Annotated in this window: 36 protein-coding genes; 7 read left to right on the forward strand and 29 right to left on the reverse strand. The window is 46.0% G+C overall.

Translation table 11 applies throughout. From position 1 onward, the window contains the following. Window positions 1-316: 316 nt before the first annotated feature. Entirely contained in the window at window positions 317-1270 is a 954-nt protein-coding gene (locus tag L2082_RS03975; RefSeq protein WP_446008561.1) for a ketopantoate reductase family protein, read from the reverse strand. Between the two features lie 91 nt (window positions 1271-1361). Further along, on the reverse strand, window positions 1362-1862 hold the full coding sequence (locus L2082_RS03980; RefSeq protein ID WP_446008562.1) for a helix-turn-helix domain-containing protein: 501 nt from the start codon (window positions 1860-1862) through the stop codon (window positions 1362-1364). A gap of 100 nt (window positions 1863-1962) precedes the next feature. Between L2082_RS03980 and L2082_RS03985 the strand changes: the two genes are divergently transcribed. Further along, window positions 1963-2253 carry a hypothetical protein gene (locus L2082_RS03985; protein WP_446008563.1) on the forward strand — a complete coding sequence of 97 codons (291 nt, stop codon included), beginning with the start codon at window positions 1963-1965 and terminating at the stop codon, window positions 2251-2253. Between the two features lie 113 nt (window positions 2254-2366). Here L2082_RS03985 and L2082_RS03990 read toward each other — a convergent pair whose 3' ends face one another. From L2082_RS03990 to L2082_RS04040, 11 genes are all read right to left on the reverse strand, one after another. Further along, window positions 2367-3035, reverse strand: coding sequence for a lysophospholipid acyltransferase family protein (locus tag L2082_RS03990; RefSeq protein ID WP_446008564.1), 669 nt, complete (start codon window positions 3033-3035; stop codon window positions 2367-2369). 101 nt (window positions 3036-3136) lie between these two features. After that, window positions 3137-4609, reverse strand: a complete 1473-nt coding sequence (locus tag L2082_RS03995) for a hypothetical protein (RefSeq protein ID WP_446008565.1) — start codon at window positions 4607-4609, stop codon at window positions 3137-3139. 109 nt (window positions 4610-4718) lie between these two features. Beyond that, on the reverse strand, window positions 4719-5885 hold the full coding sequence (locus tag L2082_RS04000) for a hypothetical protein (RefSeq protein ID WP_446008566.1): 1167 nt from the start codon (window positions 5883-5885) through the stop codon (window positions 4719-4721). Then, window positions 5866-6876: a caspase family protein gene (locus L2082_RS04005; RefSeq protein WP_446008567.1), complete on the reverse strand. Its 1011-nt coding sequence runs from the start codon at window positions 6874-6876 to the stop codon at window positions 5866-5868. The genes L2082_RS04000 and L2082_RS04005 overlap by 20 nt, the downstream gene beginning before the upstream one ends. 177 nt (window positions 6877-7053) lie before the next feature. Next, window positions 7054-8739: a hypothetical protein gene (locus L2082_RS04010; protein WP_446008568.1), complete on the reverse strand. Its 1686-nt coding sequence runs from the start codon at window positions 8737-8739 to the stop codon at window positions 7054-7056. A 28-nt stretch (window positions 8740-8767) separates the two neighbouring features. Further along, window positions 8768-10546 (reverse strand): diguanylate cyclase domain-containing protein, encoded by a 1779-nt coding sequence (locus tag L2082_RS04015; RefSeq protein WP_446008569.1) that lies wholly within the window; start codon window positions 10544-10546, stop codon window positions 8768-8770. Continuing rightward, window positions 10539-11228 (reverse strand): response regulator, encoded by a 690-nt coding sequence (locus tag L2082_RS04020; protein ID WP_446008570.1) that lies wholly within the window; start codon window positions 11226-11228, stop codon window positions 10539-10541. Before L2082_RS04020 ends, L2082_RS04015 begins: the two co-directional genes overlap by 8 nt. Window positions 11229-11264: 36 nt before the next feature. After that, a complete protein-coding gene (locus L2082_RS04025; protein WP_446008571.1) occupies window positions 11265-12461 on the reverse strand; it encodes a response regulator in 1197 nt (398 codons plus the stop codon). A 6-nt stretch (window positions 12462-12467) separates the two neighbouring features. Then, on the reverse strand, window positions 12468-16319 hold the full coding sequence (locus L2082_RS04030; RefSeq protein WP_446008572.1) for a PAS domain S-box protein: 3852 nt from the start codon (window positions 16317-16319) through the stop codon (window positions 12468-12470). 34 nt (window positions 16320-16353) lie between these two features. Beyond that, the gene (locus L2082_RS04035) at window positions 16354-20223 is read right to left on the reverse strand and encodes a PAS domain S-box protein (RefSeq protein ID WP_446008573.1); all 3870 of its coding nucleotides are present in this window, start codon (window positions 20221-20223) and stop codon (window positions 16354-16356) included. Between the two features lie 269 nt (window positions 20224-20492). Then, entirely contained in the window at window positions 20493-20900 is a 408-nt protein-coding gene (locus L2082_RS04040; protein ID WP_446011466.1) for a bacteriohemerythrin, read from the reverse strand. A gap of 502 nt (window positions 20901-21402) precedes the next feature. Between L2082_RS04040 and L2082_RS04045 the strand changes: the two genes are divergently transcribed. Both L2082_RS04045 and L2082_RS04050 read left to right on the forward strand, forming a co-directional pair. Further along, a complete protein-coding gene (locus L2082_RS04045) occupies window positions 21403-22578 on the forward strand; it encodes an MBL fold metallo-hydrolase (protein ID WP_446011467.1) in 1176 nt (391 codons plus the stop codon). Beyond that, the gene (locus tag L2082_RS04050; RefSeq protein WP_446008198.1) at window positions 22565-23422 is read left to right on the forward strand and encodes a L,D-transpeptidase family protein; all 858 of its coding nucleotides are present in this window, start codon (window positions 22565-22567) and stop codon (window positions 23420-23422) included. The genes L2082_RS04045 and L2082_RS04050 overlap by 14 nt, the downstream gene beginning before the upstream one ends. 59 nt (window positions 23423-23481) lie before the next feature. Here L2082_RS04050 and L2082_RS04055 read toward each other — a convergent pair whose 3' ends face one another. Further along, the gene (locus tag L2082_RS04055) at window positions 23482-23847 is read right to left on the reverse strand and encodes a cell wall hydrolase (protein WP_446008197.1); all 366 of its coding nucleotides are present in this window, start codon (window positions 23845-23847) and stop codon (window positions 23482-23484) included. Between the two features lie 529 nt (window positions 23848-24376). Here L2082_RS04055 and L2082_RS04060 point away from each other — a divergent pair. Next, on the forward strand, window positions 24377-25291 hold the full coding sequence (locus tag L2082_RS04060) for a branched-chain amino acid ABC transporter permease (RefSeq protein ID WP_446008196.1): 915 nt from the start codon (window positions 24377-24379) through the stop codon (window positions 25289-25291). An 87-nt stretch (window positions 25292-25378) separates the two neighbouring features. On the opposite strand, the gene trxB is transcribed toward L2082_RS04060, so the two are convergent. From trxB to L2082_RS04110, 10 genes are all read right to left on the reverse strand, one after another. Continuing rightward, window positions 25379-26323, reverse strand: coding sequence for a thioredoxin-disulfide reductase (trxB, locus tag L2082_RS04065; RefSeq protein ID WP_446008195.1), 945 nt, complete (start codon window positions 26321-26323; stop codon window positions 25379-25381). 102 nt (window positions 26324-26425) lie between these two features. Continuing rightward, window positions 26426-26752: a thioredoxin gene (gene trxA / locus L2082_RS04070; protein ID WP_446008194.1), complete on the reverse strand. Its 327-nt coding sequence runs from the start codon at window positions 26750-26752 to the stop codon at window positions 26426-26428. A gap of 185 nt (window positions 26753-26937) precedes the next feature. Continuing rightward, window positions 26938-27402, reverse strand: a complete 465-nt coding sequence (locus L2082_RS04075) for a hypothetical protein (protein WP_446008193.1) — start codon at window positions 27400-27402, stop codon at window positions 26938-26940. 347 nt (window positions 27403-27749) lie between these two features. Continuing rightward, complete coding sequence (locus L2082_RS04080) at window positions 27750-28370, reverse strand: class I SAM-dependent methyltransferase (protein ID WP_446008192.1); 621 nt, start codon at window positions 28368-28370, stop codon at window positions 27750-27752. Window positions 28371-28487: 117 nt separating this feature from the next. Further along, on the reverse strand, window positions 28488-29606 hold the full coding sequence (locus L2082_RS04085) for a PDDEXK nuclease domain-containing protein (protein ID WP_446008191.1): 1119 nt from the start codon (window positions 29604-29606) through the stop codon (window positions 28488-28490). A gap of 86 nt (window positions 29607-29692) precedes the next feature. Beyond that, on the reverse strand, window positions 29693-30970 hold the full coding sequence (aroA, locus tag L2082_RS04090; protein ID WP_446008190.1) for a 3-phosphoshikimate 1-carboxyvinyltransferase: 1278 nt from the start codon (window positions 30968-30970) through the stop codon (window positions 29693-29695). Window positions 30971-31122: 152 nt separating this feature from the next. After that, the gene (locus L2082_RS04095) at window positions 31123-31962 is read right to left on the reverse strand and encodes a shikimate dehydrogenase (RefSeq protein ID WP_446008189.1); all 840 of its coding nucleotides are present in this window, start codon (window positions 31960-31962) and stop codon (window positions 31123-31125) included. A gap of 35 nt (window positions 31963-31997) precedes the next feature. Further along, complete coding sequence (gene aroD / locus L2082_RS04100; RefSeq protein ID WP_446008188.1) at window positions 31998-32699, reverse strand: type I 3-dehydroquinate dehydratase; 702 nt, start codon at window positions 32697-32699, stop codon at window positions 31998-32000. Next, window positions 32700-33668: a dihydroorotate dehydrogenase gene (locus tag L2082_RS04105; RefSeq protein WP_446008187.1), complete on the reverse strand. Its 969-nt coding sequence runs from the start codon at window positions 33666-33668 to the stop codon at window positions 32700-32702. It abuts the gene before it with no gap. Beyond that, entirely contained in the window at window positions 33665-34450 is a 786-nt protein-coding gene (locus L2082_RS04110) for a dihydroorotate dehydrogenase electron transfer subunit (protein ID WP_446008186.1), read from the reverse strand. Before L2082_RS04110 ends, L2082_RS04105 begins: the two co-directional genes overlap by 4 nt. 38 nt (window positions 34451-34488) lie before the next feature. Between L2082_RS04110 and L2082_RS04115 the strand changes: the two genes are divergently transcribed. The 3 genes from L2082_RS04115 (at window position 34489) to L2082_RS04125 (ending at window position 38607) form a co-directional block, all read left to right on the forward strand. Then, entirely contained in the window at window positions 34489-35376 is an 888-nt protein-coding gene (locus L2082_RS04115; protein ID WP_446008185.1) for a prepilin peptidase, read from the forward strand. Between the two features lie 539 nt (window positions 35377-35915). Continuing rightward, window positions 35916-37247 (forward strand): chromosomal replication initiator protein DnaA, encoded by a 1332-nt coding sequence (dnaA, locus tag L2082_RS04120; protein ID WP_446008184.1) that lies wholly within the window; start codon window positions 35916-35918, stop codon window positions 37245-37247. Between the two features lie 268 nt (window positions 37248-37515). Next, the gene (locus tag L2082_RS04125) at window positions 37516-38607 is read left to right on the forward strand and encodes an AI-2E family transporter (RefSeq protein ID WP_446008183.1); all 1092 of its coding nucleotides are present in this window, start codon (window positions 37516-37518) and stop codon (window positions 38605-38607) included. Between the two features lie 82 nt (window positions 38608-38689). Here the strand turns inward: L2082_RS04125 and L2082_RS04130 are convergent, their stop codons facing one another. The 5 genes from L2082_RS04130 to L2082_RS04150 all read right to left on the reverse strand — a co-directional run bounded on the left by L2082_RS04130 (window position 38690) and on the right by L2082_RS04150 (window position 47376). Further along, entirely contained in the window at window positions 38690-41620 is a 2931-nt protein-coding gene (locus L2082_RS04130; RefSeq protein WP_446008182.1) for an insulinase family protein, read from the reverse strand. Window positions 41621-41689: 69 nt separating this feature from the next. Continuing rightward, window positions 41690-42139 (reverse strand): D-aminoacyl-tRNA deacylase, encoded by a 450-nt coding sequence (gene dtd / locus L2082_RS04135; RefSeq protein WP_446008181.1) that lies wholly within the window; start codon window positions 42137-42139, stop codon window positions 41690-41692. Between the two features lie 80 nt (window positions 42140-42219). Further along, a complete protein-coding gene (locus L2082_RS04140) occupies window positions 42220-44115 on the reverse strand; it encodes a hypothetical protein (RefSeq protein ID WP_446008180.1) in 1896 nt (631 codons plus the stop codon). After that, window positions 44108-45700, reverse strand: a complete 1593-nt coding sequence (locus tag L2082_RS04145; protein ID WP_446008179.1) for an ATP-binding protein — start codon at window positions 45698-45700, stop codon at window positions 44108-44110. Before L2082_RS04145 ends, L2082_RS04140 begins: the two co-directional genes overlap by 8 nt. Before the next feature lie 2 nt (window positions 45701-45702). Continuing rightward, on the reverse strand, window positions 45703-47376 hold the full coding sequence (locus tag L2082_RS04150) for an ATP-binding protein (RefSeq protein ID WP_446011468.1): 1674 nt from the start codon (window positions 47374-47376) through the stop codon (window positions 45703-45705). Between the last annotated feature and the right edge of the window lie 562 nt (window positions 47377-47938).

Below are 47938 nucleotides of genomic sequence, written 5' to 3' on the forward strand. Positions count from 1 at the left end.
AGGAAATAGACCAGGTCGCAGTGAACCGCGGGCTGTGAAGCGTCGTCCAAAGGCCTACCCTCGTTTGACAGTACCAAGAAGACAAACGGCGTAATCCTGTGGTCAACCACTTAAGGTCGTGCCATTAGACTGTGCCACCTCACATCGGGAGCTGTAGCCATGCAGGGTTCACCCTGCGCACCATCTGCTCTGATGCAGAAGCCGCATCCTATCATCCCCTTTTGCCCCAATGATGCGCTATTCATAATGTGACCACATCCGAAGGATATGCATGACATGTTGGTCTGGATCAACAGAATACACCAACCGATAGGTGTCAGTCACCTCTGCGCTCCATAAACCGAATCATATTATACAACATCGTATTGCAGGGCACCGCAATCCCGTATTCCTTTCCCAGGCGAATCACCGCCCCGCTCAGGGCATCAATCTCGGTTTTCTTGCCAGCTTGAATATCCTGCAAAGTAGACGAGCGATGCTTGGCCGCCAGCGGAACGATGGTGCCGTAAAAGGCTTCAAGGTACTCGGCAGCACTCCGCCAATGCGTGCGATAGCCAGCCGTCTCCATCACCGAAAAAATCTCGCGAATGACCTCATCCATAATCTGACGGGAGTTTTCCTGCTCTGCCAAGGCACCATAGGGTACATTAAAAATTGCGCCCAGAGGATTCAGGGCACAGTTGAACAGCATCTTGGCCCAGAGATCACGGTCAATATCCGGGTCAGACTCACAGGGAATACCGCCTTGATCAATTTTACGGCAAACACCTTCTATCCCGGACAAATCGCCGCCAAACAGGCTGCCAATATGGATGGGTTGGACATGGACGGTAATATCCACCTGATTGCTTTCAGGTCTGCAAAAACCCGTGATCACCCGTGCATTGAAAATGCGAGCTGCCGGAAAATGCCCGGCAAAGATCTCAGCATTGCCCCAACCGTTCTGCACCAGGATAATACCACTCTGCTCATGCAGCAAGGCTGGGTGCCCTGCAAGTTCCTGGGCCACTGTGGACGAATCAAAGGATTTGGTACAGACGAGAATGAGATCGTACGGCGTATCAGGCAAATCATCGGTTCGGACAAAACAACCAAACTCCCCCGGGCCAGCATGATGCTCACCAAAAATGCCGATCCGGATTAAACCGTTCTGTTGCAGCTTGCGCTGCGTACCCTGTCGGGTAAGAATATCAACCTGCTCCCCTGCCTTGAGCAGGCAACTGGCAAGCCCTAATCCGACTGCTCCGCCGCCGTAAATCAATATTCGCACAAGAAAAACCTTTTATGGAACGCATTGGAATAAATAATCACACCACAGAGCATTATAACGAATCTTATACCACAACCTTTATATAACTTTTTCAATCTTTATTTATCTTTTTCCACGCTTTAAATTCAGGAAACCTATCTTCAAAAGCACATTCAAACCAATAAATTCTTTTAGGATCAGTCTCTTCCAGTTCGAGCAACCATGATTTTAAAAGTTCTAAAAAACGCTCTCTCTCTTCCCCACATGGGAGTATTTCCTCGTATTTTTCTGTTGATTCTGCAACCTCATTCTGCTGTTTTTCCGCAACAACAGGCCGTTGATAACTTCCTGTCTTTTTTCCCTCCGTTGATAGACATTTCAATCCCTTTCCTGTAAGAATCCACTCAGTGGAAAGGTTATATTCCTTAGCAACCAGATAGGCCCATTCAATAGGAAAATCCCCTGCTTTTTTTCGTGCGGATATACTTGGTTGCGTTTTACCGACTATCTCACTCAACCCATTAAAATTAGATATATTTGTCTCTTCTTTTATACGTTCCCATGCTGCCGTGAAATTATTTTTATATTTTTTTATATTTTTTCTTGTTGACATGATTCCCTTTCTGGAATATAGAAAATACAATATTATTTTTTAAATATTATTTATCGTCAATCCGTTTTTCTACTAATAAAAAGAATGCGAGGAGAAAAAAATGACAGCAACCCAACCACTCCCTTCAGCTTGCCACCTGAAGACCAGAATCAAAGGATCTGTAATAGACGTCACCCACATCAAACTGAATGAAAAACAAGGCTTTTTCCGTAACTTTGTAACAGTTCCAGCTGATAATGAATACACCCATGCCTCCACCTTTATCGTACATGCCTCCACACCTCTTGGTCAGGACGGCCAGGAGGTGGATGTCACATGCCTCGTACGTTCCGCCAGTCTGCCAGAATGTTATAATATTCAGCTTTGGTTAGAAGAATTTTCAGATGCCTGAGCTGAAAAATAACTTTTTCGATAACTTGTCCAATAAGGGACAGCACTTAAAAAATCATGCCCAACCTCATCACTCTACCTTACCAAGCATGTTACCAAATATATTAACAAACATTACACATGGCCCTGCTTGCCAACATCTTGCCACAACTGCTGATACATATGTATCATGGCGGTTTCCACCTGTTGCCGGTATTCCTCCACCCGCTGTGAGGTCAACTTGGGCTCCACGTAGATCAGATCACCGTACTGCAAAATAATGGGACTCAACGGCATAGGGACAACCGAATGATCCCAGGAATTAAAAACCTTATAGCGTTTTGTCGCCCACACAATGGGCATAATCGGCGAACCCGACTTTGCCGCCAGCATGATAGCACCAGGCTGCATTTTCAGAGCAGGGCCTTGGGAACCATCAGCCACGATCCCTGCATTCTTGCCCTGTTTCACATGGTTCACCATGCCCTTTAATGCCCTGACTCCAAAACGATTGGCAGAACCACGTACCGTCTCAAAACCGAGAAGTTCTGCCACCCGTGCAATATACTCGCCATCCTTGCTTGCGCTCACCATAGCCACGCCTGGATATTGGCGAAGATGGTAAAGCATATAAAAGACAGAGTAATGCCAAAATGGCACCACCGCAGCCCCTTGATCCATCACCTTGTCCAGGTTTTCCTTTCCCCGAATCTGAACCGGGCAGGTGCCAAACCAGAGACGGGTCAAGGTAACATAAAGCCGGGGGACAACTGCAAGCGATGTTTTATAAACAAGGTTATTCACAAAGACAGATCTTTTGTTATCCTTCCCCCCAAAAAAAGAGGGGCAAGATGGAAGTTATATGAAGCACCCCGCCCAAGGGAAGGGATGGAATTATCCGCTCTTTAGCTATTGGCAAAGGCAATCAGCTGTTCTACAATTGCTGCCAAAGGAGCCTGCTCATATTCCGCAGCCATTGAGGCACTCTGCCGCCATTGTTGGGCTATCGGCTGGCCGCTCTGCCATTGCTCGTTCAACGAAATATGGTGTTCTGCTGCTGTCACAATTCGCTCTCCCTGAAGCGGGGTCCAGAGAAAATCAGGATGGGCATTCTGATACCATTCCCCACCAATAATATTACCTGCAAAATCAAGCTCAAGATCGTATAGATACACAACGCTCTTCACATGATCATTTGTAGCACCGTCCTTTTCTGAATGAGTTGGGGCTGTCTCAACAAGATAGGATACCTTCATCTCAATCCCGACAATGCTGTCTGTCTCATTACTGCGAAACCGGGCAAACTTATCATTGGAGAAATCACTAACCGCAACCCCTGCCCCATCCACTGAGCTGGCATAGTACATGGTCTTTGGATTAAAATAGCGATAACTATAGGATAGGATCGGTTGATTCCATACCTGATAATCATAGGTAGCATCCATGATCATGCTACGCTGAGAAACTCCGATCTGGTTCACCATTGCCAAATGCCAGGTGCCAGGATTTGTGTCAAAGCAAATCTGGGAGAGAATTCTACCTGTCTGTGAATCCTTGGCCGGGTCTTTATCATTGCAACGGCCACCGATAAAACGGGAATGATATTTCACCTTTGCCCAGAGTAAGGTGGCTAATGCCTTCACATCAGCAGGGTAAAAGGTCAGATACGTTTGCCCATCAGCTGCCAGCACCGTTGCGGTTCCTGTGGGCCGAGGTAACATATACGCAGCTGGGGCCCAACCGTGACAAAGTCCCATCCAGGCCTCAACCTGTCCATCCCGGACATAATACTTCCTTCCCTGATCCCACATCTTGCGGGTCAGAGAATACTCTGTATCTCCAACCAGGATATCGTATTTTTCCGCCGGTGAAAGGCGATTGATCGCGTCTGCGTTTCCTTGCGCGACAATTTCAGCAGCAGGATTATTCTGGATATAATCATAGTTTTCTTTCCAATCCATTGAACCTGGAAAGTTAGGGTCTGCATACCGCTTACCCAGAGAACCAAGATAGAATGCCCAGTAATCATCAGACCAGGGAGACTCGGGCAACTCAGCCCGCATGAGTCCGTTGTCTTCCATGCCTTGTAAGCCGGAAAAACGAAATTCATCAACAAAGCCATCTGCCTCATCATTATCAGCAAAAGCAGCCCTGCCCACCGCGATTTCATCTTTCTCGGTAACCTGTTGACGCAGGTCATCACGGGCCTCCACATGGGTACTCTGCTCAATATCTGCCTGATCAAAGAGACTCGTCGCATCTGAGGAATCCGGTTTTTCCCCATCATATTTCGGAGGGATACGCTCCATGAACTCCACAGGGTTCTCATGAAATTCCTGTACACTGGTATTCATCTCTTTTTCCTGTTCCCCAGACATAACTCCTCCTCATTGTATGAATATTTTTCCTCTGGATAGTCCCGTACTTCTGCCTGAAAAAACGCATCAAGCCGTCTTCACCGCATAACAAAACATCTTACAAACCGATCTACATCTCTTTTTCCACCTCCAGCCTGTCCGGTCGATGAACAAGCCAAAGCGAGGTCTTAATCACCCCGTCAGCAAGTTGCGCAGCCAAGGAACCAGGAGGTACAATCGCCTTTCTTTGTTCAACCGCTTTCACAATGCGATCCCAACTGGTGCGAAGCATGGGCGGAGCCGGAAAAGCCGGCCGCTCATCCGTGAGTTTATTGAGCATAAGGGCCTGAATATCGGGATGCTCAACACATTCAGCAGGGAGTTTTTTCAATAAGGCGGTGAGCAGAACAACGTTAAGTTTCCCTTGCCCTGACAGCGAATGCGCAACCAGAATAACCTGCATAGGATTAAGGTGCTCTTGTTTGAGCAAATCAGACACAACTGTCTCTGTAACCACCTGACGCCCGTGCAGCAGACCGAGCCGAAGCAACTCGACCTGACGACTTGTCTCATTTTCCCCATCAAAGCCCTGCCCTGCTTCCACCATCAGCACAGCAACAGAGGGCAGAGCAGCCCGATGGTCGTCCGCAACATCAGGAAGCCAGGCCGCCTCTGACACAGCAAAGACCTGGGTCTGCCAGCCTGCGACCGTTCGTACAAAAATCTCGTAAAATTCTCCGGGTTCCTCTTCTACCCGCAGGCGGTAGGTTCCTGGATTCACCTCAAGATGGAGGGCGAAATATCCGTTTTCCTGATCACAGATACCCAGGCCAGGTTCCGCAATCAGCGAACCTTCAAGGTCATGCAGGGTCACTCCGGTCCAGGGAGCAGCCTCAGCCTCAAACTCGGCGATTTCCCGTATACAAAGAAAAAGCCACGCCCCCTCCCCTTTTTTCTCAGGATCTGATCGTGAAATTGTTTCAGCAGCGTTTCGATACAGTTCTTGCTTTTCCTGCCCAGTGTTGATTCCAACAAGGGGGACAGGCGAACTGAAATCCACCGGGATACCGTCAATCTCCAGCACCTCTGCTCCCGGATGCACCTCAATCAGTTGATCAACCTGCGTTTGTCCGATGCGGAATCGAGCCTTATAAAGACCTGGATGAACAGAGGTCTCAAGGTATCCCACAGCAGCAGCTATCTTCTCGAATCGGCTGTTCACCAAAAAAATCTCGCTCAAACGCTCATGAGATCGAACGCTGAGTCTGACCTGCTTATCAGACAATGATTTCTGCATGGTTGGGCACCTCAAATATTTGCTGACGATCTGTATTTTTTACAGCAATCTTATAAAGTCCAGGCTCCAGCTCCAGAGTACGCATGGCCCCCTTTGCTCCCTTTGCCTGATCTTCCCGGATTTGTTGAAAATTACCATCAGAAAGAAGCAAGGTTTCATCACCATTATAAGGTTCCAACCGCACCTGGACTGGAACGGTCCGGGCCGATTTTCGATGCAGAAAGGTTATATCCTGAGAGGAATCCAACCTGATCACAGGCGGCTCTATCTGAATATCCCCGGCAAACTTGCCAATACTATTGTGAATTTGGTTCTTGAGCTGCTGCCCGGTAATTTTTCCATCCTTTGGAGAGGCTGTCTCTAAGGCATGGAGAATTGCTCGGGTAAAAATACCCGAATCCCTGCCATCTTCAAAACGCCTTTCCCGGGCGATTCGTCCTCTACCCACTGCAAAGGCGTAAAAAAAACGCACCTTATCTGCACCAATCCGCCCCTTACTTGTGGGATATTGGGGTTCTTTCACCTCATGATATACATTTATGGTGCGGCAACAGTCCATCAACAACACAATCTCATCAAAAACCGCATGACGCTGCAACCAATCCACATAATCTGTAATCGCTACATGCCAGGGAAACATCTTTCGGGCATTGGCAGCATAGAGAGCTGTTGTCCCCATATCACCGGGATCCCCAAAGCCATGACCAGCAACAAAAACATAAAGCCGTTCACCGCATCTCCCCTGCACACCCTTGGTGATAAAAGGCTCAAACAAGACTTCAATCTGGTTGGGAAAGGGCAAAGACGCATCCTTGGCAAAATCCGATGATAAGATACACTGGATGTGCTCTTCCGGGAGATTACCACCTTGAGGGTCACGCAGCCAAGCTGAAAAATCCTCAGCATCATTAACCGGGCCTTTTAATGGAGACAGGCCGCTCACCGGATAGCTGTTCAGCCCGATAACGATCGCATGGTGTTTATTTTTCATCTTTTTCAACCGCTTATGATGAAAGCACATAACGCGATTATTGCCACAACATGTTGCTGAATATACATGATATTCGAATATTTTCTATTGTAGGGGCAGACCTACATGTCTGCCCTTTATTTTCCGGGCGGCAACAAGGGTAAACACACAGGTTTACCCCTACAAAAATTCAATCAATCAGGTATTGGCAAAACTGATCAACTGCTCCACAATGGCAGCCAAGGGGGCCTTCTGATACCCTGATGTCGTTGCTGCAACCTCTTGCCATTTCGCAGGAAGCGGTTCCTCAGTTTTCCAGGTTCCTGAAAGTCCATAGCGTTCCTCCCAGTAAGTAACTGCCCTGATGCCTTTTTCAGGAGTCCAGAGAAAATCAGGATGGGCATTCTGATACCACTCGCCACCAATAATATTACCAAGGCCATCAAGCTCCAAATCATAATAATAACGAACTGTCTGCACCCTGTCGTACTGTGAGCTGTCTGGAGAATATTGCTCTGGGTTGGTCTCAACAAGATACGAAAGATCCATGGCAACACCAACAATGGTATCAGTCTCTCTATCCCGATACTTTTTGAATCTGTCCGTATCAAAACTTGCTTTCAGCACAGATGCCTCAGCCAAGGAACGGGCATAACCTCTCTTTTTCGGGTTAAACAGCCTGTACTTATAGGCAACAATGGGCTGATTCCAGACTTCATAATCATAGGTGACATCAAGGACCATACTGCGGCCTGAAACACCGATCTGGTTGACCACGGCAAGATGCCAAGTTCCAGGATTGGTATCAAAACATTTCTGCGGCAGAATCCGTCCGGTCTGTGGATCAACTGCTGGCTTCTTTTCATTACAACGCCCACCGATAAAACGGGAGCTATATTTTACCTGTGCCCAGAGCAAGGTTGCCAGGGCCTTAATATCGGACGGATAAAAGGTAATAAATGTCTTGCCATCTGCGGCAAGCACTGTTACCGAATGAGTAGGTCGGGGAAGCATATAAGCAGCCGGAGCCCAGCCGTGACAAAGCCCCATCCACGGCTCTACCTGTCCAGTGCGGATATAGCGTGCCTTTCCTTCCTCCCACATCTTGTTGGTCAGGGTCATCTTTTTATCCCCAACCAAAATATCGTATTTTTCCGAAGGAGAGAGTCGATTCACAGCATCGCTATCATTGCTCTCCACAATCTGCAAAGCAGGCCTGCCTTGAATATACTCAAAATTGACCTTCCAATCCAATGACTTAGGAAAACCAGCATCAGCATAACGATGGCCCAGCATTCCCAGATACATGGCCCAATAATCATCAGACCAGGGTTGTTCAGCCAAACGGGCACTGGTCAAGTTATTCTCTTCCATCCCCTGTAAACCAGAATAGGAAAAAGTATCAGTAAAACGGTCTGCCTGATCGTTTTCTGCAAACGCGGCCCTGCCAGCTGCGATTACATCCAGCTCAGTGAGTTCTTTCCGATGTGCATCACGGGCATCAACAAAGGTCATCTCCTGAATAGCTTCATCATCAAATAATGATTGAACTGCGTTGAGCACCTGGCCTTGTTCATCATACTTTACAGGCAGTTTTTCCATAAAGGCAACAGGATCTGCCAATAACTCCTCTGGCAGATTTTCCGGTTTTTCCGACTTTTCTGATATTACCTGGTCTCCGTCACCAGCATTACCTACGTTATCAACATCATCTAAGGTATCACTGCTGCTGTCCTCCGGCTCCGATCCTTGAGCAGAATCAGTTGTCTCAGTTGCCTCTAAGGGTTCAGGTTCATTTGGTGTCGGTTGCTCTGAAGATGTCTCCGTAGCCCCTTTAAAGAAATTCAATAAAAAGCAATTATGCTTCCCTTCCGGTGTAGCCATGTTCTCCTCCTCATTCAGTAGCTATCTGTCACGTTTTCTTCTGCTCTCTGCGGTCATTCTCATCTGAGGACGTTCCAGCAAGAAAACTCCGCCCTTTGCCAAAATGCTTTGCAGTATACATGGCCTTATCAGCATGCTGTAACAGACTTTCTGGTTTTGTACCGTGATCTGGATATAAGGCAATGCCAATACTGGTCTGAATATGTTCACCTTCAGCAGAACAATCAACATCAGCCAAAGAGGTTACGATGCGCTCTGCTGTGGCAACAGCATCGTCTATGGAATGAACATCATCAATAATGGCGGAAAACTCATCTCCGCCAATACGGGCAACAAAGTCTTCCAGACGCAAACAATCCCGCAGCCGATCAGCAACCACCTGCAAAACCCGGTCACCAACAAGATGGCCCAGGTTATCATTAATTATCTTAAAATTATCCAGATCCAGATAAAGCAAAGCTACCCGACTGTTGAGACGTTTGGCCCGGGAGAGTGAGCTGCGCAGACGTTCATCAAACATAACACGATTCGGCAGTCGGGTCAGCGGGTCATGCATTGCCTGATAACGAAGAATCTCCTCAGCCTGCTTCCGTTCACTGATATCAGAAAATAAGGCAACATAATGGGAAATATTCGTATTGGACTTACGGATAACTGCAATAGATAGCCATTGCGGATACTCTTCTCCATTACGACGACGATTCCAGATCTCCCCCTGCCAACTATTATTCCGCAGCAGAATCCGCCACATATCCTCATAAAACTCGTTATCCTGCCGATCAGACTTTAAAAAAGAAGGATCTCTCCCCAGGGCCTGTTCCCGATGATACCCGGTTATTGCTGTAAAGGCCGGATTCACCATAATAATGCGATTATCCGCATCTGTAACCAGCATCCCTTCTGAGCTGGTTTCAAAGACCGTATGGGCAAGTCGTAGCTCGTCTTCAGCTTTTTTCTGTTCTGTCAGATCACTGATGATACAGACAAAACCATTACAGATACCATCTCCTGTCCTTCGTGGACTGATCCAGTGCCCTCCTGGAAAGACAGAGCCGTCCTGATGAACAAATTTCTTATCTGCATAATGCTGCTCTTGCTGTCCATAACGGATATACTCCATGACCTCCTCTGTTTCATCAATAAAATCAGGATGGATAATATCCTGAAGCCGCATATCCTGAAACTCTTCCCGAGAATAACCAAAAACCTCAGCATACAGACCATTCACCATTTCATAGGTTCCATCAAGAGAGAGAAGACCTATACATACAGCTGCATTATTGAGAACTGCCTCATTGCGGGACTCGCTGTCCAGTAAGGCAGCATGTGCTCTTTCTTTATCGCGAATTTCTTCTTTGAGTTCCTGATTTCGGCAAGCAAGTTCATGCTGAGCCCTCCGTAAACTGATCTGCGTTGAAACCCGGGCTATCAACTCAGAAGGCTCATAGGGTTTCACCAGAAAATCAGAGCCTCCGGCTTGAAAACCACGAATCTTGTCGGCCACATCACTCATGGCCGTCAAAAAAAGGATAGGGATGTTACAAAGTACAGGGTCGTTTTTCAGTTGGGCGCATACCTGAAAACCGTTCAATTCAGGCATACTGATGTCGAGCAAAACTACTTCAGGTGGGGCCGTACGGCAATGAGCTAGAACTGTTGTTGGATCAAAAAGAGCCTGGGAGACAAACCCATGTGATCGGAGGATAGACTCCAGCAGGCAGACGTCACTTCGACTATCATCAACAATCAGGATATACGGAGACGTTTTATCATCGCAGAAATATGGTTTTTTTTCCGAGTCAGGCATTACCAACAGTTTCGTCTTTACGGGTCATAGCCTCCATAATAAGGCCCATGAGGCTTGAGTTGATGCGCTTTTTTACCTTATGTGAACTAGGTATATCTGTAAAACTTATACTTGCTCCCTCAAGACCAATCAAGGAATAAGCAGCCTCTTCTCCATTTAATCCCTTAAAGGCCGCATCAAAGACTTCTCCGTTCTCTATATAAAAAAAGCCTTTCTCATTACTTGTGGACCTAATCTCCAACAAACAGGTCTTCTGTTCCAACGCTATCATCTGCAGGAAATTGGCAACAGAAATGCCTTGCAGCATCCCGCCAGGGGACTGCGGAACCAAAGCCTCCTGTACCGCCTCAACCAGTTTATTAATAGTAAAAGGTTTTTTCAGCAAGCGTTGCCCGGTTTGAGCAAATTGTTTCTCTATTTCCGGGGTTGAATGGGCCGTCATGATTACACAAGGCATTTTGGGAAAAGCATCATTAATATATGCCAGTAACGTGAGGCCATCAATCTTTGGCATCTGCAAATCCGTAACAATGAGATCAATCGGTTTTCGATTAAGAATACCGATTGCCTCCTCGCCGTTATTGGAAAGAATAACTTCAAAATCTTTTTTATATTTTTTAAGACTGATCCCCAGTAATCTCTGAAAACCAAGATCGTCATCAACAATTAAGACATTTTTCATTTTCAATGCTGCCCAAAGGGTTAAAAAGAAAGCTGCTCACGATTTTTTATCAGCTTGCTGAAAATCCAGCAAGGTACATACAATACGATCTAATTCTTCAGCTGCCTTGGTAACAGGACGACTGACTGTTTCAAGATCTTTGTTTTGTCTGAGCAAACTACCTATCGCGTCAATCCCAAAGAGTATGGTTGCCAGGTTATCCCGTATCGCTTTCCGATTTTTATCAATAAAGTCGTTCACAGCTGATTCTGCAGCTTGACAAATTTGTTCACTGTCATTGACCTGCCCACCTCCCTGCTCCTGAATAACATGAGCAACACCTTGCATCTCTTCGTTCTCATCAAAAAATGGTATATGCAAAGTTTGTACCTGATTATTTTCTTGCTGCTCTTCAGACATCGCTCTTTCTCCCAGAGAAGAGCATTCTGCACAATAAAAGCTGGGATCCTGAAGTACTTCATGGCGCAGGGAACCAACAAGCTCAGAAAGCCGCATGTTGCAAAAATCACGGGTCGCCTTATTGACCCAGAGTATTCGTCCTTCTGTATTTTCTATAATCAACCTGTCCTGAACAAGATCAAGTAAGGCCAGTTGATTATTTTTCTCCTGCTGCAAACGCTCAAGTTGCTGCTCAATCTCAATATTATCCTGATGCAGTGAGTTAATAAGGCTATCAGATTGTTTTTTCTGCTGATCAACAAGTTGCTTCAGGCGAAGTTGGACTGTGATTCTTGCATTCAGAATTTGAAGATTTATCGGTTTGTTGATATAATCAACAGCTCCCAGGGTAAACCCTTTATATTCGTCATCCTTGTCGTCACGAGCACTGACAAAAATAACGGTAATTTTCCGGGTAACAGGGTTTTCTTTCAAACGCTTACAGACCTCATATCCATCCATGCCAGGCATGCTCAGATCCAGAAGGATAAGATCCGGTTTCCGTTCTGCTGCCAGCTCAAGTCCATGTACTCCGGTTGAAGCGATTGAAACCGTATATTCTTTCTCCAACGTTGTCTTCATCAACTGGAGATGGGCAAAATCATCATCAATCAGCAGAAGATGATAATGCAGGGTATTAATAGGCTCTGATGAACGGAGGTGGGGAATTATCGTTTCCTGCGAGATAATATTCCCGCAAATCTGGCACCCAAGCGGTGTATTATCAATACGCTCCAGCTGCTCATCTGCAACAATATTCTTTCCGCCACATTCTTCGCAAAAAATTACTTTCATGCGCGATCAGCTCCTGCTTTCCCCGGAAGTCAGCTGTAATAAGGCACGAAGATTATCCTCCAGTTGCCCCAACAGAGCACTATAATCGGCCTCCTGTTCTTCTTTACTCGCAACCTCAATTTCTCTTGCCTGCTCAGCCTCATCTTTCAGTCCCACACCAAGGAGGATGCCTTTGGCCTTATGCCCTGCTGCGGACAATGCTTTATAATCATTCGCTGTCACTGCCTGCCATGCCTGTTCAAGAGTCTCGGCTATGGAACAAGAGGACAGCTGTATCATCTGTTCCACTTGGTCTGGCTCAAGACTGTATATGTTTTTGAGATGTTCAGCAACATTTGTAAGAAGGGCATTATCGTTTTCTTTTTTTTCTTCTCGCATAGAAGTATCGTCCTGTTGTTTTTTTTTCATTCTGGTCTTCACTTCTCCGTCAACACAACCTGTCTGCTGAAAAGCCTGGTAGATTTCCTTTGTTTTAAAGGGCTTGACTGCATACCCGTCCATCCCGGCATCCAGACATCGCTGTTTATCCTCTTTCATAGCATGTGCTGTCAAGGCAACAACCGGCATATGACCACCTGTCAGCCTATACTGTAATGCTTCTGTAAACTCTTCTGTTACCTCTGTGGGTAATGTATGATTCTCTACGGACTGATATTTCTTCTGCTCACAAGCCCGTATAATCTTAGTGACCGTTAACCCGTCCATGATCGGCATTTGCACATCCATGAGAATAACATCAAAATGATGATCAAGCAGGATGCGAAGTGCTTCAAGGCCATTTTCCGCTTCAATAATCTGATGGTTATCCTTCTGAAACATCGCCTTAGCAAGAAAACGATTTGATTCATTATCATCAACCACCAAAATACGCAAGCCTTGTAATGCTTCGTTGTTATCCGGTGTCACACCAACAAGAGCCGATTCTTTGTCAGCAATCTGCTTAAAACGAGCTGTAAAGGTGAAGGTACTCCCCTGGCCAAGAATACTGTCAACACCAATATTTCCACCCATCATTTTGCACAGCCTATAACATATTGTCAGCCCCAGACCAGTTCCTTCAAAATCCCTGCTGGTACTGGTGTCAACCTGAACAAAGCGCTCAAAAATATCTCCCTGTCTTTCCGGGGCAATACCAATACCGTGATCCTTTACCCGAAACTCCAGCAGGACTTCCTCATGATCACTTTCCCGTAGAAAAACCTGAATGGAAATTTCCCCTTTCTTGCTGAACTTTATACTATTATTCAAAAGATTTACAAAAATCTGGCGTAACCGCATTGCATCGCCATACAAAGAACAGGGCACCTTGGGATCAATATTATAATGCAGGTGTAATCCTTTTTCCTCAGCCTGAAACGCAACCGTCCGCACAGCATCCTGAATACTCTCTTCAAGGGAAAAAACAGTTGGTTCCAATTGAAGTTTTCCCTCTTCAATTCTTGCAAAATCAAGAAGATCGTTCAATAAACCAAGCAGAGATTCTGCTGCCTTGTTCACTGTCCCAATATAACGTAGCTGCTCCTCATCAAGAGGGGTGTCTAATGCGAGCCTGCTCATGCCGATAATAGCATTCATAGGCGTACGAATTTCATGACTGATATTAGCAAGAAAATCACTTTTGGCCCGATTCGCCTGCTCTGCCCTGTCCCGGGCTAATTGCAGCTGCTGCTCCTCTTCCTTTTGACGGCTGATATCCTTGGTGATCCAAATTGCACCCTGTTCGGGATCCGTACAATCAATGATTTTAGCGGTTAATGAACACCAAAACTCACTCCCATCCCGGCGACGCATCAGATGATCCTCTTGAAAGACACGATTCGCTTCAAAGGACAACAAGGCCCGCTCATAGGCCTGTTCAAATACTTCCTGATTATCAAAAAGCACTGAGAATGAACTTGCTATAAAGGCATCCTTATCAGTATAGCCAAACATCCTTGCAGCCACCCCACTGACCCAAACAAAATCCGTCCCAATAATCCGAACAATCCCTATAGCAGCATGCTCAACAATCAGTTCAAGCTTGGCCAACTGGGCCCTGAATTTCTTCTCTAAGTCAAGCCGCTCAGTAATATCATTTTTTATGGCCAGGTAATAACTGATCTCCTTTGTATACCGATCATATAAAGGACAAACAGTCTGGCCTTCCCAGTATTTCTCTCCGTTCCTCCTAGTATTCCTCAGGAATCCTTTCCAGGTTCCTCCATTTTTAAGGGTACGCCATATTTCTTTACAGACAGGAGTATCCTTTTCTCCGGCCGTCAGAATATCAGGATTTGTGCCGTACAGTTCTTCCCGGGTACAGCCTGTTAATTCACTAAAAAAAGAATTTGTATAAACAATATTTGCAGAACTATCAGTTATAACAATGGCACTGGTACTCTGCTCAACAGCCTGAGAAAAAAGAAAAAGCTGCTCCTGTTCCTTTTTTCGCTCAGAAATATCTGTAAAAAAAGAAAAACAGGTTTTCTTCTTGCTACCAGGCAGAGTTATACACGAAGAGGTGATCAGAACATGGAGCAACGCACCATCTTCTAAGCGTAACAGCCCTTCCTGGGAAAGATCAAAACAATTTTCACTGCCTTGCCCTTTTTGCCTCTTTTCTTCCCCAGGATACAGATCCTTTGTTACGAGAAATTCATGAATATTATGACCAATAATCTCTTTTGCCGACCTTTGCAAAAGAAGACAAAGGCTCTGATTCACCTCAATAATGATCCCTGATGCAAAATCAATCAACCAAAACCCCTGGGGATTCCGGTTAACAATTGCCTCATATTTTTCTTTATCCTGAACCCGCTGTTCTGCTTCGCGCTCCAGTGTCGCTGCTGTCAATAGTGCCTGACGATGATGTCCATTTGCCATATAGAGCAAGGCAAGCATGATCAGCAGCATCAAACAAAGCAACATGATAAAACTGGATGACCCCAGGGAAGCTGGTCGATAATTTTCTTCAAACCAGGCCTTTTGCACAATATGAATCAAAGCAAGGTCATCTCCAATCAGGGGCTGAAAAAACAGATAATAGTCAACACCAGCAGAATCCCTTGTACTCAAAAAACCAATTTTCTCTAAGAGTTCAAGGCCATAGGGTATAATGTCTAATGATTGTATCTGATCCAGTGGAAATTGCTTACTGTGCCGTAGATATTCTTGCTGATCTCTATTCAAAGGCCGCAGAGAAACAAGGTTTGCTGTTGTATTAAAAAGAATATTATTATCTGTCGATAAACCAATACGCATTTCTTCGGATTCAGGCGGTGTAGCAGTAAAGGCTGTGCTGAAGGAGCGAAGGTGGAAAATATCCAGACTAATCTTCAGAACAATCATTCCAAGCGGGCGGTTACCGTTTTTAATAGCCCGGGCATAATACACTTCATTCTGCCGGGTAGCTAGGTTCATTGAGGCATAGAGATCATACCCATCAACTATGGCATCATGAAAAAAACCTGCAAAACCATAGTCCTTGCCTATTGTTTCAGGCACTGTCCCATAGACACATTTTCCTTCAAGATCAAGCAAGAAAACAGCCGTGATATTGTTAACATCTGCAACGGCTCCTAAATTTTTTTTTACAATTTTTTGAGCCACTTCTGTTGGTTCAACATGACGTATATAACTATTCATCATGCTAATAATAACAGGGTTGTCTGACAATAACCGCGAAACACCAGCGATCTGGTCAAAAGTCTGCCGAATCCGCTCAGCCTCCTGAGTCAGAGAGTAGCGATAGGTCTTGATATCTTCCCGGACAAGTTCCTGCTGATGCATGTAAAAAACAAGGCCGCCGCCAAAGAGCACAAGAACGACCAAGCTTATCGCCATGATAATATATAGAAACACTATATTACTATACTTCATTCGCTACGCTCCGCAGCAATTCCGCCCAAAGAAACTAAACTGTAAGTTCTTTCAGGGCCTCAGCAAGTTTTTCCAGCAGAGAAAAATGCCTTTCCTCTATTTGGTTCGGCAGCTCTTTTTCCAAAGCAAATGCAGTTTCAGCATGCTGATTCAGCCCAAGATTGAGCAGGCCACCTTTCATGGCATGAGCTTGGCGCCCTGCTTCTGCCCCCTCTCCATTGTCCATATGTTGACGAAGGTCAATAAGTCCTTGAGCAAGTGACTCAGCATACGTTGTCAGCACTGTTCGCGCATCTTCCTGCTCCAGTTCAAAATGCTTCATAAGATGCTGCATCACCTCATCCCATGAAACCGCCACATCACCCTCTTTCTCTGGTTGCTCAGAAGAAGGGGGAAGTGCGTGGCTGGTACTTTTCTCATCAAAATTATGCAAAATCTTTAATAAGGAATATTTTTTATAAGGTTTACTGAGATATTCATCCATCCCAGCTTCAAGACATTGCTTACGGTCTTCATACATAGCATTAGCTGTCACAGCAACAATGTACAAATGCCCATTAACGAGCCGATCATGGAGCTGATCCGAGACTGTATCAAGCTCTGGAAGATCAATGGCAACACCTTGCTCAACCTGGCGTATATAGCGGGTAGCGGTTAACCCGTCCATAATCGGCATCTGCATATCCATAAAAATTAAATCAAAATGCTGACGGCTTAAATAAGAGAGGGCCTCAAGCCCATTATTAGCCACTGTCACCTTTTGCCCCTGTTTTTCAAGAATTATAACAGCAAGACGTTGATTTGCCGGGTTATCTTCAACTAAAAGAATATCAAGACATCGCTTGGAAGAGGTCAAGCTCTCCTGTTGTTGCTCTGTGCTGGTCATGGGATCTTTTGCCTCTTCCAATAAGATATTAAAAGAGAAAACACTCCCAACTCCTAAGGTACTTTTCAGGTAAATCTCACTGCCCATAAGCTGGAGCAAACGATTACTGATAGCAAGCCCAAGACCGGTTCCGCCAAAATCCCTGGTTATCGAGCTGTCTGCTTGGGTAAAATTAGCAAAAATATTTTCCTGCTGATCTTGTGAAATACCAATACCTGTATCGCTGATTGTAAAGCTTGCTGAACAGTAATTAGCATGGGTAGAACGAATATTAACCTCAAGTGTCACATACCCCTGATGAGTAAACTTGATAGCATTACCAAGGAGGTTCAGCAACACCTGGCGGATCCGCAAAGAATCTCCCATTGGGTGACAGTCATCATCATTCACAACACTCAGGCGGAGCTCAATCCCTTTTTGCTCAGCGAGTATTTTTAGAGTTCGGACAACCTCTTCAGCCAGCTGTCGAGGTTTAAAAGGACGATAATCAAGTTCCAATTTACCTGCCTCAATTTTTGAAAAGTCAAGAATATCATTAATGAGTGACAAAAGTACACTGGCAGAACTGTTGATATTCTCAACATATCCCTTTTGTTCAGAACGTAATTCTGTCTCAAGCAAAAGCTCTGTCATCCCTATCATGGAATTCATTGGTGTGCGAATTTCATGACTCATATTGGCAAGAAATTCACTCTTTGCCTTATTCGCACTATCTGCCTGCTGCCGAGCCTTTTTCAAATCTGTTATATTTTCTTTTGTAACAATAATATGCGTTATTTCATTCTCTTCATTACGAATCGGTGAGGCAACGACATTCTCCTCATAAAACGTTCCGTCTTTCTTGCTATTAACCAGCTCTCCTGTCCATTCATTCCCGGTCCGAACAGTGGACCACATTTTTTTATACACATCAGCCTCTGCCTTGCTGGGAGCCAGTATTTCCAGGCTTTGGCCGATTATCTCATGGGCATTATAACCAGTTGTGCTGACAAAGGTTCTGTTGACATACTCTATAATGCCGTCCGTACTGGTAATAACAACCGAATTGGAACTCTGCTCCACAGCCTGACTGAGACGTTGTATTTTTTCAAACATCTCATTCTGACTGCTCATATCTTCAAAAAGATACAGCTCTCTTTTGGTTTCCTTCTGTCTGTCACTGCCAATAGAAACCTGACGTACCTTACTCCAGAAAGGTTGCTGGGCCTTCACGCCAAGCTCTGTTTTTTTCACCATAGAGAACATTCGGCCACTTCCATCCCAGCATTCAGCCTCTTTACCAGCAAAAATAGCAGAGCGAAAATGGGACCACGGCATTTCTACTATCTCATCAAAAGAATAGCCAAACATGCTTTCAAAGGTGGTATTGACGCGGACAATCCGTTCATCCTGGACCAGGATAAGGCCAAGCATGGTGTTATCCAGAATAACCTTGAGTTCTGCTAAGGCTGAGTGAAGACGCTCATCCATTCGCCTGGCAGTAGTGATATCCTGAGCCATCAGCATAAGTCCACTTGCAACTTCCCGGCCCTGCTCACTCTTTGCTTTAATAGGTGACAGGTAGACCTCAATGATGCGCTGTTCGCCCGGCTCTTTTCCTCCCTCTTCTCCCTCACCAGCTGCGCCAGCAACGTTATAGGGAAAATCAGAGGTCCCAACTGTAAAGGTATGCGAGCCCTTTCGCAGGGCATTATCAATCAAACTATTGAATTTCTCTTCACGATTTTTTATTTGAGGATGAAAGGCTGTTACTTTCTTTCCAACAACCTCCTCTGCCTTAAAACCAAATAGCTTCTCTGCAACCGGGTTAAAATAAGTCACCACCAAATTCATATCCGTTGCCACAATCCCCATGACCTGAGATGATTTCAGCAAATTATCTATAAAAACATTGCGCTGTCGAAGCTCTGCAGTCTTTACCTCAACGATATCCCAGAGTTCCTCATCTTTCCGCTGAATCAAATTCAACATATTATTGAATTGATTAATAAGCGGAGTGAACTCGTTTGTTACACTTGACTCAATCCTATTGCCCAGATCTCCTTCACTGATTTTATGCACAAGCTGCTTCAGCTCCTGAATCGGATTAAGAACCGAACCAGTAATGAAGAAAATCAACATGATAGAACAACAAAGGCCAACAAAAAGAATAATGATAAAATGTTGACCAAACTCTCTTTTAGTGGCAAGAATCAACTTAGAAGGATGCGAAAGAACCAGGAAACTGCTCGTACTGTTTTCTAGCCCTGGAATATATTTAATTTTCACATACATCTTCTCTTTAAAAAAAGAACTTTCATGTATGAGATCAATAGCACCAGGTAAGAGCACAGATGAATTATACAGAGGATAGTTATCACCTCCCTGGAGGATTTCATCAGGAGGAAGAGTCGTGGCAACAATCAAATTGTCACTTACAAGGGTTATGTCCATATGGGAGTATATGGGAAAACGCAAAAGAAAGGTGCTGTCCATCAAATGACAGCTAAAGACAAAAAAACTTTGTGAGGAATAGGGCAGCATCACAGGGACAGCTGCAATCATATAAAAAAATTGCTTTCCTTGCTGCTCCTTTTGCCCCATACCTAAATTGCGTCCAATCTTAACTACAGTCCGAAAAGGTTGGCCAGTTGCTATCTTTTCCTGAACAACCTGATGACGCGTTAAGGAAGTGGCAACATCAATCTTTTTTTTATCATAGGGAATGATTCCCCCGACTTCATTGCTCAAGAAATGAATATCACCGGTTTTTTCCCCTTTAAGAGATCGAAAAATCTCAATCAAAGTCTGTTGCCCATCTTTTTTCCGCATCTGACGAAGAATAAGCTCATCAGCTATTCCCTTGGCAGTAAAAAGCAACTGTCGGCTAAACAGATCAAAACAGGTACTGGTAACGCTTTCTGTATTAAAAAATTCTGTTGCAACGTCCCGTTCTATTTTCTGGCCAGTCACATAATAGCTTATCAGGATACTGGTTCCGCTGATTAAAGTAACCAACACCAGTACCGTAAGCATCATACTGAAACGGAGCCGCCTGTAAAAGGGAACGTTTTCGCTTTGCATAGGTGTAAGAAGTCGTAAATGAGAAGCTCCGCCTCAGTGTAGGAAAAAAGTCCTGGAATGAGACGAATCAATAAGCGGAACAGCTGCTCATAGAAGGTATAATATATATCAGAACAGAAGTCTGAGTTGGCCTTATTAAGCGAAAATCAGGGCAATTACCAGCGCAGGCTGTGCAATCACCCTGCATCGTTGAATTCTTTTGCCAACAACCAACAAACAGTCGGTCACATTATTCCGGCAGCATTCATCTCGGCAGTGTATTTTTTGTCAATACCAAAGATATGATCAATCAGCCAATCAATAACTGTTTTAGAAACTTTCACCACGACAAATTGGGCCCGCCCTTTCTCAATTTCCTGCACAGACTTGTTCAGTTCATCGGTGAAAATAGCATGGGCTTTTTTATGGGCAGCAATACCAGAATAGCCTATTCGTTCCAGTGCTTTTTCTTCTTCAGAAAGATGGTATTTTGTATAATCGACCAACTCTCTCAAAGTAACTTCAATAACTTCTGCGCCCTTACCGCTTTTCATCATATCATGCAGCTGATTGGCAATATCAAAAAGCTTTTTATGATGGTTATCAAAACGCGAAACCCCTACGCTGTATTCATCTTTCCAAGTATAAAGCATATTTTTCTCCGTGAGATATGATTATAAAATAAAGAATGTTGAACACATTCCATTGCAGCCTTACGAGCAGTACAAAACTCAACAGCCCTTGGTTCTTCCTACACACGCTGACCAATATCCAGGATACAGGGAGCAATCTATGGAAGTTTACACAGTGCATACAAAAAACACAACTTAATATTAACAAGTTGCAAAACCTATTGTATTTCTGTAATCAATAAGATAATCACAAGACAGAAATAAATATTTATAAATATCCCTGCAAAGAGCATATCATGTTACACAACGGTGTTCAAGAATTGAGTTTACTTGTACCGATAATGCGAATCGATTTCAATAAGTAGAACATAAATAGAACATATACATGGCCTATCTCTTGCAATCTTTCCATGCAAACTCATTCTTGATATCGGAAAATTTTAGTTGAAAAGGGGAGAAAAATTCGTGATAGTATTTCTCAACTCAAAAAAAACAGACACAGAATATTACTCAGGAGTCTCTCATGCCAATCTCCAGCTACCAAGCACTTGACCTGTTCCGCTGGCTCACAGAAAAAGAAGATATTGTTATCCTGGATGTTCGAAATCCAAAGGACTTTTCCCGTTTTCATATCGAATCGCCGTATCCTTTTGAACTCCATAATATCTCCTACTATGATTTTATGGAAGCAGAAGAGGAATCAGTTGCACGCGTTCCAGCTGGTCGTCGTATTCGCATTATCTGCGCAAAAGAAGGGTCAGCAAAATATGTTGCTGAAATTCTTGATAAGCACGGATTCAGCGATGTGAGCTATCTCTCAGGAGGATTTAAAAGCTGGGGTAATATGCTGGTTCCCAAACTCGTGGCTGCTGAAAACGATTTTCAGCTTTATCAGTTTATCCGACCAGCCAAAGCATCCTGTTCCTATGGCCTCCTGTATGAGGGTGAGATGATGCTCTTTGACCCTTCACGCAATATTGATTTCTATCTTGCCTTTGCCGCAAAAAACGGCTGTACCATCACTCAAACCTTTGAGACACATCTCCAGGCAGACTATATCTCGGGATCCAGAGCAATTGCCGAAAAAAACGGGGCAGTATTTTATGGTAATAAAAAAGATTTTGGCGATTCAAATAATCCCTACACTCCAGTAGTTGATGGCGAGACTCATCGTTTTTCAGAGAACAACAGCAGCCCGACTGTCGATGTTATCTTTACCCCCGGCCACACTCCCGGCTCAACTTCCTACATCATTAATAAGAAATATATGATATCAGGGGATACGGTCTTTATCGCCTCAGTGGGGCGCCCAGACCTTGGAGGACAAGCTGAAGCCTGGGCAAGTGAGCTCTATAAAACCATAGGTATGATAAAAGAGCTTAACCAAGACCTTGCAATCCTCCCTGGTCACTACATGAACTGGGAAGAGGCAAATAAAGATCTCATTTTTACCACCTCTCTTGGCGATGCCACTGAACAGAATAAGGCTATCTATTCTATTGCCAATGAAGCTGATTTCATTCAATTCATCAAGGACAATATACGGGAGCAACCTGAAGAGTACGCCATAATCAGACTGATCAATGCCAATACAGAGCAGGTAGATAATGACCGGGCAGAGGAACTGGATATCGGCAAAAATGAATGCGCAGCCACAGCCTATGCCAAAGCACAGGTAGAAAAAGATGCTGTTTCCTAGTCTTGCCAGAATGCCTGCAAACGTTCTTCCTGGGTTCGCTGCCTTATGTATAGCCTGGACAAGTATAGCTTTGCCAATACTCGTTCCTCTTGCTCAGGCTGAGGAGGTTTATCCAGAACTGGAAACCTCTCTTCCGACAACACCTAAGGCAGACTATCTCATGTCCCAGGCAATGCCAAGGGTGAAAAAAGAACTTGCCCGTAAAGGCATGCACCTTGGACAACCCGTATTCATACGCATTTTCAAGCTCTCAAAGCAGCTTGAACTCTGGTTATACAGCAGGGGTGAATTCAGACTCTTTAAGACCTATCCTATTTGCAATTACTCAGGATATGTTGGCCCCAAACTCGCAGAAGGCGATTGGCAAAGCCCGGAAGGTTTCTACACAGTTTCTGGTAAGCAGATGAATCCCAAGAGCCGATTTCACCTTTCTTTCAACATAGGCTATCCCAATAACTATGATGCTGCATGGGATCGTACCGGCAGTGCCATCATGGTTCATGGCCGTTGCGTTTCCCAGGGCTGTTTTGCAATGGGCAATAAACAGATAGAGGAGATCTACCTGCTTGCCTATCAGGCCTTTCTTCAGGGGAGGCAGGAAGAATTCAGCATCCACATCTTTCCCTTTCGCATGACGCGTACCAACCTGGTCAAGTACCGCCATTCCCCTTGGTACAAATTCTGGTCAAATCTGACAACAGGCTATAATGCCTTTGAAGAAACTCGTCAGGTGCCAACGATCTCCACCGAAGGTGGCCGGTATGTTTTTGAGGATGAAAAAGAACAGTGGATACGAAAACGCTGGGTGTTAATGCAGAACAGAAAAAAATCCCTGGAGAAATAAAAAAAAGCTGCTCCGAACAAGACGGAACAGCTTTTATCAGTCCTAATCAATCGTTGGTTTCAGTTCCGATAGAATATATGTTCTCCATACTGGGCAACATAATTCTTCTGTCCAGCCCATTTGGGATGCACATCTTCCCGATGATAAAAGGTGGCACCATCGGTAAAATCAGGGGTCGTCATGGCCTTCATTGCGGTCTGCAGGCAGTCAACAAAGGCATCTGACTCCTTGGGCATATATGATTTCTGCAAAAACGTCCAGCTGAACTGGCGAGGCGCTGTAACAATCTGCTCAACGGTCTTGTTCTTTTCACTTGCTCTGTTCAGGGTAACATGGGCAACAGCAAGCTGACCGATCTGAGGTTCACTGCGGGCTTCATGATAAACGTTAAGAGTGAGCCAAAGTAATCCTTCAAGAAAACTCATTCCTCTTCCTCGTATTATTGAATAGATAGATTGAACTGATGAAAAACGGATACTTTTTACCTTATTCCCCATCATAAAGCAAGTGTAAAAGCAAGCGTCTCTTTGTTTTACTGATCTTTTTCACACTCAAACACCTGGATTTATAAAAAATAAAAAAAGTCATCTTTAATCACTTTTCGTCATTTTTCTTCTCTTCGATGTACTGCTTGAACCTGAAAATCCTTTTCTACGCCCTCGCGCCTTTCCTCATGCAAGGGCTTTTCTTGTATGGTATATTCCTTGAATATGTGAATCATTTCAGAGTTCGTCACTATGCGAACATCTTTCTCTCTATACAGACATCGTAAACATCAAAATGACACTTACTTGATAACCATTTGATTTTATATACGATTAATAGAATTTGGACATTTCGTCTTGTAGCAAGTGTCCAAATTTAGTAATTTTGTTATAATATTAAATTATTATAAACAATGTCCAGTTTTAGCGTTTACGATGTCTGCTATAGGAGCCTAGGAGCATTAATATAATGGAATATTTCCTCCAAAATCTTATCAATGCCCTCCAGTGGGGAAGCTTTTATGCCGTCATCTCCATCGGCTATTCCATGGTCTACGGCGTCCTGATGCTCTTTAACTTTGCCCATGGCGATATCTTCATGGTGGGCACCTATATCGGTTTTGGAATTGCCACTCTGTTGCTTGCTCTTTTTGGGGCCGTACTGCCGGGCTGGGCCATCTTCCTGCTCACTGTTGCCGTTACCATGTTTCTCACGGCCTGGGTTGGCGTCTTTGTCGAGGTAGTGGGCTATCGTCCCTTGCGGGGAGCACCCAGGGCCTCTGCCGCTATCACCGGTTTAATGATCGGTATTATCTTTGAAACCGGCAATCTGATCATTTTAGGGGCCAAGCGGCTTAGTTTTCCCAGCCTGATTGAATCGGTCAGCTATAATATCGGTGGGGTTTACTTTACCAATGTTAAAATACTGATCATTGTGGCCTCACTGGTCCTCATGCTGGCCCTGCATACCTTTATCCAGAAAACCAAATGGGGTATGGCCATGCGGGCCATGTCCTATGATTTTCAGGCCGTACCGCTCATGGGCGTTTCCATCAATATCCTGGCCCCACTGACCTTTGCTATCGGCGCGGGGCTGGCCTCTGTGGCTGGCGTGTTATACGGGCAGGCCTATCCGGTGCTGGATCCCTACATGGGCATTTTGCTTGGCTGGAAGGCCTTTGTTGCGGCCATTCTTGGGGGCAGAGGCTCCATCATGGGAGCGGCTTTGGCTGGTTACCTGTTAGGAGCTATTGAGATCTTCACAGCAATGGTCTTCCCGTCAACCTTCCGGGATCTCATTGCCTATACCATCATTCTGATTATTCTGACCTTCCGGCCACGGGGATTTTTCGGCATGGCGCACAGTACCCAGCTCAGGCTGTAAGACTGTTCTGGAGCCAAGGAGATAAAAAAAGGAGAGAACGGCGCAAACACGGAGAAAAGCAGCCTGCGCCCCAACGAATCAGCGTTTTTACTCGGCAGAATCGCCTAAATTACTCAGATAATGCTCAGCAGAAAGTTCTGCTGTTGCGCCCTCACCAGCTGCATTGATGATCTGGCGGGAATTCTTACTGCGGATATCCCCGGCAGCAAAGACACCGGGCAGCTTGGTACACATCTCATGGTCGGTAACAACAAAACCTCCCTCATCGCTTTCCAGCTGGTCCAGAGGGAGCACCTCATTATTTGGCGCAATCCCAATCAGGATGAAAAATCCTGTCACTGGCAGGTTGGAGGTTGAGCCGTCATTATGCTGAATATTAAGGGATTCAACCCCTTCGTCATTGCCAACAACCTCGCTGACCTGGGCATCCCAGATAAACTCAATTTTTTCCTCAGCAAAGGCCTTTTCCTGTAAAATAGCAGTGGCCCGCAGGGTATCACGACGATGGATCACCGTCACCTTAGAGGCAAATTTGGTCAGATGCAGGGCCTCCTGAATAGCAGTATTACCGCCACCAACCACAGCGATCTCCTGATCCCGGTAAAAGGGACCGTCACAGGTGGCACAATAGGAGACTCCTTGCCCAGACAGCTCTTCTTCGCCGGGTATATTGAGTTTTCGTGGTTTGGCACCAGTGCTAATAATGACGCTTTGCGCTGTCAGTTCTTCCCCGGATTCCAAGCTTATCTTCTTCTGCTCACCCTGCAGATCCATGCCCGTCACGTTGGCGAATTTCTTTTCCAGGTCAAAACGATCAGCATGGGCCGTCATCTTGTCCATCAACTCGAAACCCGTAATACCGTCGTAAAAACCAGGATAATTATCCACCCAATCTGTCACTAACACCTGACCACCAGTCGCCCCTTTTTCAATGAGTAATACGTCCAGGCGACCTCGGGCAGCATATAATCCTGCTGTTAACCCGGCAGGGCCACCCCCAATAATAATCAGTTGATAATCTGTTTTTTTCATAGATAGTATTCCCAAAAAATAGAAAAAGCTGAGAGGCTGGCTTTCATGAAAAAGGGCGAACACCATGGTTCGCCCTCCAGTACCTGCATCAAAAAATGCTGACTATGCCTTGCTCAGCAACTCCTTAAGCTGAGCCTTACCCACAGCACCGGTAATACGGTCAACTGCTTCTCCGTTTTTAAAGAGAATCAGGGTTGGGATAGCCTTGATACCGAATTTTCCCGGAGTAGCAGGGCTATCATCCACGTTCATCTTAACGATCTGGACCTTACCGGCATATTCCTCAGCCAGTTCATCAATAACCGGACCGATTGCTTTACAAGGACCACACCAAGGGGCCCAGAAATCCACCAAACAAGGCAGTTCGTTTTTTTCTACCTTAGCCTCAAAGTCACCATCGCCCACAACGATAACGTTTTCGCTTGCCATAACTATCATCTCCTCTCTACTTTTTATTTTTAAGGTACGTTTAATATCCAGTGAGACCAAAACTAATACGGAACCGTGTTTCAGTCAACCAGATGATAATAATTCACAGTATCTTTTCACGCAGAACGTGTCAGATAAGATTGGTTCTACGAGCTGATGTGCAGTTTCGTAGGGTGCAACCGCACCTACTCTTTATTTCCCCTTTTTTTGCCTGCGCCAAAGTGATCAGCCAGAAAGGCAAAGGCATAGCCCACCTGGGGATCAAAGGCTTCCGCAGCCTGGGACCGGTGATACAGGGCGAGCACTGCCCGGTAGGCCTCGGCAAGATGCACTATGCGGGTCTCCCGGACCTGCTCAGCCCGCTTTTCCAGCCACTCGGTATAGGGAATCAGCTCGTCGGACAGATCAAGATGCTCCGCGACCTTGACCGGATCAAACTCCTCCTGGCTCAGGCGGAGTTCGTCTTTGTACTCAGGATACAGGGCCAGCACCTGCCGGGCAACTTCGCTGAAATCGGTCTTGGGTTTGGGGAGTTTGCGGATTTCCTCGGGATCAAGATCAATCAACGTAAAGGGCGACAGGTCAATCTGCTTGTCCGCAAGGGTCGGCGGGGCACTCGGGGTATGAGGATTGTTCGGATTGTCAGGCATCTTATGTCTCCTTCGGTTGAACTTTACGGTTAAAGCAGTCCGCAAGGGCACTGAACGTCACGGGCTGCGCTATTTTCGTCTTGCGTGAGCGGTTCTTCGCCTCCGGGGAGCGGAAGAACCTATAGTCGGGTATGGTTGAACCTATCCCTTGGTATGGTTCAGGGTATCTCTGGGTATGCCTCAACCATACCTCGGGTATGCTTCAGGGTATCAGCGGATAGGTAAAGCCTATTGTCGGGTATGGTTCGACCTATCCTTGGATATGTTCCATCTACATCGTTACTTACTGAATTCGAGATGAGTTTCATTATACCCCCTACTGGGGCCAGAGATCGCCAGTAATGATTTCAGCCATGAAGCCTCTTGTACAGAGCGTAAATATAGGGCCGTGGATCACCGAATGGATTAATAAATGTATATTCCTCACTCCTTATAAGCTCAAACTCTGAACCCATTCGCCTGCTCATTTCATTGACTGAATATCGATGAAGCTCCAGCCCCGCACATTTGGGAGCACCCAAGGTGGAAAATTCTGCCAATAATACCCATCCCCCAGGCTTGACAACAGTATGCAAATTAGCAAAATAGCCCTCAATATCCGCCTCATCAAGCAGAAAGTGAAGAACTGCCCGATCAATCCAGATATCAACTTGCGGGATATCGGCAGGCAAAGGCTCGGAGATATCATGTTGAAGCCATGACACCCCTTCCTTCTCTCCCGTTCTCTCTCTCAGCGCATTCAGTGCTTCATCGCTTATATCATTCAGAATAAGTTGATATCCCTTACTGAGCAATTCATCGACAAGTAAAGAAGTTCCTGCATCGGGGAGAAAAACCACATTGGACGTATTCCGAGGAATCTCATCTAGAAACCACAATGTCTGCGAAACATCTTTCTCATACCAGCCGAGTTCTCTATCAGCTTTATTGGAAAATATGTTATTCCAATGCGCTTTCAGTGTCTTCATATCATCTTCCTATAGTATCTCTATAACATAACGAAAAAGTCTCTCTCTCCTACCCCACCATCCCCTCAAACCGCTCCCAGAAATCAGCCACGCTCTCTCATTGATCAGAACAACAGCTTACTCCCCTCTGATCTGCTTTTCGATAAACTCCTGTATTTCTTTCTTGTCTGGCAATTCAAGCTGATATTTGGAAACGAAAAGTTCATTGTCCATACCGGCCAATGCATATTGCACCAACGCATGATCCTTTTCTGTGCAGAGCAGAATACCCACAGGCGGATTGTCTCCTTCGGTCATCATGTTGTGCCTGTACCAGCTTACATATGTGTTGAGCTGGCCGATGTTTTCATGCCCGAACTTCTCCAGTTTCAACTCAACCAGAATATGGCACTTCAATATGCGGTGATAAAAGACAAGATCAACAAAATTATGATTGTCACCTATGAGAATACGCTTCTGACGAGCCTCGAAACAGAAACCGTGCCCCAATTCGAGGAGAAATTCCTGCAAGTTATCCAGAAGCTGATCTTCCAGGTGAGACTCACTCATAACCTCAACAGGCTTCAACCCGAGAAACTCGAAAACATACGGGTCTCTTATGGCGAGTTTCGGATGTGCAGTTTCCGCATTACGCTGCGCCAGCTCGGCTAATTTCTTTTTATTGCCGGAAAGTTCAGAACGTTCATAATAAAGACTGCCTATTTGTCTCCTCAATTCGCGAACCGACCAGTTCCCGCGCATACACTCAGTCTCGTAAAAAAATTGCTGGCCGGGATTGTCGCATTTCAGCAGTTCGACAAAATGAGTGAAAGAGAGGCGGGCAAGAAGCTCCTGTCCGGGAACGATTAAAACGGGAAATGCATCCCCCCTTTCTACGGTATGTTCATGAGGTGACTGCGATAACAGCTTCTCACTCAATTCGGGAGTCAGTGAATCCCGGATTTGCGGATAGACCTGATAAAATTTTCTATAGCGCCGTAATTCTCTTTCCTCTGTTCTGCTGACTCCCTGTTCTGTCAAGTGAATCGAAAGACGTTGCAAAAGCTTTTCGCCATAGGCCGCCCGATCTTCTCCGCGTTGTTCGTATTCGGTAATATGATGACCGATGAGCCAGTTACGCAAAGTAAGACTGTAATTAACGGCACGCCCTGCCTGAACGGCACATTCGCTGTCAATATCACGGATGAACAGAATTAAGTCAGTAAACGTCAGCTGTTGTTTCATTGCAAGGGCCATACTCGTGTCATCCGAGTTTCAATCCATCCTCAAGTCGTTAGCCCTGATGAACGTTCGGAGTAACTTGTGCGGACTGTACCATCCCTCTACCCCACCATCCCCTCAAACCGCTCCCAAAAATCAGGAAAGGACTTGGCCACGCACTCCTCACCATGCACCTTCACCCCGGCAACCCGCAGCCCGGCCACAGCAAAGCACATAGCGATCCGATGATCCTCATAGGTTTCGATATCAGCCCCGTGCAGATTAGCCCCCCCAATCTGCCCGTGGACGATCATCCGATCATCCTCTTCCTCAACATCCGCCCCCATCTTCCGCAACTCGTTGACCATAACCGCTAAACGATCGCATTCCTTGATCCGCAGATGAGCAATATTATTAATCACCGTGGTTCCTTCCGCAAAAGCAGCCACCACAGCCAGAGTCGGAGCCACATCCGGCATATTGCCCATATCCACCTCTATGCCCTTGAGCTGCTCCGGTCCCTGCACTGTAATCCCACCTTCACTCCGCTCCACATGACAGCCCATGCGCTCCAGCAATGGCACAAGCTGGGCATCCCCCTGCAAAGAAGGCACTGGCACATTGGCAACATTGACCTTACCTCCTGTGATCGCAGCAGCAGCCCAGAAATAGGAAGCCCCGGAGGCATCGCCTTCAACCTGATAGCGGGTGCCACGATAGCAGCCTTGTGGAATCTGAAAACGATTCATGTTGGGAGACACCTCAGCCCAGATCCCGAAGTCTGCCATAACAGCCAAGGTCATCTTCACATAGGGTTTGGAAAAGACCTCGCCCTCCACTTTCAGGTCAGCCTTTTGGGCCGCATAAGGAGCAACCAGCAATAATGAAGACAGGTACTGGCTGGATTTTCCTTCGGGCAACACAGTCTCGCCTCCAGAAAGGCCAGCTGCATCAATGGACAAGGGAGGACAGCCATTGGCCGCCTCACTCTGAATCTGGACCTGCCAACCCCGCAAGGCCCGAATCAAAGGCTCAATGGGACGCTCTGCCATGCGCTCTCCACCGCTGATGCGAAACCGACCCTGGCCCAAGGCAGCCACTGAGGTCAAAAAACGGGTAGCAGTGCCGTTATTACCAAGAAAAATATCCTTGTCCGGGGTTGCAATTTCCCCCCCGGATCCTTGAACCATCCAGGCTTTAGGATCGCTGTCATCCACGACAACCCCCATCTGGCGTAAGGCTTTCATGGTGTATGCCGTGTCTTCACTGGCAAGAGGACCGATCAGGGTGGATTCTCCGCAGGCCAGAGCAGCGGCAATCAGGGCGCGTTGGGTCAGACTTTTGGAACCAGGAACTTCGACTATAGCGTCCAGGGTATCAATCGGTGTTATTAATCTCATGATATCTTTGTTCAACTCTTTTTAATAACGGTAAACTTCTGTTTCCAAAGCTCCAGCCTGGGAACCGTTTTCCCCTGAAGCTCTGCTTCATTTCCGCACCACCCAAAGGGGTATACAATCAAATATACGGGCGACCGCCGGTCGCCCCTCCCCTAAGCAGCCCGACGCTGTAATTCCTCTTCCAGAGCTAAACGCATAACATCCTGGGGAGCTTTCTTGCCAGTCCAGGTCTCAAACTGAGCAATGCCCTGATAGAGCAGCATGGCCAGGCCATCAATGGTCTGACAACCAGCAGCCCTGGCCTCCCGAAGCAAACGGGTTTCCAGAGGAGCATAGACAATATCCATGACCACGGAAAAGCCTGGTAATAAAGAAGGGGGGACGGCAATGCCTTCATTATCCGGCTCCATGCCCACAGAAGTAGTGTTGATCAACACATCCGCTGACACGTTGGTAACCTCTGCCAAAGGGATAAAGGTGCAACCAAGCAAGTCCGCAAGGGCCTTGCCGCTCTCTGCGGTTCTATTGGCAATAATCACCTCTGCTCCAGCCTCAATCAGGCCAAAACCCACGGCCTTGGCAGAACCACCAGCTCCGATAACCAGTATTCGGCTCCCTGCTAAACTGACCTTTTCTGCCAAGGCTGTATTAGCACCCAGCCAATCAGTATTCAATCCGTGCACATGAACCTGTCCACCTTGCCTTGGCTGAAAAACCAAGGTATTAACAGCTCCGATCTTTTCTGCCACCGGGTCAATGTCGTCAAGAAAAGGAATAACCGCCTCTTTATGCGGTACGGTGACACTGACACCTCGGAACCCCAAGGCCCGCAGGCCGGTAAGTCCCTCCTTAATATTCTTTACTTCCAGAGGCACGTAGGCCCGGTTCATTGCCAGGTCGGCAAAGCCAGCATTATGCATCACCGGACTCAGGGAATGACGAACCGGATTACCGATTATTCCGTACAGTTCTGTTTTTCCATCAATAGCCATCAATATCTCTCTCAAAAAAACTCACGCAAACACGTTCAGGACAGAAGAGCCGTTAATTTTTGCAATTGCTCAAGGGATAACTGGCCAGGAGCTGTGGCCTGGGCATCATTCAGACAGGCATAGGTCATGTACCCGCCCAGGTAGAGGGTAGCCAACCGGGTAATCTGCCCTGCTTCACCCATGCAAAAGCAACTGAGGGGAAAATTTACCGCCCTGGCCTGCTCCTGAAGACCAAGAACCCGTAAGGCATCCTCAGGATTATGGGCGGTGGTGACAATTTTTCCAATAACTTTATCAACACGACCAGTACCAGCACTCTCTATCATTTGTGCCAACACCTTATCCAGTTCTGCCTGGGACGGGGTACCCTCAAAATTATGCCAGGACAGGATCAATCGGGTCTGGGTCAGGCTCGTAGCAGCCAAGAGCCGCTTCCGTAGCCGTTGCTCTGCTCTCAGTTCCAGATCAACATAGGCAACTTCCTGGCGAGCAGCCTCAAGCAAGGGAATGATCCGTTTCTCTTCTGGTCCGTCATAGGAACCACCTTCCCAAACCGGTCGATTGGTGAATAGAAGCGGTTTTTGCAGCAGAGAACGGCAGCCGTATATATCTGGTTTTACCATGCTGTCCAGACGAATTTCAACGACATCTGCCCGGTCCAGGGACTGCTCCACCTGATTATACATTATTGTCGCATCCGGCCCTGCCAGAGAAACACAGATCTTACCTAGTCTCATTTACGCCATCCCTGTTTTTAAGGTGCCTATAATATCAACAAGGCGATCTTCTCCCTGCTGTTGTAAATAACCGGTTATTCCCTGTACAATGTTCTCAGCTGCCGAAGGATCATAAAAATTCGCGGTTCCCACCTGGATAGCACTGGCTCCGGCCAGCATAAATTCCACAGCATCATCAGCGGTGGTGATACCGCCAATACCGATCACAGGCAATGCCACAGCCTGGGCAACCTGCCAGACCATGCGCAGGGCCACCGGTTTAATGGCAGGACCAGACAGACCGCCAATCACATTCGCCAATCGTGGTTTCCGGCTCATCGGGTCAATAGCCATCCCGATCAGGGTATTGATCAAGGATACCGCATCCGCCCCTGCTTCTTCAACGGCCTTGGCCATGAGGACAATATCGGTCACATTGGGAGAGAGCTTAACGATCAGAGGCAGGCCAGAGGCCTCCCGGACTGCCTCAGTCACCCTGGCTGCCATTTCCGGCATTGTGCCAAAGGCAACCCCACCTTTTTTCACATTGGGACAGGAGATGTTTACTTCCAGGGCTGCAACCCCTTCCACCCCATCCAATCTGCGGGCGATTTCACCATACTCTTCCACAGAGTCGCCAAGAATATTAACCACAACCGGTGTTGTCAGGGAACGGAGATATTTCATCTTGCCTGCAATAAAACGATCCACTCCCACATTTTCCAGGCCAATGGCATTGAGCATTCCACAGGCTGTTTCAACGACTCTGGGCGGAGGATTACCAGGCTTAGGTTGCAAAGAGATGCCCTTGACAACGATAGCACCGAGCCGCTCCAGATCCACCAGATTCTCAAACTCTCTGGCATAGCCAAAGGTACCAGAGGCGGTCATGACCGGATTACGTAAAGCAAGGGATCCTATCTGAACCCGTACGTCAGGGCCTGTACAGAGAACAATTTCTTCTGCCGGGTTCATATAATCTTCTTTCATATCTCTCCCCATGCCAACACATCTGCGTTAAAAACCGGTCCCTGCTTACAGACATGAACCAGGCCTCGTTTCCCATGCACGGTACAGCCCAGACAGGCCCCCATACCGCAGGCCATATGAGTTTCCAGAGAAACCTGACAGCTCACCTCTGCCTGTTGGCATTGCCCCACAATATTTTCCATCATCAGGTGAGGACCGCAGGTGTAAACCTGTTCTACTGAGGGCAGGACAAAATCAAGGAGGTCCGGGATAAAGCCCTTATGACCAACACTGCCGTCATCGCTTGCCAGCTGGACAGCATAGCCCAGGGCAGAAAACTCTTCTGCCAACGGAGCCAGTTCATCCTTGTTGCGGGCTCCAAGCAGGACATGATCTTTTTGGGTCTCACGCCCGCTCTGCTCTAATTGTTCTGCAAGAAAAAGCAAAGGGGCAATCCCCATTCCACCGCCGATCAAACAGACCGGTTGCTCACCGGAAAAATCAAAACCTTTCCCCAAGGGACCAACCAGGTCAAGCTGGTCACCGACACAACGTTGGGCCAAGATTTCGGTTCCCTTACCAATCACCTTAAAGAGCAGAGAAATTGTCCCGTCAGCAGAGCTGCGGTGGATTGAAAAAGGGCGCCGGAGCAAGGGATCAAGACCATCAATAACCCGCACCATAACAAACTGGCCAGGCCGGGCTGTGACAGCGATTTTGGGGGCCTGAAAGGTCAAACGAACCACATCAGGTGCCAGGCAATCACGGGCAAGAAGAGTACATTTTTGCTGGAATTCAGACATGAAAAAGGCTACAAGTAAACATTAAAAAGAAAGGGGTCATGGTAGGTCTTCCCTACCAGTCCGGCTATAATAACCGGCACAGCCTTTTGATTCAAGGAAACATTATTCTTCAGCAAAGCACACCTGACACGGATATAACAGATATGGAAACACTCTTTCTTCTTTACAGCTTTATTTTTGGTGCCCTGGTTGGTTCCTTTCTCAATGTAGTTATTTACAGATTGCCTGATGAGGAACAATCTGTGGTCTTTCCTGCCTCCCACTGCCCCAAATGCAACACCAATCTGCACTGGTACGAGAACATTCCCATTCTCAGCTATATCGCCCTGCGAGGAAAATGCAGGACCTGCAAGGTACCCATCTCCCTCCAATACCCGGTGGTGGAACTTTGCATGGCCCTGCTCTCCCTGGCCCTCTATCATCGTGTTGGATTATCCCTGATTCTGCCTTTTCACTTCCTCTTTCTTGCAGGGCTACTGGCTATTATTTTTATTGATATCCATCTTCAGATTATCCCAGACAAAATCAGCCTGCCTGGAATCCTGGTCGGTTTTATCAGCTCCTTTTTCAATCCCCTGGTCAGCTGGCAGGAAGCCGGGCTTGGCATTCTTCTCGGAGGAGGGGTTCTTTATGCGGTTGCGGCAGGCTATGCCCTCCTCACAGGACGAGACGGCATGGGCGGCGGCGACATCAAGCTGCTGGCCATGATCGGAGCCTTTTTGGGATACCAGTGCCTGCTGTTTGTTATTTTCTTTAGCTCGCTGACAGGTTCTCTTGTGGGGCTTGCTGCCATGTTCCGCCAACGCAAGGGGGGGCAAACCCGGATCCCCTTTGGCCCTTTTTTATCCCTGGCTGCAATGGCATGGCTCTTTTTCCAACAAGATATTTTGACCCTCTGGTTTTGGTATCTCTCTGTATCAGGATAGAAACAGCTCTGTTACTTTTTTCACCAACGAGAATAAAATTCATTATTATCAAGAACGGTTAAAGAAAAAACCACAGGCCTGCGCAAATTTATTTTTTTCATCAATCCTCTGCCAAAGGTCGCCAGTAAGAGAGTCTCGGGGGAGAAGAAATCCGTAAGCTAAAAATAGAGCTTTTTAAAGATCAATGCAGCCTTGAAGAGTATGAAGAAGTTTTTGCGCCTGTCAATTTTGTCACAATAAAAACATAACTCGACATATCATACCGGAAAGAAAGCATATAATAAAAAAGAACCCAAAAACATACCGCTAGCCCATATACCGATCTCTATCGCCTGCAAATCAAGCTCTTTGGTCAATCTCTTCCACTCTCTTTCTCTATTGGAGTTTCTCAGAAAATCAAGCCTAATCATTTTTGACCAGGAAAGATATTTTCAGGTAAAAATGATCAGAATATAAAAAAATAATACAATAAAGTAACAAGGCTTTCATTTCTGAACAGCCTTTTATCAAAAACTCATCCGACCCAAATAACACCATATATGCTCTGGGATACTGTCAAACATTCTTTATCCAGCTCACTGTCTGAAAGTGAGTACAGCCTGTGGATCAAGCCGCTCTCTTGTGTACAGGAGGACGACAAGACCTTGCAGATTGTCTGCCCGGATCGTTTTTTCTGTGCCTGGATTAAAGAACGCTACTTAGGGCTTATTGAATCAAATCTGAGTAAAATTACAGACGCTCCCCCTGCAATATCTTTGAGCGTATCAAACCTTCCTCCAGCTCCAGAACAGGAAAAAAATGGTTCAGGACAGTTACGGCTCCCTGGTATGGACACCTTCAAATCCACGATCAGGTCCCTCCATCCAGCCTACACCTTTGATCAATTCATGACCGGTGAGTGCAACATGCTGGCCCGTTCAGCCTGCAACGCCATTGCTGCTGCTGATTATACCTTTGGCAATAACCTCTTTATGGCTTCAGGGACCGGACTTGGGAAAAGCCACCTGACCCAGGCCGTTGTTCATCAGGTTATGCATACTGCCCCTGGCACCCGTATGCACTACCTGACAGCCCAGCAATTCTCTGCTGAAATGGTGAAAAGCATCCGCAACAACAGCATGCAGCAGTTTTCCAATCGCTTTATCCATGGCTGTGACCTGCTGTTGGTGGAAGATGTCCATACGTTGGCTGGCAAAACAAAGACCCAGGAAGAGTTGAACAACGTCCTTGATTACCTGATAAAGTCAGGAAAAAGGGTTGTCATGACCTCTGCGGTGCCAGCACGGGATATCCAGGGACTGGATGAGGACTTTCGTTCCCGAATGACCTCTGGCCTGATCACTGATATTGAAGCTCCTGAGTATAAGACCCGGGTCTCTATCATCCGCCATAAAGCTGCCCACAATAATCTGAACCTCCAGGATGATCATATCCACTTCCTGGCAGACCAACTTCAGGGTGATATCCGCCGCATTGAAAGTGCCCTTATGGGAATTAAGGCCAAGACAAGTGTGTACAAGGCCCCACCTGACATGGATATAGTTCGAAGCGTCCTGGAAAGTCTGGGCACCTTACAGCAACAAAAGCAGCTCACAGGCACCATGATTCGGGATATCATTTCCAGCCAGTATAAAATTTCAGTGGACGAACTGACCTCACGCTCGCGTAAACGGGTTTATTCCTTTCCCCGTCAGATTGCTATGTATCTGACCAGAAAGTATACAGAGGAATCTCTAGCCCATATTGGCAATCTCTATAACCGGGATCACTCCACAGTGCTCTATGCTGTAAAGGTTATTAACCGTGATATTGCCCAGAAAAATTCGGTTCGCCAACAGGTAGAGCTGCTCAAAGATAAACTGGAAAAATAACGCAAAACAACAAACTCCCACTTTGAGATGCTGAATTGCAGGGGCAGATCTGCGTGTCTGCCCGGTTCTTTCATCCCACCTCCTGTTCTCTTCTCCTCTTGTTTCCTTCCTGATTATCTGTTATTCTTCCTTATCAGAAAAACTATCAGGAAAAGGAGAAAAACGCCCCCTGCCCGGCAATTCCGCCAACTGCCAAGCCTTTACCGAGCTGCGAGCCGCTGCCTGTTCCATTATGCACAACATCCCACAATACGAGTACAAGGAACCAATGCATCCCCAAAAGGACACAGGACAACCAGATAGTGTGCCATCACGTTATTTTACCGTAGTCTTTCTGATCTCTGTTCTTCTGCTTGGCCTGGTACTCTGGCCTTTTTGGCAACTCCTGATCCTCGCCTTTTTGCTGGCTGGTATCTTTCGCCCCATCTATAACTGGCTCAACAAATGGGTTTCTCCCTGGATGGCCTCCAGCCTGACCTGCGCCCTGATTGCCCTGATTATCTTTATCCCCCTGACCTTCTGTATCGCTGTCCTGTCTACAGAGACCTTGAATGTCTATCAGTTGGGCCGGGATACCAATATGCTGATCAAGCTGCAACAGGTAATTCAAAACAGCAAATGGATTACTCAGGGCCAGGAAATCCTGCAGGGCTTTGGCGTCAACTTCCAGCCTTCTGATATTACCGAGATCTTTTCAGACCTCAGTAAAGAGGCTGGCATGTTTATCTACAGCAAAGCCTCTGTCTGGGCCGCCAATATTATGAGCTTTGTGCTCCAGTTCTGTTTTCTGATCCTGATGATCTATTTTCTTCTTATTGAGATAGACCGCCTGGTCCGCTTCATTACCCGGCTTTCACCGCTGCCGGAAGAACAGGATAACTTGCTCTTAAAAAAATTCCTGGATATCTCTGGAGTAATCCTGGTAGGCAATGGAATAAGTGGTATATTCCAGGGAGTTATGGGGGGAGCATTCTTTGCTGTACTGGGGATCAAATCACCTGTGCTCTGGGCAGGGGTGATGGCGATACTGGCTTTTCTTCCCATCTTTGGGATAGGATTGGTGCTGCTTCCCACTGCCGCCCTGCTTTTTCTCAATGGTGCACCTGGACAGGCAGCTCTGACCTGTATTTTTTATATTATTCTTTCCTTCACTGTGGAGTACCTGCTCAAACCAAAATTTGTGGGTGATCAGGTCAAGATGCACACCCTGTTGGTCTTTCTAGCTATCCTGGGTGGGATGTCGGTCTTCGGGGTTCTGGGGATCATCTACGGCCCCCTGATTGTGACCGCCTTTCAGACCTTGTCAGATATTTATCTGAAAGAGCATCGACCTGCTCTCAAGGTCATAGAAGAGGCGTAGGGGTAAACCCCTGTGTTTACCCTTGCCGCTATCCAGAAAATAAAGGGCAGGCACAGGGGCCTGCCCCTACGGTTTCATATTGTTAGAGTTCCAAAATATCATCAAAGAGTTCAGCGTGCTCTCTGATCTTCTCTCCGCTTCCTATGGTGGCCCGGAAACGATTCTCTGTCCGGGTTAACTGCTCCAGTACTGGCGCATAGGCCCGCATATCCTCCACCTCCGTATCAATCACCCGACCAATCCGCTTCTGCTTATACTCTGGGGTAATCGCGCACAAGTACTCATTCCGGGCTGCAAGCCCCTGCACTGCCGGGGACTGGAGTGGGTTCAGTGCCCCATAGGTACCAATGATCAGCTGATCCAGTCTTTCCCGGCTCAGTTCAAGCCCCTGCACCGCAGTTGGAATAGCATCATAGGCTGCATAAGTCTTGCGCACCTGGGGGTCCCGATAGCTGACCAGGGCAACATTACCGGTTAACTGATGGAGCTGGACAAAACAGCCATAGGCCCCGCCTAACTGGCGCACCGTATTCCAGAGATAATCACGGGACAACCAGGTCTTGAGCACCTCAAAGACGCCTGTATATTGCTCAGGTCCTGTGAACAAGGAACAGGCTTGCACATTATAGACAACATCAGCAGAGGTTGTGAAGGCCTGCTGAGCAGGCAAGCTGGGAAATTGAAACTTTTCGACAGGCTGCTGAACTCCTTGCAGAGAACTACGTAAAGAGCCTGCGTATCCTTTGACCGTATCAATATCCTCCTGGGAACCGGTCACGGCCAGCTTCAGGTTCTCCGACTGAAAGACCTGACTCCGCAGATCCTCAAGACGGGCCAGAAATGCCTCTTCCTGATCTTCATAAGAGGCAACTAACTCCTTGAACTTCAAATAGGAGGTCACCCCATGGACACACTCGTTCAGCATCCCGGAACGGCTGAGATGGGCCAAGGCCCTGGAAGAGGCCAGATTAAAGCCCTCGCTCTGGACATTATGTTCAGCCCAGGTAAACTCCCGCATCACAATCTCCCGGATACGCTGGCGGTTGGTGAGATCCATATCCGCAAAGACCTCCTGAACCAGTTCAATGGCCTTGGACAGATAACCAGACAAGGCCTTGACCTGAAACCAAAGCACCGGCTGCAGGGTGTCCGGGGCATTCATCTCCTGGTAGGTGGCAAAGGAATGGTTAAAACCACCAGTGCAGATATTCACATCCTTGGCAAAACGCATATAATCACGGGAGCCAGTACCGATCTCAGTGGCAATGGTGCCAAAGAGATCCAACCAAGGCAGCAGGTCTGGAGAAATCGCTGAACAATCCAGACCAACCTGGACATAGGTAATGGAATTGATCTCCAGGGCATTGGCAATGCAGGTGGCACCATCACAATCTTCTACCTCAGCCTGCAAAAAATCAGGCTTCCTATCCAGATCCTGACGGGACAAACGGGGCAACAGGGCCAGGGTTTCCTCGCTGTTCGGGGTCTGCTGGAGCTGCATCAGCTCCTGGGTCTTGGCAATCAGGGCTGCGGTTGTTTCCTGATCCAGAGTCTGCTCATAGTCAGCTAAACGCTGCTGTTCCTTTTCTGCTATTCGGGCTGCCTTTTCCGGGTCAGGGGTCAAAGTGACCGCCACAAAGGCCGGGTTTTCCAAAAGCTCTGTCTGAATAAGCTCTTCAAAATACTTTTCCTCCAGGGCCTTTTTCCGAATAGTGGCAAACATCTCCTTAATAGCCAGGGCTTCAAAAGGATCTGAACCATGCTTAAGACTGGGCAGGGCCTTACCAATGAGATCCAATCCCCGCTGGGCCTTGGTCAGGTCTTCCCGAAAAGAGAATTCATACTTATTCAACTCAGACAGGACCAAATCCTGATCAAGCCCCTGTTCAACAATCTCTCCCAGTACCCGACGGTAAAGGGCCAGAAATTCATCCCGCTTCTCAGCCTCAGAGCCAGCCAGATAGGTCATCATAAAGGTCTTGTAACAGGAATCCGCAAGAAAGAGGCCGCCAAAATCCCGACAGAGCCCTGCCTCCACAATGGCCTTTTTCAGGGGAGATGCATCCGAGTTATAGAGGATATTGGCAATGATCTGAAAGGCAGTATTGCGCCGTCTATCCAGAACCGTGCCTACAGCGGTGCCCACGGCCAGATAGGTCTTGCCGCTCAAATCACTGCCCGACTGGACAGCATAGCCATCCTCAATAAAGACCGGCTCAGAGATATCCTTGCCCCGGACAATCTCGGCCTTGCTGCCTGGTTCATCATAAGAGGCCAGGAAATTATCCTGGACCGCTGCCAGCTCCTGTTCCAGGTCGGCATCGCCGTAAAAAAACAGGATACCGTTGGAGGGATGGTAATGTTTTTGATGAAATTGAACAAACTGCTCATAGCTCAGATCCGGGATCGCTGAGGGATCACCGCCTGATTCATGGGCATAGGTGGATTCCGGCATCAGGCCTGCAAAGGTATGATGGAAAATAGAGCGGATAGGGTCAGAAAAGGCCCCCTTCATCTCGTTAAGAACCACGCCCTGGAATTGCAGGGGAGCGTCTTCGGATTCCTTATGATAATGCCAGCCCTCCTGCTCAAAGGTGCTGCGCGGAATCAGGGGATTGAGGGCAACATCACAATACACATCCATGATATTAAAATACTCGGTCATATTACGGCTGGCAAAGGGGTACCAGGTGGTGTCGGAGCCGGTCATGGCATTGAGAAAGGTGGTCAGCGCGCCCTTGTTGATCTCTCCGAACACATCATGGACAGGATATTTTTTTGAGCCCATGAGTACAGAATGCTCCAGGATATGGGCCACTCCGGTGGAATCCTCCGGTACTGTCTGAAAGGTGAAACAAAAGGTCTTGTTGGGATCGGCGTTTTTTATGGCCAGGGCTGGAGTACCAAGCACCTCGTGCTCAAAAAGATAGACTTCGGAATGAATATCTGCAACATGTTCTTTTCGTCGCAGGATGAATCCATGATACGTGGAACCGGGAGTGAAATCTGTCATAAAAGACCTTGTTCGGGTTAAAGTTGACGGGTACCGGAGAAAACCGGAAAAAATTGTAGAAATATTGTCCTAAAATTGCTTGTGAGAATCAAGGAGAATAGTGACTGGCCCGGAATTTACCAGGCTCACATCCATCATGGCCTGGAATTCTCCGGTGGCAGTGGTGATGCCGGAATCGGCAATGGTTTGGATAAACTCTTCGTACATTCGGCGGGCCTTGTCTGGCGGGGCGGCCTCTGACCAGGAAGGACGACGGCCTTTGCGGCAATCAGCCAGCAGGGTGAACTGGGACACGATGAGCATGGAGCCTCCGGTGTCGGCCAGGGAGTGGTTCATCTTGCCGTCATTGTCCTCAAAGATCCGCAGGTTGATGATCTTGTCGGCCAGCCAGGTGATGTCCTTTGGTTCATCGTCCTTGTGAACGCCCAGCAAGACCAGCAGGCCCTCGCCGATGGCCCCGGTCTGGCGGTCGTCTACTGTTACTTTGGCGGATGTTACTCTTTGGATTACTGCTCGCATGGGTTATATCGCTCTATCCCACTTCTTTTCTTGATAGTTAAGATACAATCGGCTCCGTTTCTAATAAAAACTGTTCAGTTTCAGCGATCAACTGAGCCATACCCGAAACCGTCCTCTGCAAGATCCTTAGGGGAAATCTGGTAATGTTTAAGTAAACATTTCAATTTATTGTTCATGCAAATACCATTTATTTCGCTAAAATTATTTCTCTCAATTATCGGCAGGACATTGTTCAATTCGACGTTAGACATTGATTGATAAAGTTTTCTCCAAGAATCGGTCAAGCCTTTTTTTTCGCACAGACGCCGATGCAAAATATACGCTTCCGGCATGTACAGGATTTCAAAAAACTCATTTTCATCCTTTCCAAAAGCGGCCTTAAAAAAATCTAACTTTGTACCGACCTTACCTTTCGTCGCATTCAGAACTGTTTGTATTGAACGAATGAACTTTCGGTTCCAATGGTTACCGATGTAGGTTCTGCCGTGATGCAGTTTATTATCGTCCCAAATCGGACTAAATCTCATTGGAAACGAATAAATCTGTAAATCAAGTTCATTGCTTAACTCGACATTTATTCTCATCCGTTGATACAGTTCAACTGGTCTATCCTTGTGATTGAACAGTAAGTAGTTAGATAGCTGTTTGATATTGTATTTTGCAGCAAGCCGAATGGCTTTCTCGTATGGCTTTGCAAGTTTCATGCTGTCGAAGGCAATCCTTAATGGCTTAATCGGAATTGTCGCAAGAAGAGCCATTTTTTCCTCTGTAAGTAATCGCGCATCAACACCTTGGTTAAAATCTACATACCTATATTTAGATGCTTTATTGCGCCGATCCTCGTACAGCTCCTTAACATCCTCATATACACCAGTCAGCTGGTCACTTGTCGGAAGTAACTCTGCACATATTTCATTTTCCTCAAGCAGCCGTAAATAGTTTTTGAGAGTCGCTCCAGACAATCTAGATCGAAATTTAATAAGGATTGAATGCGCTAATCGACGATAAGCAAATTCATTAATACCGGACTTCAGGTTCGCTATAGAGATTTGTAAATAATTCGGGCTTACAAACTTTGCTCCTTTATAGAATCCGTTAGCACATATCTGTTGAATAATTTCTGGAAACCTCTTTGATGCCAAAACATTATTATCAAGCAGCAACAAATTCCTTCTCGCACCATATGTTCGGTCGATATATTCAAGCTGTTCGGATATTGGAAGGTACCCTTTGAAGACAGGTTCTAAAACAGGAACTGCACAGAACTCGCATTTACGTATACAGCCACGCGATGTATACCCGTAGTATCCATCATGCTCAGGATATGTATAATCGATTTCCTCAAGAATTGAATAATCTGGAGGTAGTTGGTCAATTATGGTTGTATCCCCCTCGTCCAACATACCGGGTGTATCCAGCAAGCCGATAATAGGTCTAATGCCTGTTGCTTCCTCAACCTCATCCGGTATCAAAGAAGCCATTACTCCGCCGACTAAAACGTTACTTTCGTCTGAAACCAACTTTTTGCAATACTCAATCGTTTCAATAGTTCTCTTAAAATAAAAAGTAAACAGAGACGTTACACAAATTCTATCCCAACTTGCACAACTCTCAACACGACCTGCTCTATAGGCTTTATTATAATATTTCAACCAAATTATAATGGATGGAGAGAAAATACCGCCTAACTCCGAAATTTGAGCCAAAGCGGTCTTTCGTCCATATCGAATGAATTGAGCAACAATTGGAGCGTGGCATTTCCAATCTATCCTATCATCAATGGAGTAGAGTTGTTCTATAACGGTCTCAGTATACAGCTCGATGACAAGCTTACGTAAGTCCCCTTTAAAAAAACGCACATAATCACCGCGATTCCGGTGATACGCCGCTAATTTCATCAATCCAAGAGGCGGATATTTATTTCTATAGCCAGGTTCTACAAGCAGTACCCGCCTCTGCTTCAGCGAGTTACTCATGAGATTTTGTTATTCCGAACCGCTCTTCGATTTTATAAATCAATACGTTCTGGAGGTCTGGAGACAAGATAGTCCTGATGACTTCATAAATTTCACCTACTAATTTCTGTTCTTTCCTACTCAGTTTGCTCAGTTTGTTTGCTTTATACTTCTTGCCGTTGCTCTTTTTTTCTGACGAGTTTCCCTTGTTTTTTTTGGGTGATTCTGTATTTTTCTTCTCAGTATTATTGCTGCTTCTGTACTGAACAAAACGGGCCAAAGTTTCATTATCTTCGGCATGTTGTTCAATCCTTTTTAACTGTTTTTTGGCCTTTTCCGCATTTTCTCTGATTTTATCAAGCTTGTCCTTTTCCTCTTTCTCATGTTCTGGGCTATAAAATTCCTGTGTTTCTAATGTGTCTTCAAATTTTTCAATCTGGTCTGCATAAGTTTCAACCTTCTTTTCCGCACTATTCCATTCTGATGCCTTCCGGCAAATATTTTGAAGCTTGCTTGTCAACCCATGAAGTGCATCCTCAAATTCACTCAACAGTTCACACTCATCAAAATAATCACGTTGCCCATTCGGAAACAGTTCTTCATGCAATACATGAATTTCACCGATAAAATAACGATGAAAACGGTTTTCTCGAAAAAAGCGTTGTAAAGTAAATTCATCTCCAACTTGTATATTACCTTTGCGGAGCCTTATCCCCCAAGCTTCGTTAACAACAGGTATAAGCTGCATATACTTAGTGACGGCGTACCATCCCACAGCAAGAAGCTGATTATGCTTTGAATACAAATCGAAAAATTCAATATCAATTACTTCGTCAATACGTTTCTTCTGTTTTTTTTCCTGCTTATATACATTATTACGATATGCTTTAAATAGCTGAGTCGTGTTGACAAATATTCGATAGCCTTCGCAGGATACCCCCCTGTCAACAAGCCCCTTTTTAACTTTAGAAGTGAACACAAATTTCGGATCGTAAAAATCAACCGGGGCTACCATCCGTAAATTTTTTGTCACCGCATCGTCATCAAGTAATTTCACATTTTTTACATTCTGCAATATCACATTGAAATAATGCTTGTCCTTGTGCTCTACTATCCCATCCTCTATCGTTGTAATGGCTTGAATTACCTCAGATGCAAGTTTCTTGTCCTTTTTATCACTGATAATCTCTTTCAGCTTCTGCCCATTCCATTGCAAAACAGTTTTTGTATCTTCGCCCTTAAACGAAGTTTCAATAATCAATTCATCACAATAAGCCAATCCAGCCAAACGACCGATACCACGAAACCCCAAGTTCTTCGTTCTGTCTTTGCTGGAGGCGGCAATACTTGTGAGGACTTGCCAAGCATTCTCCCTTGGAATACCTACCCCATTATCTTCAAAAGAAATACGTCGCTTTTCTTTATCAATAACGATTTGTATATCACCTTCAGAAATATCCTCTAAAATTTCTCTAGTTACAGCCTCGTTAATTGCATCGATCGAGTTTTGAACGTACTCCCGAAAAATCACCAACGGATTATGGTACATCCCCGTTGTGAGGATTTCGATTATATTTTTTCCTATAATGACAGAGTCGGAATTCATAGCTACTTCTCCTGAAAATAAATAGGTCGCGGAAACCGTATATGAAGCGGTGAAGTGAACACCGGATTTTGCACAATATACTCTCCCTGAGTCAGTCTAATCATCATATTCTTATATACTTTCGGGATGTAACTATAATCTTTCTTTGACACTTCAATTGTATTTGTCCGTCCATACGCATGTGTTGAACAGTTCCCTTTAACTCGTTCGTGGATAGCACTTTTAAACTGTTCAGCTGAAAACAGAACAATTCCCAAGGAGCGTCCACGTTCCGATATATCAATTATCTGCCTCAAGATTGGTGAATTTTTCGGCAAATCTGACCCTGCATATTTATTCAGCTCGTCTATGAAAACGATAATTCTGGAAGGAATATTTTCCTCATTGTCAGTAAGCTGACCAAGTTTGAGGTCATAAATTGTCCTGATTACATCGCCAAAAACAAAAGATTGCAGGTTTTCGTCAAGTTTGGCGATATCAACTACAAATACCTCGTTTGCCTTGATCTGCTCCAATGCGGAACTCAACCGGATTTCACTCCGCTCAGATACCACGCGATTTCCAAACATGCTGTTTTTCAAAGATTTAGAGATGATCCGTTTGAACTTTCTCCAACTTTGTACAGTGATATCCTTATCAGTTCTACCACTGTTCGCTTTTCCGTATTCACTGATTTCATTTTCCAGTTCATCCCAGTTGCGAATTCTCGCAAATCCTCCTTGCCTCGACTGAATATAATGACACGCAGATTCCATTGTTCCTGTCGAATCTTCAATGTTTGCAAAAAGAAGATCCAAGCTGTCAAGATCTTTGTCAAAGCTGTACTTGTATCGAAATCCTTTCTTCTCCTCTATCAGTTCATCAACATAGTCTTTCTGGGCATATGTGTTCGAAAAGTCATCCTGTTCATATGGGAAAAAATACTTTACGTTGTCGAAAGGGTTCGGTTCAATGCCAAGCTCCTTGTATCGTTTGGCATCTGCTTCCGTGAATTGCCCAGAATCGGGTCTCTTGTCCAAAGTCAGCAGGTCTCTACCCTTAACGTTGAGAACAACAAATGCAACCGACTCATCGCCGAACGGTTTATCATCCCCAACTTGACTCATTCGATGCTGGATGCCTTTTAACAGAAACATTGCATATGATGTTTTGGCAGCAAGCCCGGATATTCCACTGATATTTAAATGCGCTCCCTCCGGTCCTATTAAGAATTTCCCATTAAAATTAACCGGCAAAAGCACCTGTTCACTTTTATTTTTCGAGTACATCTGGATATATCCGCACGGTAGTGCATTCTGCACATTCGCCAGCCCCAATGCTTCGCTAACTTCCTCATTATTAGCAAGTCTTACCTGACTGCCGTCCTGAACAGGTGTATAAATCGCTTTGGTATTCTTAACTACACTGGCCTTAATGTAGTTCATACCTATTCGTCGAGTCGGAGCGGTCGTATCAACCTCGCCAAAGTCGTTCGAAATAAAAGCTCCCATATATCCAGGTGTATCAGTGATATGATTTATTTCTTCAATAACACCGTATGTCTTCGACCCCTTCAAATGCTCTACGACAACTACATCAAATGGATCAAGTATCCTTTCTGGGGGTGTCCAAAAATAAAATTCATCAATTGTAGTAGGCCTGTTTTCAAGCGCAGTTACTTTCCCAATAATTCTCATAATTTTTAAAAATATTAAAGTAGATGCATAATTACATGATCACTAAGACGATGGCTCTTCAGGCAACGCTCTGTCAAATGTATCGGATACAGGTGATTAGCCCATCTCCGGTCACTTCCATAGCAAGTTGGATTACGCTCCCACATGATATGCGCTGAAATGGAGTCAATAACCTCACTTCCCAAACCATCCCTAACGGTTTTATCATCCACCAAGAGCTTTTCAACTTTCACGACACCATCAAAGGGACTGATAGTATGTTTAATATCACGAATCCTGATATACCAAGTAGCGAAATGGACTGCGCCCCCCTCCCCGGCAGCAACATTTGATTTAAATTTAAAAGCGGGGGTGCGATGGTAGAGGGGGAGTTGTGCAATCAACGAGGCGTTCGATTTTCCCTTTTGATCGCAGCTCTTCTCAGGATTAAATTTTTTGGAACAGGCCCCTGACAGCCTTTTTCTGCTAGCTGGTTAATCTTTTAATTTTACACCAGAAAAAAATGGACATTTGAGATTTTTCTGGTATTAATGTAATAAAAAACGATTTGTCATTGGTAACC

The sequence above is a fragment of the Candidatus Electrothrix sp. genome (assembly GCF_052785085.1).

Excerpts from the sequence above, each read along its gene's own strand:
- L2082_RS03980 (WP_446008562.1), bottom strand. The coding sequence starts at position 1,862 with ATGTCAACAAGAAAAAATATAAAAAAATATAAAAATAATTTCACGGCA.
- L2082_RS03985 (WP_446008563.1), top strand. The coding sequence starts at position 1,963 with ATGACAGCAACCCAACCACTCCCTTCAGCTTGCCACCTGAAGACCAGA.
- L2082_RS03995 (WP_446008565.1), bottom strand. The coding sequence starts at position 4,609 with ATGTCTGGGGAACAGGAAAAAGAGATGAATACCAGTGTACAGGAATTT.
- L2082_RS04000 (WP_446008566.1), bottom strand. The coding sequence starts at position 5,885 with ATGCAGAAATCATTGTCTGATAAGCAGGTCAGACTCAGCGTTCGATCT.
- L2082_RS04005 (WP_446008567.1), bottom strand. The coding sequence starts at position 6,876 with ATGAAAAATAAACACCATGCGATCGTTATCGGGCTGAACAGCTATCCG.
- L2082_RS04010 (WP_446008568.1), bottom strand. The coding sequence starts at position 8,739 with ATGGCTACACCGGAAGGGAAGCATAATTGCTTTTTATTGAATTTCTTT.
- L2082_RS04015 (WP_446008569.1), bottom strand. The coding sequence starts at position 10,546 with ATGCCTGACTCGGAAAAAAAACCATATTTCTGCGATGATAAAACGTCT.
- L2082_RS04020 (WP_446008570.1), bottom strand. The coding sequence starts at position 11,228 with ATGAAAAATGTCTTAATTGTTGATGACGATCTTGGTTTTCAGAGATTA.
- L2082_RS04025 (WP_446008571.1), bottom strand. The coding sequence starts at position 12,461 with ATGAAAGTAATTTTTTGCGAAGAATGTGGCGGAAAGAATATTGTTGCA.
- L2082_RS04030 (WP_446008572.1), bottom strand. The coding sequence starts at position 16,319 with ATGAAGTATAGTAATATAGTGTTTCTATATATTATCATGGCGATAAGC.
- L2082_RS04035 (WP_446008573.1), bottom strand. The coding sequence starts at position 20,223 with ATGATGCTTACGGTACTGGTGTTGGTTACTTTAATCAGCGGAACCAGT.
- L2082_RS04040 (WP_446011466.1), bottom strand. The coding sequence starts at position 20,900 with ATGCTTTATACTTGGAAAGATGAATACAGCGTAGGGGTTTCGCGTTTT.
- L2082_RS04045 (WP_446011467.1), top strand. The coding sequence starts at position 21,403 with ATGCCAATCTCCAGCTACCAAGCACTTGACCTGTTCCGCTGGCTCACA.
- L2082_RS04050 (WP_446008198.1), top strand. The coding sequence starts at position 22,565 with ATGCTGTTTCCTAGTCTTGCCAGAATGCCTGCAAACGTTCTTCCTGGG.
- L2082_RS04055 (WP_446008197.1), bottom strand. The coding sequence starts at position 23,847 with ATGAGTTTTCTTGAAGGATTACTTTGGCTCACTCTTAACGTTTATCAT.
- L2082_RS04060 (WP_446008196.1), top strand. The coding sequence starts at position 24,377 with ATGGAATATTTCCTCCAAAATCTTATCAATGCCCTCCAGTGGGGAAGC.
- trxB (WP_446008195.1), bottom strand. The coding sequence starts at position 26,323 with ATGAAAAAAACAGATTATCAACTGATTATTATTGGGGGTGGCCCTGCC.
- trxA (WP_446008194.1), bottom strand. The coding sequence starts at position 26,752 with ATGGCAAGCGAAAACGTTATCGTTGTGGGCGATGGTGACTTTGAGGCT.
- L2082_RS04075 (WP_446008193.1), bottom strand. The coding sequence starts at position 27,402 with ATGCCTGACAATCCGAACAATCCTCATACCCCGAGTGCCCCGCCGACC.
- L2082_RS04080 (WP_446008192.1), bottom strand. The coding sequence starts at position 28,370 with ATGAAGACACTGAAAGCGCATTGGAATAACATATTTTCCAATAAAGCT.
- L2082_RS04085 (WP_446008191.1), bottom strand. The coding sequence starts at position 29,606 with ATGGCCCTTGCAATGAAACAACAGCTGACGTTTACTGACTTAATTCTG.
- aroA (WP_446008190.1), bottom strand. The coding sequence starts at position 30,970 with ATGAGATTAATAACACCGATTGATACCCTGGACGCTATAGTCGAAGTT.
- L2082_RS04095 (WP_446008189.1), bottom strand. The coding sequence starts at position 31,962 with ATGGCTATTGATGGAAAAACAGAACTGTACGGAATAATCGGTAATCCG.
- aroD (WP_446008188.1), bottom strand. The coding sequence starts at position 32,699 with ATGAGACTAGGTAAGATCTGTGTTTCTCTGGCAGGGCCGGATGCGACA.
- L2082_RS04105 (WP_446008187.1), bottom strand. The coding sequence starts at position 33,668 with ATGAAAGAAGATTATATGAACCCGGCAGAAGAAATTGTTCTCTGTACA.
- L2082_RS04110 (WP_446008186.1), bottom strand. The coding sequence starts at position 34,450 with ATGTCTGAATTCCAGCAAAAATGTACTCTTCTTGCCCGTGATTGCCTG.
- L2082_RS04115 (WP_446008185.1), top strand. The coding sequence starts at position 34,489 with ATGGTAGGTCTTCCCTACCAGTCCGGCTATAATAACCGGCACAGCCTT.
- dnaA (WP_446008184.1), top strand. The coding sequence starts at position 35,916 with ATGCTCTGGGATACTGTCAAACATTCTTTATCCAGCTCACTGTCTGAA.
- L2082_RS04125 (WP_446008183.1), top strand. The coding sequence starts at position 37,516 with ATGCATCCCCAAAAGGACACAGGACAACCAGATAGTGTGCCATCACGT.
- L2082_RS04130 (WP_446008182.1), bottom strand. The coding sequence starts at position 41,620 with ATGACAGATTTCACTCCCGGTTCCACGTATCATGGATTCATCCTGCGA.
- dtd (WP_446008181.1), bottom strand. The coding sequence starts at position 42,139 with ATGCGAGCAGTAATCCAAAGAGTAACATCCGCCAAAGTAACAGTAGAC.
- L2082_RS04140 (WP_446008180.1), bottom strand. The coding sequence starts at position 44,115 with ATGAGTAACTCGCTGAAGCAGAGGCGGGTACTGCTTGTAGAACCTGGC.
- L2082_RS04145 (WP_446008179.1), bottom strand. The coding sequence starts at position 45,700 with ATGAATTCCGACTCTGTCATTATAGGAAAAAATATAATCGAAATCCTC.
- L2082_RS04150 (WP_446011468.1), bottom strand. The coding sequence starts at position 47,376 with ATGAGAATTATTGGGAAAGTAACTGCGCTTGAAAACAGGCCTACTACA.